At 44.8% G+C, this 52,045-nt stretch carries 51 protein-coding genes, 1 pseudogene and 1 other annotated feature; of the genes and pseudogenes, 51 read left to right on the top strand and 1 reads right to left on the bottom strand.

The features are described from left to right. The 17 genes and pseudogenes from AC1U9U_RS02875 to trxA all read left to right on the top strand — a co-directional run. Positions 1-336: pseudogene (locus tag AC1U9U_RS02875) on the top strand (coproporphyrinogen dehydrogenase HemZ); the annotation flags it as partial. 58 nt (positions 337-394) lie between these two features. Continuing rightward, positions 395-1,003 carry a DUF2975 domain-containing protein gene (locus AC1U9U_RS02880; protein ID WP_479959043.1) on the top strand — a complete coding sequence of 203 codons (609 nt, stop codon included), beginning with the start codon at positions 395-397 and terminating at the stop codon, positions 1,001-1,003. Between the two features lie 13 nt (positions 1,004-1,016). Then, entirely contained in the window at positions 1,017-1,274 is a 258-nt protein-coding gene (locus AC1U9U_RS02885) for a helix-turn-helix domain-containing protein (RefSeq protein WP_479959044.1), read from the top strand. After that, positions 1,255-2,145 carry a selenium metabolism-associated LysR family transcriptional regulator gene (locus AC1U9U_RS02890; protein ID WP_479959045.1) on the top strand — a complete coding sequence of 297 codons (891 nt, stop codon included), beginning with the start codon at positions 1,255-1,257 and terminating at the stop codon, positions 2,143-2,145. The genes AC1U9U_RS02885 and AC1U9U_RS02890 overlap by 20 nt, the downstream gene beginning before the upstream one ends. Before the next feature lie 235 nt (positions 2,146-2,380). Further along, positions 2,381-3,535 (top strand): double-cubane-cluster-containing anaerobic reductase, encoded by a 1,155-nt coding sequence (locus tag AC1U9U_RS02895; RefSeq protein ID WP_479959046.1) that lies wholly within the window; start codon positions 2,381-2,383, stop codon positions 3,533-3,535. Continuing rightward, positions 3,532-4,320: an acyl-CoA dehydratase activase gene (locus AC1U9U_RS02900; RefSeq protein ID WP_479959047.1), complete on the top strand. Its 789-nt coding sequence runs from the start codon at positions 3,532-3,534 to the stop codon at positions 4,318-4,320. Before AC1U9U_RS02895 ends, AC1U9U_RS02900 begins: the two co-directional genes overlap by 4 nt. Before the next feature lie 279 nt (positions 4,321-4,599). Beyond that, complete coding sequence (locus AC1U9U_RS02905; protein WP_479959048.1) at positions 4,600-5,127, top strand: RNA polymerase sigma factor; 528 nt, start codon at positions 4,600-4,602, stop codon at positions 5,125-5,127. Between the two features lie 7 nt (positions 5,128-5,134). Then, positions 5,135-6,457, top strand: coding sequence for a DUF4179 domain-containing protein (locus AC1U9U_RS02910; protein ID WP_479959090.1), 1,323 nt, complete (start codon positions 5,135-5,137; stop codon positions 6,455-6,457). Positions 6,458-6,853: 396 nt separating this feature from the next. Further along, the gene (locus tag AC1U9U_RS02915) at positions 6,854-7,270 is read left to right on the top strand and encodes a VOC family protein (RefSeq protein WP_479959049.1); all 417 of its coding nucleotides are present in this window, start codon (positions 6,854-6,856) and stop codon (positions 7,268-7,270) included. A gap of 159 nt (positions 7,271-7,429) precedes the next feature. Continuing rightward, the gene (locus tag AC1U9U_RS02920) at positions 7,430-9,289 is read left to right on the top strand and encodes a MutS family DNA mismatch repair protein (RefSeq protein ID WP_479959091.1); all 1,860 of its coding nucleotides are present in this window, start codon (positions 7,430-7,432) and stop codon (positions 9,287-9,289) included. Positions 9,290-9,413: 124 nt separating this feature from the next. Then, complete coding sequence (locus AC1U9U_RS02925) at positions 9,414-10,622, top strand: EAL and HDOD domain-containing protein (protein ID WP_479959050.1); 1,209 nt, start codon at positions 9,414-9,416, stop codon at positions 10,620-10,622. Between the two features lie 109 nt (positions 10,623-10,731). Then, positions 10,732-10,995, top strand: coding sequence for a hypothetical protein (locus AC1U9U_RS02930; protein ID WP_479959051.1), 264 nt, complete (start codon positions 10,732-10,734; stop codon positions 10,993-10,995). After that, complete coding sequence (locus tag AC1U9U_RS02935) at positions 10,983-11,432, top strand: type II toxin-antitoxin system VapC family toxin (protein WP_479959052.1); 450 nt, start codon at positions 10,983-10,985, stop codon at positions 11,430-11,432. Before AC1U9U_RS02930 ends, AC1U9U_RS02935 begins: the two co-directional genes overlap by 13 nt. Before the next feature lie 728 nt (positions 11,433-12,160). Beyond that, positions 12,161-13,435 carry a histidine--tRNA ligase gene (gene hisS, locus AC1U9U_RS02940; protein ID WP_479959053.1) on the top strand — a complete coding sequence of 425 codons (1,275 nt, stop codon included), beginning with the start codon at positions 12,161-12,163 and terminating at the stop codon, positions 13,433-13,435. Next, positions 13,435-15,213: an aspartate--tRNA ligase gene (gene aspS / locus AC1U9U_RS02945; protein ID WP_479959054.1), complete on the top strand. Its 1,779-nt coding sequence runs from the start codon at positions 13,435-13,437 to the stop codon at positions 15,211-15,213. The genes hisS and aspS overlap by 1 nt, the downstream gene beginning before the upstream one ends. A 132-nt stretch (positions 15,214-15,345) precedes the next feature. Then, a complete protein-coding gene (locus AC1U9U_RS02950; protein WP_479959055.1) occupies positions 15,346-15,624 on the top strand; it encodes a metal-sensitive transcriptional regulator in 279 nt (92 codons plus the stop codon). Positions 15,625-15,692: 68 nt separating this feature from the next. Beyond that, positions 15,693-16,022, top strand: a complete 330-nt coding sequence (gene trxA, locus AC1U9U_RS02955; RefSeq protein ID WP_479959056.1) for a thioredoxin — start codon at positions 15,693-15,695, stop codon at positions 16,020-16,022. Between the two features lie 152 nt (positions 16,023-16,174). Here the strand turns inward: trxA and AC1U9U_RS02960 are convergent, their stop codons facing one another. Next, entirely contained in the window at positions 16,175-17,485 is a 1,311-nt protein-coding gene (locus tag AC1U9U_RS02960) for a replication-associated recombination protein A (protein WP_479959057.1), read from the bottom strand. 415 nt (positions 17,486-17,900) lie between these two features. Here AC1U9U_RS02960 and AC1U9U_RS02965 point away from each other — a divergent pair, with 415 nt between their 5' ends. The 34 genes from AC1U9U_RS02965 to AC1U9U_RS03130 all read left to right on the top strand — a co-directional run. Beyond that, a complete protein-coding gene (locus AC1U9U_RS02965; protein ID WP_479959058.1) occupies positions 17,901-18,341 on the top strand; it encodes an RrF2 family transcriptional regulator in 441 nt (146 codons plus the stop codon). Positions 18,342-18,397: 56 nt separating this feature from the next. Further along, positions 18,398-19,597: a cysteine desulfurase NifS gene (nifS, locus tag AC1U9U_RS02970; RefSeq protein ID WP_479959059.1), complete on the top strand. Its 1,200-nt coding sequence runs from the start codon at positions 18,398-18,400 to the stop codon at positions 19,595-19,597. A gap of 15 nt (positions 19,598-19,612) precedes the next feature. Next, positions 19,613-19,987 carry a Fe-S cluster assembly scaffold protein NifU gene (gene nifU, locus AC1U9U_RS02975; protein ID WP_479959060.1) on the top strand — a complete coding sequence of 125 codons (375 nt, stop codon included), beginning with the start codon at positions 19,613-19,615 and terminating at the stop codon, positions 19,985-19,987. Positions 19,988-19,997: 10 nt separating this feature from the next. Then, complete coding sequence (gene mnmA / locus AC1U9U_RS02980) at positions 19,998-21,122, top strand: tRNA 2-thiouridine(34) synthase MnmA (protein ID WP_479959061.1); 1,125 nt, start codon at positions 19,998-20,000, stop codon at positions 21,120-21,122. Between the two features lie 134 nt (positions 21,123-21,256). Next, positions 21,257-21,751 carry a PRC-barrel domain-containing protein gene (locus AC1U9U_RS02985; RefSeq protein ID WP_479959062.1) on the top strand — a complete coding sequence of 165 codons (495 nt, stop codon included), beginning with the start codon at positions 21,257-21,259 and terminating at the stop codon, positions 21,749-21,751. Beyond that, on the top strand, positions 21,748-21,942 hold the full coding sequence (locus tag AC1U9U_RS02990) for a hypothetical protein (RefSeq protein WP_479959063.1): 195 nt from the start codon (positions 21,748-21,750) through the stop codon (positions 21,940-21,942). The genes AC1U9U_RS02985 and AC1U9U_RS02990 overlap by 4 nt, the downstream gene beginning before the upstream one ends. Positions 21,943-21,965: 23 nt before the next feature. Further along, positions 21,966-22,094: a hypothetical protein gene (locus AC1U9U_RS02995; RefSeq protein WP_479959064.1), complete on the top strand. Its 129-nt coding sequence runs from the start codon at positions 21,966-21,968 to the stop codon at positions 22,092-22,094. A gap of 485 nt (positions 22,095-22,579) precedes the next feature. Further along, a complete protein-coding gene (gene ltrA / locus AC1U9U_RS03000) occupies positions 22,580-23,989 on the top strand; it encodes a group II intron reverse transcriptase/maturase (RefSeq protein WP_479959065.1) in 1,410 nt (469 codons plus the stop codon). A gap of 345 nt (positions 23,990-24,334) precedes the next feature. After that, positions 24,335-25,378, top strand: a complete 1,044-nt coding sequence (locus tag AC1U9U_RS03005; protein ID WP_479959066.1) for an AI-2E family transporter — start codon at positions 24,335-24,337, stop codon at positions 25,376-25,378. 302 nt (positions 25,379-25,680) lie between these two features. Then, entirely contained in the window at positions 25,681-25,752 is a 72-nt protein-coding gene (locus tag AC1U9U_RS03010) for a Dr family adhesin (protein ID WP_479959092.1), read from the top strand. 529 nt (positions 25,753-26,281) lie between these two features. Next, entirely contained in the window at positions 26,282-26,848 is a 567-nt protein-coding gene (locus tag AC1U9U_RS03015) for a hypothetical protein (RefSeq protein ID WP_479959067.1), read from the top strand. Between the two features lie 77 nt (positions 26,849-26,925). Continuing rightward, on the top strand, positions 26,926-28,674 hold the full coding sequence (locus tag AC1U9U_RS03020; RefSeq protein ID WP_479959068.1) for an RCC1 domain-containing protein: 1,749 nt from the start codon (positions 26,926-26,928) through the stop codon (positions 28,672-28,674). Positions 28,675-28,928: 254 nt separating this feature from the next. Beyond that, the gene (locus AC1U9U_RS03025; RefSeq protein ID WP_479959069.1) at positions 28,929-29,486 is read left to right on the top strand and encodes an RNA polymerase sigma factor; all 558 of its coding nucleotides are present in this window, start codon (positions 28,929-28,931) and stop codon (positions 29,484-29,486) included. Further along, positions 29,479-30,246, top strand: coding sequence for a DUF4367 domain-containing protein (locus AC1U9U_RS03030; protein WP_479959070.1), 768 nt, complete (start codon positions 29,479-29,481; stop codon positions 30,244-30,246). The genes AC1U9U_RS03025 and AC1U9U_RS03030 overlap by 8 nt, the downstream gene beginning before the upstream one ends. 289 nt (positions 30,247-30,535) lie before the next feature. Further along, positions 30,536-31,132, top strand: a complete 597-nt coding sequence (locus AC1U9U_RS03035) for a hypothetical protein (RefSeq protein ID WP_479959071.1) — start codon at positions 30,536-30,538, stop codon at positions 31,130-31,132. A gap of 256 nt (positions 31,133-31,388) precedes the next feature. After that, positions 31,389-31,634: a binding site (T-box leader), on the top strand. Positions 31,635-31,787: 153 nt separating this feature from the next. Continuing rightward, positions 31,788-34,412 carry an alanine--tRNA ligase gene (gene alaS / locus AC1U9U_RS03040; RefSeq protein WP_479959072.1) on the top strand — a complete coding sequence of 875 codons (2,625 nt, stop codon included), beginning with the start codon at positions 31,788-31,790 and terminating at the stop codon, positions 34,410-34,412. 99 nt (positions 34,413-34,511) lie between these two features. After that, the gene (locus AC1U9U_RS03045) at positions 34,512-34,763 is read left to right on the top strand and encodes an IreB family regulatory phosphoprotein (protein ID WP_479959093.1); all 252 of its coding nucleotides are present in this window, start codon (positions 34,512-34,514) and stop codon (positions 34,761-34,763) included. Positions 34,764-34,863: 100 nt separating this feature from the next. Then, positions 34,864-35,826: an aldo/keto reductase gene (locus tag AC1U9U_RS03050; protein ID WP_479959073.1), complete on the top strand. Its 963-nt coding sequence runs from the start codon at positions 34,864-34,866 to the stop codon at positions 35,824-35,826. Between the two features lie 19 nt (positions 35,827-35,845). Continuing rightward, positions 35,846-36,274 carry a Holliday junction resolvase RuvX gene (gene ruvX, locus AC1U9U_RS03055; RefSeq protein WP_479959074.1) on the top strand — a complete coding sequence of 143 codons (429 nt, stop codon included), beginning with the start codon at positions 35,846-35,848 and terminating at the stop codon, positions 36,272-36,274. Positions 36,275-36,334: 60 nt separating this feature from the next. Next, positions 36,335-36,643: a DUF1292 domain-containing protein gene (locus AC1U9U_RS03060; protein ID WP_479959075.1), complete on the top strand. Its 309-nt coding sequence runs from the start codon at positions 36,335-36,337 to the stop codon at positions 36,641-36,643. 212 nt (positions 36,644-36,855) lie between these two features. Then, a complete protein-coding gene (locus AC1U9U_RS03065) occupies positions 36,856-38,163 on the top strand; it encodes a VanW family protein (protein WP_479959076.1) in 1,308 nt (435 codons plus the stop codon). A gap of 34 nt (positions 38,164-38,197) precedes the next feature. Then, positions 38,198-39,220, top strand: coding sequence for an endolytic transglycosylase MltG (gene mltG / locus AC1U9U_RS03070; protein ID WP_479959077.1), 1,023 nt, complete (start codon positions 38,198-38,200; stop codon positions 39,218-39,220). Between the two features lie 22 nt (positions 39,221-39,242). Further along, a complete protein-coding gene (locus tag AC1U9U_RS03075) occupies positions 39,243-40,535 on the top strand; it encodes a peptidase U32 family protein (RefSeq protein WP_479959078.1) in 1,293 nt (430 codons plus the stop codon). Between the two features lie 216 nt (positions 40,536-40,751). Continuing rightward, positions 40,752-40,982 carry a DUF4911 domain-containing protein gene (locus tag AC1U9U_RS03080; RefSeq protein ID WP_479959079.1) on the top strand — a complete coding sequence of 77 codons (231 nt, stop codon included), beginning with the start codon at positions 40,752-40,754 and terminating at the stop codon, positions 40,980-40,982. Between the two features lie 258 nt (positions 40,983-41,240). Then, entirely contained in the window at positions 41,241-42,947 is a 1,707-nt protein-coding gene (locus AC1U9U_RS03085; RefSeq protein WP_479959080.1) for a GspE/PulE family protein, read from the top strand. A gap of 18 nt (positions 42,948-42,965) precedes the next feature. After that, positions 42,966-44,030 carry a type IV pilus twitching motility protein PilT gene (locus tag AC1U9U_RS03090; RefSeq protein ID WP_479959081.1) on the top strand — a complete coding sequence of 355 codons (1,065 nt, stop codon included), beginning with the start codon at positions 42,966-42,968 and terminating at the stop codon, positions 44,028-44,030. 18 nt (positions 44,031-44,048) lie between these two features. Beyond that, complete coding sequence (locus AC1U9U_RS03095) at positions 44,049-45,257, top strand: type II secretion system F family protein (RefSeq protein WP_479959082.1); 1,209 nt, start codon at positions 44,049-44,051, stop codon at positions 45,255-45,257. Between the two features lie 82 nt (positions 45,258-45,339). Beyond that, complete coding sequence (locus AC1U9U_RS03100) at positions 45,340-45,771, top strand: pilus assembly FimT family protein (RefSeq protein WP_479959083.1); 432 nt, start codon at positions 45,340-45,342, stop codon at positions 45,769-45,771. Between the two features lie 12 nt (positions 45,772-45,783). After that, entirely contained in the window at positions 45,784-46,533 is a 750-nt protein-coding gene (locus AC1U9U_RS03105) for a prepilin peptidase (RefSeq protein ID WP_479959084.1), read from the top strand. Positions 46,534-46,559: 26 nt separating this feature from the next. Then, positions 46,560-47,537 carry a pilus assembly protein PilM gene (gene pilM / locus AC1U9U_RS03110; protein WP_479959085.1) on the top strand — a complete coding sequence of 326 codons (978 nt, stop codon included), beginning with the start codon at positions 46,560-46,562 and terminating at the stop codon, positions 47,535-47,537. 6 nt (positions 47,538-47,543) lie between these two features. Then, positions 47,544-48,200 (top strand): PilN domain-containing protein, encoded by a 657-nt coding sequence (locus AC1U9U_RS03115; RefSeq protein ID WP_479959086.1) that lies wholly within the window; start codon positions 47,544-47,546, stop codon positions 48,198-48,200. Continuing rightward, the gene (locus tag AC1U9U_RS03120; protein WP_479959087.1) at positions 48,197-49,447 is read left to right on the top strand and encodes a hypothetical protein; all 1,251 of its coding nucleotides are present in this window, start codon (positions 48,197-48,199) and stop codon (positions 49,445-49,447) included. Before AC1U9U_RS03115 ends, AC1U9U_RS03120 begins: the two co-directional genes overlap by 4 nt. Before the next feature lie 24 nt (positions 49,448-49,471). Next, a complete protein-coding gene (locus tag AC1U9U_RS03125) occupies positions 49,472-50,380 on the top strand; it encodes a prepilin-type N-terminal cleavage/methylation domain-containing protein (protein WP_479959088.1) in 909 nt (302 codons plus the stop codon). 21 nt (positions 50,381-50,401) lie between these two features. Beyond that, a partial coding sequence (locus AC1U9U_RS03130) for a hypothetical protein (RefSeq protein ID WP_479959089.1) occupies positions 50,402-52,045 on the top strand: 1,644 nt, incomplete at its 3' end.

The raw sequence follows: 52,045 nt of genomic DNA on the forward strand, positions 1-52,045 counted from the left end.
GAGGCCATGCAGGAAATTGTGATGATAAAAGCTCGTTCTATGGGTATGCAGCCTTATTATCTTTATCGCCAAAAACATATTTCCGGAAATCTGGAGAATATCGGTTTCGCCAAACCGGGTAGGGAGTGCCGCTATAATATCGGGATTATGGAAGAGTATCAGACTGTAATCGGTTTGGGAGCCGGAGCTTCCAGCAAGATTGTTAACCCTGCGGATTTTTCTCTAGTCAATCTCCACCATCAAGCCAATTGGCAAGTATATCTGGAGCGGTGGCGAGATACGCAAAGGAAACGGGAGGAAGCCTTGAAACACATTTTATATAATGTTTATCGTTAATTTTATATTGACAAACGAATAATATATCCTCATACTGTAGATACGAGGAGGGGATATAGTGGTACAGAATGATTTGTTAAGGGTTAAAAATAGAGCCGGGCTGATTCATATGCTGGTTACGGTTGCCCTGATCATTGGCGTAGTCGTTTATCTCGCGGCATTATTAGCGTTTGTTTTTTTTGCATTTAATTCTCCTGAGCGATTTACAGCGGTTAAAGATAATGTCGCATGGACCCTTAATTTCGACAGAGGTCAATTCTTCACAACTATTCCATATAAGATTATTCAACCTATAGATAGTAGTAGGTTTAGTGCAAAGTATGCTATGCTTGCGTATATAGGCTCATTTTTAATTAGTTTTCCTTTAATACTCTATGGAATTAAACAATTAGTCTCTATTTCAAAATCAGCCTTTCTGGATGAGACTCCCTTTAATATGAAAAATGCCAAGAGTTTGAAGAGACTAGCTTATTCCATAGTTATTTACTCATTCGTTGCCAATTTGGTGGCCACCCTTCTTTGTGCTGTCTTTGTAACAAAGATCTTTGCTTTTGATTTATCAAGTATTCATTTCACGGGAATAGTTGTCGGAGTGATTATTCTTCTAATCTCAGATATCTTCAAATACGGAGTTTACCTTCAAGAAGAATTTGATACAACGCTATAGGGATGTGTTACACTTGGCTATTGTTGTCAGATTAGATCGGGTCTTAGCTGATAGAAAAATGAAGCTTAATGAATTAGCTGAGTATATTGGTATTTCCAATGTTAATCTCTCGAACTTAAAGACGGGGAAAGTAAAGGCGATACGGTTTTCAACGTTAGAAGCTATTTGTAGAACGCTGAATTGTCAACCAGGCGATATTTTGGAGTATGTGTATACAGATAATGAGGTCATTGAGAACGAGAGGGACCATCATGGATTTTCGGCAGATTGAAGTTTTTATTTATGTTTACCGTCTGCGTAATTTTTCTCGGGCAGGAGAGGCTTTATATCTATCCCAGCCTACCATCAGCAACTATATCAGCTGTCTGGAAGGTGAGCTGGGAGTCAAATTATTTGATCGTTCCAGCCGTCAGATCGTGCCAACGGAGTCAGCCAGGATTTTCTACAGCTATGCGGTCAAAATGCTGGATATCAGAGAAAGTGCGATTTTTTCGATAAATAAGCATAAGAAGATAGAGGGTAGATTGGAAATCGCTACTTCAACTATACCAAGCCAGTATTTACTGCCGGGGCCGATGAAAAGTTTTCAAAGGAAATACCCGGATGTTAGTTTTCTTATCCATAAAAGTGATACACAAGAAGTAACCAAAGGACTTCTGGAAATGAAATACCAAATTGGCATTGTTGGCGCACGTTTAGATGAGAACAACCTGGTTTATCAAAAATTAACCCAAGATAAACTGGTCTTAATAGCTCAGAATGTCGAAGCGGATATTAAAAAGGAGCAAATAATTTCCCTGGAACGCTTGCTGGATAAGAAATTCATTGTTCGGGAGCCGGGTTCAGGGACAAGGCTGACCTTCGAGACGGCTCTGAGAGAAAAAGGCATCAACCCGGATAACCTGCAAAAAGTGGCTGAAATGAACAATATGGAGTCAATTAAGCAGGCTGTCCGAGAGGGATTGGGTGTATCAGTTGTGTCATCTTTGAGTGTAGAAGATTACCTGTGCTTTGGATGGGTAAAAGCTTATACCGTAGAGGGCTTGAAAATGGAAAGAGATTTTTATTTGGTTACCCATAAAAATCGGACCTTGTCACCTTGTGCGGCGGCGTTTCAAAGGCATCTTATTGAATTTTACTAGATACAATGGCTTCTTTTAGTAATTGGATATTTGTGTCTGCAGCCCATTGTCCGGTTTAAACTAACCACAACGCATCCTTGAATGAAAGCTCCCCCCGAAGCAACTTTCTTTCATAAGTATTTGATATAGATACTACGACTTCTATTAGTAATCCATATTTGTGTAGGAAAAACTACGACTATATGATTAAGGCAGTGAAGAAAAAATAAACTCATTACAGAAAGGTGAACCGAACATGAGTGAACTTCAGCTGCCAAGCCAGTTTGAGAGCTTTGCCGAGGCGCGTAAGCAAGGGTTTATTGCGGTTAAGAATTTAAAAGAACAGGGTAAAAAAGTGGCAGGGGTATTCTGTACCTATGCCCCATTAGAACTCGTCCTGGCAGCGGGGGCTGTGCCCATCGGGCTTTGCGCATTCAGCGATGAAACTATACCCGAAGCGGAAAAAGTACTGCCGCGGAATCTCTGTCCTCTGGTTAAGTCCAGCTATGGCTTTGCTATCACAGATAAATGTCCGTATATGTATTTTTCTGATCTGATGATCGGTGAAACCACTTGCGATGGCAAGAAAAAAATGTACGAGCTTTTAGGGGAAATCAAAAACCTCCATGTTATGCAGCTTCCTCAGACACAAAATGATGAGGCTTCCCAAGAACTGTGGTATAAGGAAGTTCTGCGTCTAAAGGAAAGAATTGAGCAGGATTTCGGAGTAACTATCACCGCTGAGGATGTCAAACAGGCGATCAAGCTAAAAAATGAGGAACGTAAGGTTTTAAAAGAGTTCTATGAGCTTAGCAAAGCCTGCCCCCCTCCGATTACGGGTGCGGAGCAGCTGAAAGTCCTCTACGGCTCCCAGTTTAAATTTGATCAAGAGGCCAAGATTCAGGAGATCAGGGGAATCATCGACAAAATCAAGGCTGATCAGGCCAATGGAGTCGAGAATGTTTCTAAGTCTGCGAAAAGAATTCTGATCACAGGCTGTCCCCTGGCCGGAGTCACCGAGAAAGTGGTCAAAGCCATTGAGGAATCCGGCGGTGTGGTTGTGGCTTATGAAAACTGTATCGGGATCAAACCTGTTGAGCGTCTGGTTGACGAAACCATCGATCCGTATCAAGCTATTGCCGAACGGTATCTACAGATCGGTTGCTCAGTTATGACCCCCAATAACAATCGTCTGGAGCTGCTGTCCCGCCTTGTTAAAGAATTTAAGGTGGATGGGGTGGTGGAAATGACCCTCCAGGCCTGCCATACCTACAATCTGGAGACGACGGTGATCAGAAAGCACATGCAGAAAGAAGATATGCCCTTTATCAGCGTTGAGACCGATTATTCCACATCAGACGTTGCTCAGCTCAAAACCAGACTGGCCGCGTTTATCGAAATGCTCTCATGAAAAAGATCTTTATCGGTATAGATTCCGGCTCGACCACGTGTAAATCCGTGGTGATGTCCGAGGACAGGATTATCGATACTCTGGCCATAAAGACCGGCTGGAATCCCCAGGCTTCTGCAGAGGAAAGCCTGGAGATCCTGAGGGAAAGAAATGGCCTGGACAGGGCGGAACTCTGTATTGCGACTACAGGATACGGTCGGGAAGCTATTGATTTTGCGAATCATACCATAACAGAGATTACCTGCCACGCTTTAGGCGGGGTGTATCTTATGCCCGATATTCAAGGCATCATTGATATTGGCGGACAGGACAGTAAGGTAATCCAGATCCAAAAAGGGAAGCCGGTGGACTTCCTGATGAACGATAAATGCGCTGCCGGCACAGGACGATTTTTAAAAATGGCCTGTGATATCCTCGAAATCCCCATGGATAAAATCGATGCTTTTACAGATCGGAACGGGGCAGTTTCCATCAATAGTATGTGTACGGTTTTTGCGGAATCTGAGATCATCGGGCTCTTAGCCATGAAAAAGGATCGGACTCAAATCATGGCCGGGGTTCTGCAGTCCATTGCCCGGAAAATACAGCAACAGGCAGGAAAAATTCAGTTTACTAGGGACTTGCCCATCCTGATGACCGGCGGGCTGTCCAGATCGGGGCTTCTTATGGACATTATAGCCCAATATATCGGCTATGAAGTTAAATCCTGCGCTTATGCCTTATATGCCGGAGCCATCGGGGCCTGTATCTCCGCCGCTAAAAAAGAGAATAAGCACGGCGCGTGATCAGCTTTGATACAAGCTTTGACTATTTGGTTATATATGGCATAATAAACTTAAGTTCTTATAATAAGCCACATGCGGAGCTCATGCGCGAGTGGCTTGGGGAATTGCAGAGACGAACACAAAGTGTAATGTAGTTGCAGGAAGTAAAAAAACCAGCATCTTAAATAAGGACAACCATACCCGCTACTTTAGTCGGGTAGTGGTTGTTTTTTGTCGTATAATAAAATCGAACTTTTTCCTAGCCTAAATACTCTAACCTATAGAAAGAGAGGTGGCAGGGTGGAACAAGAAATTTTGAATAAGATCAGGCAGGCGAAAAGCGGCGACAAGGAAGCCCTGATTCAACTAATCATGGGCCAAAAGGAGGATTATTATCGCCTGGCTTATGCCTATATGAAGGACCAAGAAGATGCCTTGGACGCGATGTCGGAGATGATTGTCAAGGTCTTCGAGAATATCAAGAGACTCAAAGATGAAGCGGCCTTCTTTAGTTGGAGCAAGACTATTTTGGTCAATTGCTGTAAGCAGCATTTGCGGAAAAAGAACAAAGTTATTCTGCTGCAGGAATTGCCGGAAGAACCCTACGAAGAGTCTTATAGCGAGCACGAGGAGCGGCTGGCCTTTGAGGCCCACTTAATTAAGTTGAATCAAAAGTATCAGGAAGTATTGCGCTTGCGCTTTGCTCTCGACATGGATTATGCCATGATTGCGGAAGTCTTAAAAATCCCTCTGGGTACAGTGAAATCGCGAATTCATGCCGGATTACAAAAGCTGCAAAAGAGCATGGAGGTGGATTGGAATGGGTAATAAGGAGATGAAGAAAATCGAAGAGCTATTTAATGCCCAAAAGACCCAACTGGCTAAAATAGAAGTTCCCGATGAACTGGAGGCGTGCCTGCGCAGTGCTTTGACCGGTGAAACTAGGAAAAGCGGCAAACGCCAACCTTTTTACCGGCGTTATATCACCCAGGTCAAGGTTGCCGCAGTTCTTATTTTTGTCCTTTTAGTGGGTTTTAACTATGATGTCATTGCTTCCTACGGCAAACAGCTCTTTGGCTATGATCAAGTAATGGACGTAACCCTGAGAGATCTGAACGACTTGGGCAAAGGACAGCTGATCGAGAAAAGCCATACCTTCGCCAACGGAGTATCCTTAAGCGTGGACTATGTGATGCTGGACGAAAATCAACTTCTTATCTTTTACACAGTAAAGGATCCCGCCGGAGATGTTACTAATGCGATTCAGCCGTTTATGACTTTAAAGAGCTTTTTCGGAGAGAGTAGGATGCAAAGTTCTCAAGGATTACTCAATGAAGAAGGTACAGAGGTAAAATATATTGCCAGCTTTGAGTCTCCACCCCCTCTGGCCAGAAAATTAACCCTTATATTTTCCCCTAGTGGTCACGGAGTCACTACCCCAGCTGAAATTAGTTTTGGCTTAGATCGGGGTACGGCTATGGGTCACACCTTAAAGAAAGGGCTTATGCAGTCGGTCAAGGTCGATGAGACAAAAATAAAATTCGAGTCTATCCTGGCTTCACCCACCCAAACGGTTATAAAGGGTTCGGCTCAGAGCATTTTTGGCTTGGCTTTGGATACGATCAGTGGAGAACGTTTTCGCCCCAAAGAAATAAACCTAAAACTAGTTGCCAATGGAAAAGTGGTAGAGTGGAGGGGAGGAGGAATCAGTACAGATATGAAAGGAATAACTTTTCAAGCAAATTTCGATCCCTTACCAACGCCCTTGACCGAGCTAAAACTTGAACTGGTAAGTTTTAGTGCTGATCATGATGTGAATAAGCAGTATGATCTTGATAAAAATAGCGAAAAACAAATCCTGGATATCTTAGGCCAAAAGGTAGAAATCAATGAGATTAAAGACAATGGTAAAGAAACCTTAATCACCATTTCTAGTGCGGAGAATCTGGTTTTAACCAAGGTTTATCTTATTGCAGACGGTAAGCAGATCTCTTTGGAGGAAACCATTGACGACCAGTATGAGAAAACCAGTGATGGCTTGATCACCCACCAAAGGACTTTAAGATTCTTAGGCACAGGAGACGATCTTAGGTTAGACGTAAAGCGGATGAGTTATACCAAGGATTATCATGAAGTAGTGGATATTCCGCTGGACTAGAGTCAAAGATTATCTAGTGAGTGGAAGCAACCATTTATCTTAAATCCGGTTGTGCTTATTTATCAATTATTCCTCTTGGGAGGGATTACTTGAGAATAGAATTTCTTGTTGTAAATTAGTGGTTATAGAGGCATACTAGAAGAGAAATCTTCTTAGGGGTGCCTCTTTTTTGGCTTTAGACTTCATGAGGTAAAGCGGTACCATCTGATGGTGAAAAAGGTGCTATGGGATCAAGATACTTCACTGCGTCAAGATACTTCACTGCGTTCAGTATGACATAGTGCGGGATTTTTCCTGAGCAGAAGCGAAGGATCACAGATACTATTCGTCATCCTGAGCAGAAACGAAGGATCTTTTTGCCGGGTAGAAAATACTAAAAATATTGAGGAGGCCTATATGAGTGATTGGTTAATTCCCTATATCACCTTTAACGGCGATTGTGAGGAAGCTGTTAATTTTTATCAAGCTGCATTGGGCGGAGAGGCTCAGATTCTTCGTTACGGGGATGCACCGGCTAATCCGGATTTTCCGATAAATGAGGAGATCAAAAATCTAGTCCTCCATGCCGAACTGAGAAAGGATGGACATATAATTCGTTTCTCCGATAGTTTTCCCGGGGCACCTTTTACTCAAGGAAACGCTATTTCTTTTGCCCTGGAATTGCTGACCGAAGAGGAAACCCGCAAGACTTTTGCCGCCTTATCCCAGGGAGGCAAGATAGAGATGGATCTTCAGAAAACCTTCTTTAGCCCTTTATATGCCAAGTTTACCGATAAGTTCGGAGTCGTTTGGCAGCTTAACTGCAAAAAATAGTAATAAGAAATTAGTTAAGATCATCCAAGGTTTTGAATAAGAGATCTAGGATGATCTTTTTGCTCTAAATAATGATATAATATTTGTATGTATATTGAGAGAGTTGAGGGTATTGCTACACTACAGGAAACGCCGGTATTCTTTATAGCCGAAGGAAATATGACTTTCTTTTATGAAAATGACCCAGGGAGGTATAGCGTGAGCACTGCGGAAAAAATCTACGAAACTAGAAAAAATGCTTATGAAAACTTGAGTATCATACAAGGCAAGACAGCGAATCAGTTAAGCAATTATCGGTTGTTAACCTTTATTTTGGGCTTTGCGATCGCTGTTTTTCTATATCTTAAAATAAGCACTATCCCCGGAATTATGGTGGGGGTACTTACTCTCGGGTTATTTCTCTATCTTGCTCATCGGCATCGTCATATCCGTGCTCAGCTAAGGCATTCGGAAATACTCATTACCCTTAATCAAAAAGGAATTGACCGTAGGCAGGGGGAATGGACCAAATTCCCGGATACAGGGACGGAATTTAGGGATGATGAACACCCTTATGCACTTGACTTAGATCTATTTGGTCAAGCTTCAATATTCCAGTGGATTAACTCGGCCCATACTCCTTTAGGAAGAGGGGCCTTAAGTGAAATTCTTAAAAATCCTCCCAGAGATCGTGGAGAAATAAAAAAACGGCAAGAAGCTATTGCCGAATTAGGGAAAAGCATAGGTTGGCGCCAGCGTTTTGAAGCAGAAGGGATTATGGTAGCTCATCTATTTCAAGCAACTGAACCTTTTGTTCGCTGGGCAGAACAAAGGGAGGAGGCTTATCTCAAACCTGTACTTAAGCTGGGGGTAACGGTTCTCCCGGCCATCACTTGCCTTATACTAGCCCTTTATCTTTTGGGGGGAGGAATTCCCTGGCAAGTCGTGGCTTTGCTGATTGGTGTCCAAATCCTTCTTCTCCAGCTATACGGAAAAGATCGTTCCAAGATTTTGTCCATGGTCTATAAACATGAGGCTAGTCTTAAAACTTATGCCGAAATGTTAAGGCGATTAGAGAAAAAGAAATTTTGTTCAGAGGAACTACTCAGACTGCAAAACCTTTTACGCAGCCAAGAAGGTCAATCCGCCTCTCAGCAAATTCAGAAACTCTCTAAACTTGTTGAGAGGATCTCTAATCGGGATAACGCTATGTTCATATTCATCAATATCCTCCTCCTTTGGGATTACCATTGCCTGATAAGTTTGGAAAAGTGGAAAAGCCAATCAGGAGGCAGCTTAAAAGTTTGGCTGGACGTCCTTGCCGAGGTTGAAGAATTAGCCAGCCTTGCTAACATCGCTTTTGAAAATCCCGAATGGGTTATACCGGAGATACTTAATGAGAATCTTAAAGGCTTGTCCGCTAAAAAGATGGGGCACCCCCTGCTTACTCGTAACCGGGTAGCTAATGATTTTTCCCTAGCGGAACCGGCTGGAATCGTGTTGATTACCGGCTCCAATATGTCAGGAAAAAGCACCTTTTTACGTACTGTGGGCACAAATTTACTCCTGGCTTACCTCGGTACACCTGTTTGTGCCGAGCAATTCTGCTGCTCTGTATTCCAGCTTTGGACTTGCATGCGGGTCAGTGATAATTTAGAGCAGAGCATTTCTTCCTTCTATGCCGAGATTTTGCGGATTAAAAAGATCGTGGAAGCGGCGAAAAAGGAAGAATCGGTGTTCTTTTTGCTGGATGAGATATTTAAGGGAACCAACTCCCATGATCGCCACCAAGGTGCTATAGCTTTGATTCAGCAACTCCAAAGAGACGGAGCTATGGGGCTGGTATCCACCCATGACTTAGAGTTGGGAGAGCTTGAAAATACAGCTCATGGTCTCATCAAAAACTACCATTTCCGTGAATATTATCAAAACGGTGAAATATGTTTTGACTATAAGCTGCGGGAAGGAATATCCACTACCCGTAACGCCTTATATCTTATCCGCTTGGCGGGGATAGAGATTGAGGAGAGTAAAATTTAAAGATCTTTTTCGGAAGGTTGTGGCGGTTTTAAAGGAATACGGCATTAAGTTCTAGAATGTAAATGAGATTACTTGCACAAAGGTAGAGGAAAAGCGTATTGTCCGCAAAAAGGTGGAGAGGCAAATGGATGTATTTGTAGCTCGGCAACCAATTCTTGACCGGCAGGGCCATATCTTTGCCTATGAGCTTTTATTCAGGGAAAACATGGATAATTACTTTAAGAGTGCCGATGGGGATTTGGCGACAAGCTCTGTTATCTCCAGCAGCTTTTTCCTTATGGACATTAATAAGCTCACCATGGGCAAGCCGGCCTTTATTAACTTTACATCCAACTTGCTTAAGGAAGGAATGGCCACCTTATTGCCTAAGCATCAGGTAGTGATTGAAATTCTCGAAACGGTTGTACCGGACCCGGAAATAATTGCTGCCTGCAAACTTCTTAAATCCCAAGGGTACAAATTAGCCCTGGATGATTTTGTTTTTCATCCGGATTATTATACCTTGATCGAGCTTGCGGATATTATTAAAGTGGATTTTCAATCCACTACTCGTCTTGAACTGCAAGCTCTTATTAAACGACTTAAGGAGTTGGATATTCGTTTTCTTGCTGAGAAGGTCGAAACCCTTGAAGAGTACGAGAAGGCAAAAAGCATTGGCTATAGTTTATTTCAAGGATATTATTTTAGTAAACCTAGTATAGTACAAGTAAAAGATATATCTCCGAGCAAATTAAAGTACTTGCACTTATTGCAGAAGGTTAATTCCCCAACTCTTGAAGTTGAGGAGCTTGAAACGATTATCAAAGGAGATATTTCCCTGACCTATAAACTACTAAAGTATATTAATTCATCGGCTTTTGGTTTTAACGCAGAGATCTCCTCGATTAAGCAAGCTTTGGTGCTTCTTGGCCTCAAAGAAATTAAGAAATGGGCTTCTGTCATTGCTTTAAGCAATGTTTCAGAAGGAAAACCTGACGCCCTGGCTATTCAATCCTTTGTCCGAGCAAGCTTTGCGGAAAAGTTAAGCCTCCATGTTGGTCTAGCCAATAAGGGTTCAAACGCTTTCTTATTGGGACTTTTTTCGTTAATTGATGCCTGTCTTGACCGACCACTCCCCGAGATTTTAGCAGAACTGCCCATTGAAGCTACCGTTAAAAATGCCCTTTTGGGCCAACCCAGCAGCTATCGCTATCTTCTAGATTTGATCATTGCTTATGAACAAGGAGATTGGCCGGTAGTCAATCGCTTTATCCAAAAGTTTAACATTGAGGAAGAATGTCTTCCTAAGTACTACTTGCAAGCATTGCAGGAGGCTCATGAAATAAATAAATAAGCAAAGAAGGGATTCTCGTTTCTTGCCATAGAGCAAATGCGAGATTTTAATTTGAACACATAGGATATATAATATTTTAAAGGAGATTTTCGAGTAAGGGGGAAACACCGTGGAAGCTAGAAAAAAAAGTAAAATGAGTCCCGTAGAGGAAGAATACAGTGTGGTTTTGGTACCAAACGATATGATTGAGGAAATTAAAGAGAAGCTTGGAAACGATGTACTCTGGATATATGACGAAGAATCTCATGAATTGACCCTAATAAGAAGGCCGGCGTCTTATACAGGGGCATTATCGGGGCTAGGTGCAGATATGTGGAAACACGCAGGAGGCACAGAATTTATCCTTCGGGAGAGGGAACAATGGGAAGATTAGAGGATAAGATTAAGCAATATGATTGTATTGCGATCGATACAAATTCTTTTATTTATCTCATGGAGGGAAACTCCACGTTTTTCAATGTTGTACGAGAACTCTTCAATTCAATCGAGTCCGGTACTGTCTATGCAGTTTCTTCGATATTGTTGATGACAGAGGTGTTGACTAAACCCCTCCGTGAGGGAGATAAAGTGCTCGTAAATCGTTATATGGCTTTCATAGGTACATTTCCGAATCTAGAACTAAAAGAGGTTAACAATAAGGTCGCAATTAAAGCTGCGAAGCTTAGGGCATCTTATGGATTGAAGACTCCGGACGCAATATTTATAGCTACGGCTATCCTAGAAAAGGCCAAGCTTTTTATTACTAATGATGTGAGGCTTCAAAAGGTAGAAGGAGTTGAAATCCTTCTTCTAAGCGATTATCTTGATTAACTTATTTCGCAAAAAAGATCGGATGTGCGCCGATCTTTACTTTTGCTTAGTTGCTTTATCGATATAACGATCTGATTTATTGGGACTTTGGGTATTATCATCGGCATTGGGGGCATGGGTACGGGTTTTGTCGGTTTGTTTGTCGGACATATCTTTTACCTCCAAGAAATTTTCTTAGGTTATTTTGTCCTAAACCACAATAAACATGTAGACTACTTTGAAGTAAATAATATCTAGGGAAAGATTCTTCACCGTGTTCAGAATGACACGAGGTGCTGTATCAGCGGTCAAAAACTGTCAAATAACTGTAAAACAATTATTTGACAAAATGCTTTTTTCTCGTTAAGATGTTGTAATATAACAGCTTTACACTAATTAGCATTGGTGAAAAGGAATTATAGCTTACTTAAAATTTCTGAAGATAATTTTTGGGAAGAGACTGTGCTACATCTCTCTGCAGGGAAGGTCTGCCTAGACTGAAAGCGGCCTGGGAGAAGCTTAGGAGGACACCCCAAGAACAGGAGTTTTGGCGATTGGTCTCGTTATCGACTATTAAAGTGGGCGGAATCTTTAGGAATCCGTCAATAAGGGTGGCACCACGGAAGCTTCCGTCCCTTGCTCAAGAGCAAGGACGGAGGCTTTTTTGATTGGTTTTTCAATCTTTAGTGAATCAAGGGGCCTGTCCCCATTATTCACATGTGTTAAATTCTAGGAAGGAGTTCAAAGGTATGGCTATTCAACGACCAAAGGGCACCCAGGATTTATTGCCTGGTGTAGTGGAACAATGGCAAGATCTTGAGGAACAGATAAGAAAGATCTGTAAAGAATATGGCTATCAAGAGATACGCACCCCGATGTTTGAAGCAACAGAGCTTTTTCAGCGGGGGGTAGGGGAAACTACCGACATCGTCAACAAGGAAATGTATACTTTCCTGGATAAGGGGGATCGTTCCATCACCTTACGCCCGGAAGGGACAGCCTCTGTTTGTCGGGCTTATGTGGAGAACAAACTCTACGGTGGTCCCCAGCCGGTAAAGCTCTATTATTGCGGACCCATGTTTCGCTATGAGCGGCCTCAATCAGGAAGGTACCGGCAGTTTCATCAGTTTGGGGTAGAGGTCTTAGGTGCGGACAAGCCTATGGTGGATGCGGAAGTCATTACCTTGGTCTGGGATCTCTACAGCCGCTTGGGTCTGAAAGGACTGGAAGTTCACGTGAATTCCGTAGGCTGTCCTGAGTGCCGTCCCGAGCATAAGAAAAAACTGCAGGAGTTCCTGGCTCCCCGCAAGGAACAGTTATGTAAGGATTGCCAAGCACGTTTTGAGAAAAATCCCTTACGCATTTTAGACTGTAAAAACCCCACCTGTCAGGAAATCACTCGGGGGGCACCAACTACCTTAGATACCCTTTGTGACGAATGCGCTGACCACTTTGCAGAACTACAAAAACTATTGAGTGCGGCTGAAGTCCAGTATAAGGTCGATCCACGTCTGGTCCGCGGGCTGGATTATTACCGTAAGACGGCCTTTGAGGTTTTGGTGGAAGATATCGGTGCTCAAAGTGCTATCTGTGGTGGTGGACGTTATGACGGGCTTGTTCAAGAAGTAGGCGGTCCTCCCACACCGGGAATCGGTTTTGCCATGGGGATGGAGAGAGTCCTTTCCGCTCTGAATCTTGCCAAGGCTGAGCAGGAAGAAGAAGCAAAGGAATATTTGATGCTGGTGGCTCTCGGGGAAAAGGCCCAAAGGGAAGGGTTTGCCCTAATCAGTCGTTTGCGAAAGCAAGGAATTCCGGTAAGCATCGATCTACTGGGAAGGAGTCTCAAGGCTCAGCTTAAAGCAGCTGACCGAAATCAAGCCAAGTATGCGGTAATCCTTGGGGAAGAGGAATTAAACAAAGGAGTCGTTATTGTCCGCAACCTTAGACTGGGAGAGCAAGAGGAAATAGCAATTCCGGATTTTGAAGAATACGTAGTTAAGAAGTATAAGGAGGATGGAAGATAATGACATTATTAGCCAATCGAACCGAAGCAGGGAGTTTAAGATTGAGCCATGCGGGAGAAGTCATTCACCTTTTAGGTTGGGTACAACGCCGCCGGGATCATGGGGGAGTCATTTTCGTGGATCTCCGGGATCGCTCAGGTTTTGTACAGGTTGTGTTTAACCCCGATATGCCGGAATTTGCAGCCGCTGAGCGTTTACGCTCCGAATATGTGGTTTCGATTAAAGGTAAAGTTCGCCCACGTCCCGAAGGAGCAGCAAACCCCAATCTGGAAACAGGGGAAGTGGAAGTTGTTGCCGAAACCCTGGAAATCTTGAACGGGGCCAAAACTCCGCCTTTCTATATCCAAGATGATGTGGATGTCGACGAAATGGTGCGTCTAAAATATCGTTATTTAGACTTACGCCGTCCGGAAATGCAAAAGGTCTTTAAAACCCGTCATCAGGTTACCCAGATCATGCGCAATTTCTTCGATGGTAAAGGTTTCTATGAAATCGAGACCCCCATGCTCATTAAATCCTCTCCCGAAGGTGCCAGGGACTACCTGGTTCCCAGTCGGGTTCACCCCGGGGAATTCTACGCTTTGCCCCAATCCCCCCAGATCTTTAAGCAGCTTCTTATGGTTTCCGGAATGGAGAAGTATTTCCAGATCGCCCGCTGCTTCCGTGACGAGGATTTACGAGCAGACCGCCAGCCGGAATTTACCCAATTAGACGTGGAAATGTCTTTTGTTGAAGTGGAAGATATCCTGCCCATGATGGAAGAGCTTATGGTGCGTATTTTTAAAGAAACTACGGGTCGGGATATTTCCAGCCCCTTCCCCCGGATGACCTATAAGGAAGCTATGGAATTGTACGGTTCGGATAAGCCCGATATTCGTTTTGGCATGGAAATGGTGGACGTTGCCGAGTGTGTCAAGGACTCCAACTTCAAAGTCTTTACCGACACATTAGCTAAAGGCGGACGGGTTAAAGGTCTCTGTGCCAAAGGTTGCGCCGGCATGCCCCGCCGGGAGCTAGACGGCTTAGTCCAATTTGTCAGCATCTATGGAGCGAAAGGACTGGCTTATATCGTCTTAGGCGAAGAGGGCATTAAATCACCTATCGCCAAATTCTTCACCGAAGAACAGCTTAACAATTTGATTGCCACCTTGAAAGGAGAGACCGGGGACATCCTCTTCTTTGTCGCCGATAAAGAAACAGTGGTAGCGGATGCCTTGGGACACCTAAGGCTGGAATTAGGTAAACGTTTGAACCTTATACCTGAAGATGCCTTAAACTTCCTATGGGTTACGGAATTCCCGCTTCTGGAGTGGGATGAAGAGGAAAAGCGTTTTGTGGCAATTCATCACCCCTTCACTTCACCCATGATGGAAGATTTGCCTCTCTTAAAGACGGAGCCGGGTAAGGTCAGAGCCAAAGCCTATGACATGGTACTTAACGGTATCGAACTGGGTGGAGGAAGCATCCGAATTCATCAAAGGGCTGTTCAGGAGCAGATGTTTGATCTGCTGGGATTATCCCCTGAGGAAGCTAAGGCTAAATTCGGCTATTTACTGGATGCCTTCGAATACGGTACCCCACCCCATGGCGGAATTGCCTTTGGTCTTGACCGTCTAACCATGCTTTTGACCGGTAAGGATAACATCCGCGACGTAATCGCATTCCCTAAGACTCAAAGCGCCTCCGACCTGATGATTCAAGCGCCATCTCCCGTTGATAGCAGACAGTTAAAAGAATTGCATATTAAAACGGATATTCTACCGAGTAAAGCAAAATAATATAACGACAATCAGATAAATGTTTAGCTCCATCTAAATTTTAAATAGCAAAACCTTTGACAAAATGATATATGTATGACTATAATATTTCTAGGTGGTACCCCCTAAGGGTATTAGAGAGGGGAACGTGCGGTGCAGGAAGAAATTAATCTCACACAAAAAGAGGATATTATCCGGCGGCTGAAGAAAATTGAAGGGCAGGTTAAAGGACTTCAACGGATGGTTGATAACGAGAAGTATTGTGTGGATATTTTAATCCAAGTTGCAGCAGTGCGTGCGGCCATCAACAAAGTTGGCGTTATGATCTTCGAAAACCATTCCCGGGAATGTTTGCAAAAAGCCGTGGTACAAGAGTATAAGGATGAGTCTATCGATGAGTTAATTACGGTACTGTCAAAATTTATTAAATAATGAACGCCATCCCAAAGCTTTTTGAAACTCAAAGTTAATAGAATCCAAATATCGAGGAGGTATCTTTTATGGCAGGTGCAAATGTTAAGACCTTTACAGCGGAAAATTGGAATCAAGATGTGTTAGGAGCCGACAAACCTGTTTTAGTTGACTTCTGGGCCGCTTGGTGTGGTCCGTGCCGGATGGTTGCTCCGGTTATCGAGGAACTGGCTGATGAATATGTAGGTAAGATTACCATTGGCAAACTCAATGTGGATGAGAATCCGGCAATTTCCGGCCAATACCAAGTAATGAGCATTCCCACTTTAGCAATTTTCAAAAATGGTCAAATCGTTGATAAGACCGTTGGCTTCCGTGGTAAAGCCGACCTGGTTAAAATGCTGGAAAAGCATGCCTGATGAATAACGGGAACAGGTTCCTTGATTCACTCAAGTTAACCAACTAAAAGGGGCAGTTGCGAAACGAACAGAAGAGTTCGTGGAGCAACGGCCCCTTTTTGGGTAGTAGAATCCTATGTCGGCACTCGGTATGACAGACTCTAAAACGTCGTTCATTCTGGACGCAGTGAAGGACCCTTTCCTCTATTTTCGTTATCCTGCCCTATTCCGGAAGGAGTAAAGAAGGTCTCTCCTTGAACTTCATCGGGAAGATAAGTTTGTTTTACCCAATGGCCGGGATAATCATGAGGATAAAGGTAGTTTTCGCCGTGGCCAAGTTTTCTAGCCCCCGGATAATGGGCATCCCGGAGATGCGCAGGGACTTGGCCGGTGGGATGGGTTCGCACATAGGCTAAGGCCTGATCGATGCCAATAATCGTACTATTGCTTTTAGGGGCTGTAGCTATAGCCAAGACCGCCTGAGCGATGGGAATTTTTGCTTCCGGAAGACCTAACCATTCCAAGGCATTGGCAGCAGCATGGGCCTGCAGCATAACCATCGGATCAGCTAATCCTACATCTTCAGAGGCATGGACGATGATGCGGCGAACGATAAAGCGAGGGTCTTCCCCGGATTCCAGGAGAACTGCCAGCCAATAGAGAGCCGCATCGGGGTCGGAACCACGCATGCTTTTGATAAAGGCAGAGATAATATCATAGTGGTTATCGCCATCCTTATCAAAGCGCATCGCTCTTTGCTGGATAGATTCTTCGGCTACTTGCATAGTGATATGACGAACTCCCGCCTCGGGAGGGGTAGTTAGAACAGCCAGTTCCAAAGCATTTAAGGCCCGCCGCAGATCACCATTGGCATAATTAAGCCAATGCTCCCAAGCCTCCGGGTCGATCTGCACGGAATAATTCCCGAGACCTCGTTCTTTATTCTTGAGAGCTTGTTCCAGGCCTCTGCGAATGTCCTCAGCAGTAAGTGGTTGCAGACGAAATAGAGTAGAACGGCTTAAAAGTGCGGAGTTAAGCTCAAAGAAAGGGTTCTCTGTAGTGGCACCGATAAAAGTAATGGTTCCGTTCTCCACCGCCGGGAGCAGTGCATCTTGCTGTCCTTTGTTAAAACGATGGACTTCATCGCAAAAAACCAAGGTCTTTTTTCCATAGAGATGAAGTTGCTCCGTGGCTCCCTGGATGATTTCCCGAATCTCTTTGACTCCTGAGGTCACTGCATTAATGCGCACAAAGCCGGATGAGGTGGCGTTGGCAATAACCTGTGCCAAAGATGTTTTGCCGGTTCCGGGAGGACCATAGAGAATGAGGGAGGTAACCCGGTCGGCTTCGATAGCACGGCGCAGGAGTTTGCCGGGGCCGATGATTTCTGATTGGCCAATATATTCATCAAGGGACTGAGGACGCATTCTTTCGGCAAGAGGTGCTACTTGATGGGGATTAAAGGAAGCAGAAAATAAGTCCATGAGGTAACAAATCCTTTCTTGAATTATATTCAATATGTAATGTGAAGCTTATAAGCAGTATTAACTACTCAGAAAAAGATCCTTCGCCTATGCTCAGGATGACATTGCACATGGGGGTCTACTCTCAGTATACTTTGATTTTGTGGTTGAATCAAAACAAGCTCCAAAACGTTCGGGTCATTCTGAATGCAGTGAAGAATCTTAGCCAAAGCAAAAAAAGGAACTCTCCCAAAAAAGGATTGATCTGGAAAGTGGAGATAATGCAAGGGAACCTTAAAAATTTCTTAAAAAAATCTGAGCAAAATGGTCGGGTATCTTCTTGACAAATCCCGAGTGTTTTAGTAAGATATCCTTGAAAAAAGAAATAGCTATAGCTGGTTTACTATATGGATAATAGAGAAAAGGAGTGGAGGATTTGAAGCTATCTACGAAAGGCCGCTATGGTCTCACGGCTATGGTTGATCTAGCTTTAAATTCAGGCGAAGGGCCGATCTCCCTAAAAAGTATAGCCGATCGACAGGGACTGTCCGAGCACTATCTTGAACAACTTATATCCGGTCTGCGTAAAGCCGGACTGGTAAAGAGTATTCGAGGGGCCCAAGGTGGTTATGTCTTAGGTAAGAAAGCCGAAAAAATAAGAATTGGCGATATTATTAGGGTATTGGAGGGGCCGATTGCACCGGTGGAGTGTGAGTCCAGCAGCGATCCTGAGTGCTGTCAGAAGTCGGACTACTGTGTGACCAGGACTATTCGGGAGAAGGTCCGTGACCCCATTGAAGATGTATTGGATTCCATCACCTTGGCTGACCTGGTAAAAGACCCTCAGACCATGAACTCCATTGCCGACTCTGAATAAAACTTATTTTTCTGAGAAAATCTTATTTAATCAAAGTTTACTTAGGAGGAACCATAATGCGTAGAGTTTACCTTGACCATAGTGCTACAACTCCAGTCGATCCTGAAGTTGCCAAGCTTATCATGACTTATTATACAGAGAAATACGGAAATCCTTCCAGTGTTCATAGTTTTGGTCGGGAGGCCAAGGCGGCCTTAGAGACTGCCAGAGAGTCTGTGGCTAAGCTACTGGGAGCAGACCCACGGGAAATTACTTTTACCAGCGGCGGTACCGAAGCAGATAACCTTGCCGTTATCGGAACGGCTGAGGCCCTGAGTAAAAAGGGAAAACATATTATTACTTCAGCGGTGGAGCATCACGCTGTCTTGGAAACCTGCGAATTTCTCGAAAAGAACGGTTATGAACTCACGATTATTCCTGTAGACGAAGAGGGAATAGTATCGGTAGCGGATGTCGAAAAGGCTATTCGGCCGGATACGATCTTGATTACCATCATGCATGCCAATAACGAGGTGGGAGCTATCCAACCCATTGCCGAGATCGGCAAACTTGCCCGGGAAAAGGGCGTAGTCTTCCATGTCGATGCAGTACAGTCCTTTGGTAAGCTCCCCATTGATGTAAAGGCCATGAATGTAGACCTGATGACCGTATCCAGTCATAAGATCTATGGACCTAAAGGGGTAGGGGCTCTTTACATTCGTAAAGGGGTAAGGGTTATTCCTCGCATTTATGGCGGCGGGCAAGAAAAGAAACGCCGCTCCGGGACAGAGAATACTCCCGGAATTATCGGTTTTGGTAAAGCCTGTGAGTTAGCAGCGGAACGGATGGAAGAAGAAGCCCTTCGGGAGGCTAAACTGCGGGATAAACTCATGAACGGTATCCTGGAAAAAATAGATTATGTTAAAATAAATGGACCACGCGGAGAAAAACGTCTCCCTGGAAATTTGAACGTCAGCATTCAATTTGTTGAAGGGGAAGCGCTCCTTTTAAGTCTCGATATGATGGGCATTGCTGCTTCCAGCGGCTCGGCCTGCACATCAGGCTCCTTAGATCCCTCTCATGTCTTACTGGCAATGGGACTCAGTCACGAAATTGCTCATGGCTCCCTCCGTTTCTCCTTTGGTCATCAAAATACCGAAGAAGATGTGGATTACGTCCTTGAGCAACTACCCAAAATAGTTGAACGGTTACGGATGATGTCCCCCCTTTATGATCAGGCCAAACATAGAAAATGCGAACAAGCCCAAGCCCAATAAGGAGGAATGAAAGATATGTATACTGAAAAAGTTATGGACCATTTTATGAACCCCCGCAACGTTGGTGAGATTGAAAACGCCGATGGAGTAGGTGAAGTAGGAAATGCCAAATGCGGCGATATTATGCGTATTTATTTGGATGTAGACGGAGATATTATTAAAGACGTTAAATTTAAAACCTTCGGCTGTGGGGCTGCTGTAGCCACCAGCAGTATGGTTACGGAAATGGTTAAGGGCAAGACTATCGAAGAAGCCCTGAAAATTACAAACGCTGCTGTTGCTGAAGCCCTTGATGGACTTCCTCCGGCTAAGATGCACTGTTCCAACTTAGCTGCTGATGCTTTGCATGAAGCTATTAAGGACTATCACGAGAAGCATAAAAAGGCATAGGGATGAAAAGATGGCGCTTACCGAAAAGAAGAAGGTAATTGTCGGCATGAGCGGCGGTGTGGATAGTTCCATGGCCGCCGCTTTGCTTAAGGAAGAAGGATATGAGGTAATCGGTATTACCCTCCAAACCATCCCCTCCGGGGGTCCGGATGATGTGGGAGGATGTTGTTCGATTACATCCATTGATGATGCCCGTAAGGTAGCTTATCAATTAGGTATACCTCATTACGTTTTGAACTTCCGGGACATATTTGAAGAAAATGTTATAGATTATTTTACAAATGCTTATTTGAGTGGGGAAACTCCCAATCCCTGTACCATGTGCAATCGGGTTGTCCGTTGGGGGGAGTTTTTGAAGAAGGCCAGGGGCTTAGGTGCAGATTATTTGGCCACGGGGCATTACGCCAAAGTCTTTCAAGATCCCCGGAGCGGGCGCTATCTCATGAGTCGGCCGGTGGATACCTGGAAGGATCAGACCTATATGCTCTATACTTTGACTCAAGAGCAATTGAAGCACACTTTGTTCCCCCTTGCGCAATATAAGAAAGAACAGATACGGGAAATGGCTGCACAGCGAGGGCTGCTGCGTGTCTCACGAAAGCCCGATAGCCAAGAAATCTGCTTCATTCCCGATGATGATTACGTTTCCTTTCTTCGCGAAAGAGTCCCAGGTAAGATTCAACCGGGGAATTTCGTGGACAAAGAGGGGAAAGTTCTAGGCAGACACCAAGGCTTGGTGAACTATACCGTTGGTCAGAGAAAAGGCTTAGGAGTAACCTTTGGTAAACCCATGTTCGTGATCGGCTTTAATGTTGACCGCAATGAAGTGGTTTTAGGCGAGGACCAAGAGGTTTACGCGAACTCTTTGCTGGCTACTGATTTGAACTGGATAGCAATACCTAAGCTCCAAGGTTCCTTGGACGTAGAGGCGAAGATACGTTATAAAGCGTCTCCCGCCCCGGCGAAAATCACCCCCCTTAAAGATGCTGATTCAATTCCTGGGGCCATCGGCCCTGTTATCAAAGTTGAATTCGCAACTCCTCAACGGGCCATTACCCCTGGTCAAGCCGTAGTCTTCTACCAGGGAGATCTAGTGGTAGGGGGCGGCAAAATTATTACCGGCCCACGGGGATAAGTGAGATGAGGGGACAGGAACCTTGTTTCACCTGTCTCCTTAATTCGCAAAAATTATATTAGTGAATGAATGAGCAAGCAAATTAGTGGGCATAGTAGCATAGAACCATAAAAAATTTTAGAAGGAGGGGAAAAATGCGACGCACACGGGAAATCCTTGGTTTACCTGTTTTGAGTATTAGAAGCGGAGACCAGATTGGTTGGGTTAAAGATGTGGTTTTCGATGAGGAAAGCAGGAAAATTAGCGGAATTCTCTTGGAAAATGCGCACATTTTTCACTCTACAAAAGGCATTCCCCGTGAATATGTTGCAGCGGTCGGGAAAGATGCCTTAACTGTCACGGACCATGTGGTTCAAGGGATTCAGGGAGTTAAATGGTCACAAAAAGTTGGTAATCAAGTATTTACCCAAGGCGGGGAAGCAAAGGGCACGATTGAGGATGTCTTTCTTGATGATTCAGCTGAGACCATTGTTGGGTACGAGGTTTCAGATGGCCTATTTTCCGATCTATTTGAAGGTCGCGGCACAATTTTACAAGCAAACATTATGGTAGATGGGAAAGATGTCTTAATCGTTGAAGACCAGGTATCCCCCTGGGACAAAGGAAATGAAGGGGGTTCACTATCATGAATTGTCCGGTTTGTAGTGGTCGTGCCATCGGTAAGGTCGGGGTAGGTCAGTTTTACTGTTGGGATTGCTGTGTGGAATTCACCAGCAATACGGACCAAGTTGTTATCTATGACTTAGCCGAGGACGGCTCCTTAATTGCCTGGGATGACCCGGCACTGGATGGAGCGGTCAGTGAGGCGGCAGCGGAGTAGAAGATAATAAGGAGGGATATACCTTGAAATCAGGACAAGTTATTGGCGGCATGGTGGCGGGTAGTCTCCTAGGTATTACAGTTGGTTATATGATGCGTCCCCGCAACAAAACCATGTCTATAATGCGTAAGGGTATGAAAAGGATGTTTTAGTCTCTCCGGTTCCTTAAAAATTATGATTCGCCTAGTACTCGTAAGAGCGTAAGTCGGCATTTGGCTGACTTACGCTCTTCGATGTGCGCCACGCATGGCGATTAACTAGACGGTGAAAGTCCGTTATGGGGGTATGTAGCGACCAACCATTAGCTTAAGGCAAGGGTGTCCATCGCGAGGTGGAATCTAAAGGAAGCCAGCGGCAAAGTTCCGACCCGAGGAACACGAATAACATCAGGCGCGAAACGTGGGGTGAGACTGCATCACAAGTCAAAGCCCAAAAGCTACACAGACACGTCAGCGTAAATGTTGCGGGTACATGGAATTAAAGTGAATCGTCTTACCGTGGGAGGCCTCACGGACAGGTGGAAACAGAGTAAGAAACCTGGTTGAAACAAGATTTGTCGTGAGGAGTCAGCCGAGGCCATAGTACAGAGGTGTTCTAGACACCGAAGGAAGGGCCGAACCAAAGGAGGTGTGGGTCAATGAAAGTTACTGAAAGTGGCAATTTAAAACACAGACAACTTCGCTTTGAAGACTATCTGCAAAGGGTATCTGCGGAACAGAAAGAGTATGCAGAAGTGTGCGTGTCACCGAAGATGGCCGAAACCGACAACACCAACACAAACGAGCAGACAGAAGGATTACTTGAGCAAATCCTGAGTACCGACAACCTAAACCAAGCTTACAAGCAAGTGAAAAGGAATAAAGGTGCTGGTGGAATTGATGGCATGCAGGTGGATGAACTTCTACCCTTCCTGAAAGACCACAAGGAAGAACTCGTGGAATCTCTCTGGGATGGGAAGTACCGTCCAAAACCCGTGCGGAGGGTAGAAATACCGAAAGAAAACGGGAAGACAAGAAAGCTGGGAATACCGACCGTCGTAGACAGGCTAATTCAACAAGCGATAACACAGGTGCTAAGCCCCATCTTCGAAAAACAATTCTCAGACAACAGCTTTGGATTCAGACCGAAACGGAGTGCCCATGACGCCCTGCGAAGATGCCAGAGAAATATCGGTGATGGCTACAAATACGTAGTGGACATGGATTTAGAAAAATACTTCGATACGGTCAACCAAAGTAAACTCATCCAAATCTTATCGGAGACGATAAAAGATGGAAGAGTCATCTCCCTAATCCACAAATTCCTCAGAGCAGGAGTTATAGTTGAGGGATTCTTTGAAGAAAGCTCGGAGGGCGTACCGCAAGGTGGGCCCTTAAGTCCGTTACTTGGCAACATTATGCTAAACGAGTGTGACCATGAGCTAGAGAAGCGGGGGCACCGTTTTGTACGCTATGCAGACGATATGATGATTTTCTGCAAAAGCAAGAAAGCGGCAAATCGCACTTTAGACCACATTCTACCGTACATCGAGGGAAAGTTATTTCTCAGAGTAAATAGGGAGAAAACCAAGGTCGCTCACGTAAATTATGTCAAGTTTCTTGGATATAGCTTTTACATCTACAGAGGAGAGGGGCGTCTGAGAGTCCACCCCAAAAGCATCCAGAAGCTTAAGGATAAAATCCGAGAAGCAACTGGACGAAGCAACGGTATGGGAATCGAGGAACGTAGGAAGAAGCTCAACCAAATCGTACGGGGCTGGACAAATTACTTCAAACTAGCCGATGCGAAAAGTCTGCTTGCAAAGTTAGACGAATGGCTGAGAAGTCGCGTAAGAATGGTGACCTGGAAGCGATGGAAGAGAATCCGAACGCGATTTGAAAACCTCAAGAAAGCAGGCATATCCATAGAACAAGCATGGATGTGGGCAAACACAAGAAAAGGCTACTGGCGAACAGCCCATAGCCCTATTTTGACGAAAGCCCTATCCAACGAACGCTTCAAGCGAATTGGGTACCTTAGCTTTAGTGAGTGTTATTCTGCGAAGTAATGTGTAAACTTTGGAACCGCCGTATACCGAACGGTACGTACGGTGGTGTGGGAGGTCGGCCACTCAAATAATGGGTGGCCTCCTACCCGATTAATTCGGCTGGCATCATGCGGGCTGGTCCTTAAGTACTTACTATAGAGATTTACCGGCGGTATAAAATACCAAAAAACAGGGAAAGACATTCTTGTCCGATGGCTAACCACCATTAAGACTTCCACTCCCTAAGTAGGAGCTAAGTGGCGCCAAGTCCGGACGAGTCAACTAACTTCAGATAGAGTTAAAACTCTACCTGAACATTCCTTTATAGACTGTGAAATGGAGATACAGGAAAAGGTGGGGGGAACGATGAAAAAGGAAAAGTGGCGTTGGGTTTTCCTGACAATAATCGTTTTATTAAGTATATTTTTGATCCTCTCTGTGCGCTCTATCTTAAGTCCGTTCATTTTGGCCCTTATCTTAGCTTACTTATTAGCCCCGGTGGTTGAAAATCTAATTAAGCGGGGAGTAGGGCGGAGGCTGTCAATCGCTATCGTATTCGTAGGGATTCTCCTGGGCATCGGGCTGTTGATCTTCATCATTATCCCCAAACTTTACCTGGAACTATCGAAGCTTACCCTAGTTCTCCCGACAACTATCCAAACCCTTGAACAGACAGTTCAAGGGTTTAGGGACAACTTCCGGGCCACAGGACTTCCTCATCAAGTAGTCACTGTTTTGGACGAGCATTTAGCAGAAGGGGAATCATTTTTAGTAAGTTGGCTCGAGGAATTTCTGGATAATCTGCCACAGCTGCTGACTTCCATGAGCTTACTAATCTTATCGCCGGTTATTGCCATTTACTTACTGGCAGATTGGCAACGTCTGCAAACGGGTTTTCTACGGATTGTTCCCCAGCGCAAACGCGTTGCTTGGCAAAGAGTGACCCAGGATATGAGCCACATTGTCCGTAGTTTTATCCGTGGGAATCTCCTGGTAGCCATAATTGTCGGCATTCTATGTGGAATCGGTGTAAAGCTTGTGGGGATGGATTATGCTTTGCTGATTGGAGTTCTCTGTGGAGTTTTTGATTTAATTCCTTACTTCGGTCCGTTGATCGGTGCTATCCCTTCTATACTGCTCGGCCTCATCGTATCCCCTTTTATGGCCATCAAGGTGGCTATAGTGATCCTCATCGTTCAGCAGTTAGAAGGTAATGTCATTTCCCCTAAGCTAATGGGTGATAGCGTTGGCTTGCATCCCCTCTGGATCATTTTTGCCTTGCTGGCCGGGGGAGAAATCGCCGGTTTTTGGGGAATGCTCTTTTCAGTACCAATAGCCGCTGTTTTACGAGTAATTATTCGTCATATCTATTTCTGGCTGGTTTCTTCCGAGATGAAGTCAGATGCTTAGTCAGGACGTGATCCAACTATTGAAATAAAACCTCCCTTGAACCAGATTGAATGGCTTAGGGAGGTTTTGCTTTTTGTGAAGGAAATAGCTGCAGTAAGAGGGCCTTACCATGATAGTGTGGTATTATTAAAAATATTCCTTTTATCGCACTTCGAAAATAAAACGTGAAGAATTAATTAAAATGGCGAAAAGTGTAAGAAAATAGGTTTAATTTTATTTGAAAAAAGTGTTATTAATACCCTCCCTGATTCGTTTATTAAGTAGAACCGTAAAAAACAAACGAAGGAGGGAGGTGATTTATTATGAAGAAGAAAGCGATAATGGCGATTTTATTAACGGTTCTTTTAGTTGGTTCGATTCCCGCAACCGTCTGACTTATTGCTTATTATAAACCTTCGGCTGCTGAACAATTTCCGGCATCATATGATTCTATCATACTGTCTTGGGACAGTTCAAAAGGTGACTTCTACTCTTATAATACATCTAACTCTAATTATAATAGTCTCAAAAGTCCTGCAGGAGCATACAATGGAACATTAGTCTTTAATTCATATGACTATAGATATTCTATTTTTACTTCTGAACAATATGTAGCGGCATATGTTACTCCAATAGCTTCTGGGTATTTAGATTTTGCTGTTGAATATCAACATAGTTTTACTAACTTTATGTTTAGCGGGACACTTGATCCATTAGTGCAATTTTCCGGCCTTGGAATAGTCAAAGGTTCTATAGGTGCTAAAATAAACTGGGCTCCTCAGGAAAATATTTGGTATAAAAGTGATATTAATGCAATAAATATGCCATAGTTTTAATCGTTAATCACAAAATTAAATGCTAGTTACAACTAGCATTTAATTTTGCTTATTTCAACTAGGGTTGGTGGTATGGAGGAATTTGGATATGCCTTATAAAAAATATACTTTGTTTTTGATTCTATCCATTTTTGTAATTTTTATTTCGGGATGTAATAAGCAAACTAATGAAATTGAACCCGGCAGGGTCACCGAATCCCATTATTACAGTTTAATGTATGGTGTTTTTAACTTTGAATACCACAATAAGTTATGGGAATACCAAAATGTAGTTGAGCATGCTTTGAAAGCTGAAACGGCTTCAGATTTAAGCTATTTACATGGATTACTCGAAGGATATACGTATGATAGTGCTCAAATTATCTTGCTGATAAATAGCACAAATAAACCTAATATGCCCCAAACTTTTGATAAAATTGTAGTGCCGGTATTACAAGAATCAGCAATTACAGTTATTGTGGAGCTTAACAAATACTTTGAAAATCTTATTGGAGAAACGGAAGATATTAAATCTCTGAAGAGCAAACTTGAAGACTTAAAGGCAATTTCTGAATTGCTTGATGAAATATCTTATATTGATCTGGATAAAGCAACTAAAGATCAGATTGAAACTTATGAAGTAAACACTAAAAAAATCTTAAGCATTATCAACTAATTCTATAGGAAGTGGAATTAGAATTAAATTAAACTTAGGGGCTGGGTATACAATCGGAACGACAGGATGGACTGGTAATGTTGATCCGCCTAACCAGAATGGAGCGACTGGTGACGTTGGAGGACCTCAATTATGAGCCGATCTATCAAGCTGTTCCCCTGCCACAAAGCCGGGCGTTTTCGATTGTTAATGGGAAAGAAAACGAGCGGTATATTCCCCAAAAAATAAATATGATAGGTATCTCTAACAATACAATTATGGGCATAGGGGACGAGGGTACATTTTTTGGTCCGGTTGGCGAAAATATCTTCGGCGCAATCCCTTATAAATCGGGAGAAATAGTCAAAATCGCGGCCGGCCGATTGTTTTACGTTCTCTTGACAGCGGAAGGATCTTTGTACCTGTGGGGAGATAATTTTCGTGGTGAACTTGCCAGCGGCGATTATCAACTGCGCAAGGTTCCCCTTTTCAGAAGTTTTGCCGAGGACCCGCTCCGGGATGTTGCTGTGGGCCCCAGTCATATCCTGGCTCTAACACGCTCCGGAAAGGTACTGGCCTGGGGGGACAATGCCAGGAATCAGTTAGGCTTGACGGACCGGAAAGAAGCACTGTCACCGGAGAATGTCGCTTTTCCGGAAAAAATTACTTTGATCGCTACCGGCTTTCATCACAGCTATGCCCTTGGAGAAAGCGGAAAGCTCTATGCCTTTGGTGCTAATGATTATGGGCAGCTGATGACCGGAGATCAGACATCCCGGGACACGCCGACCGTAGTCGATATGCAATCCGTCGTAGCCAATCCGGACCCGGTTATTATTCCGGAGTTTAGCCAGGAAGTCGTTGCGGCGGCAACCATGGAGGCCTTTCTTACGGAATCAGGCAAGGTGTTTACCAAAGGACCCGGCGAAATGGGGACGCTGGGAACGGCAACGGCGACTAGCCATGAGGAGCCAACCTATGTTCCGATGCTGGATACCATCACGCAAATCGAAGCGGGCCTCTATGCATTTACGGTGCTGACCGCCAAGGGCGAAGTGTACAATTGGGGACTAAGCCAATTCAATTCACTTGGCCATGACCATCGCGCGGATAAATGGTACCTTACTCCAACCCGAGTTCCCCTGCCCGAAAAAATAACCAAAATATGCAGCGGCATGTACAGCACAGCAGCTTTAGCAGAGAGCGGGAACTGGTACATGTGGGGAGACAATACCTTTGGAGGATTGGCGACCGGGACTATGGAATATGTAGCCGGTCCGGTTAAAATCGAGACGCCAGTTCCCTTTGCCGAGATATTTCCCAGCCGGAGCTATTGGCTGGCCTTGACCGCAGAAGGCGAAGTCTACCAGTGGGGAACTTGGCAAAATAAATTTGCCGAGGAAATGTATATGCCGAATGTTCAGATGCAGGACCTTAAGTACCAAAAAATATCCTTGCCGGAAAAAGCAATTAAAGCCAAGTCGGCAGCCTACGATAATTTTGTTTTATCGGCAACGGGAAATCTGTATGCTTGGGGATTTAGATTCAGTCAGGAGCCCCGGCTATTCCTAGAAAATGTTAAAGACTTCGTGGTTTCACCCCGGGAAAGCGATTTCTTAGCTGTAACCCATGACGGAAAAGTCTATTACTGGGGATACAACTTAAGGGAACCTTATACGCCAGTAGAGATCAAATACCCTGAAAAAATAAAGGCAATTTTCCCGGGGGAAGGAATCTTCTATGCAGCCGGGGAAGAGAATATGTATATGGCCTATAGCACTTGGATTCAGGAAGGGATGAAAACCAACGAGTTTCCGGTGAAGGTAAGCTACCGTTTTAAGGAATAGAACCACGTACTCATAACCCAAATGGTTTTTCTATGGCATTAGCCAATATCCATCCCCACCCCCACCCAATAAGCCATTGCCTATGTAAAATTCCAGTCCGATGCAAAAATGAAAACCTCCTTGAACCATAACGAACGGTTTAGGGAGGTTTTGCTTTTTATGGAAGGAAATATCTTAATTAGGTTGAATTATTAAATTTAAGCGGAGAAGGCTGGCAGGGCAGAGAACTATTGGCAAAAGGGGGTAAGCCTTAAATGCAGTTTCTTTTGTTAGTAAAAATTAATGGCAATAGCCGTAATAAGCTTGAGTATCTATACTCTCTGTATAAGGAAGATATGTTTTATGTGGCTTATAGTATATTAAAAGACTATCATTTGGCTCAGGATGCAGTCCACTCAGCCTTTATTAAAATGGCGGATAAATTGGATAAAATTGATGAAGTAAATTGTAAAAAGACTAGGGTATTTATAATTATTATTGTAAGAAATACGGCTATTGACATACAGCGAAAAAGAAACCGCACAGATTTATCTTTAGATGAACTGGAGAATTTAATATTTGACAATTCTGAATCCGTTGAAGATGAAATAATTAATGCTGAAACCTTTAACCATTTACTAAAAAAGATCGGGGAATTACCTACCGCCCATGGTGACTTAATCCTTTTAAAATATGTCTACCATCTGTCTGATCAGGAATTAGCTGAGATGATGGGAATTAGATTGGAGAATTTGAGGGTAAGAATCAGCAGGGCACGAAGGAAGTTGATAGCGATGTTGGCAGAGGAAAAGGAGGCGGTGAACAATGGATAAGTCGTTATCTCATAAAGAAGCTGCCAAAGAAAAAATGATGGACGCCTTGATGGAATATGCCGGAAGCTGCCAGCTAGATCACATCTGTGAAAATGTCGATGCGGAAAAAGAGAGGTTTTATCAAGAGAATCCTTTTCCACCTGAATTAGACGCACGTGTGAAGAAGTTTATTAGATATAGGCAATTCAGGGACGGATTTCTCAATGTATGTAAGAAGGGCTCAAAAGTTCTCCCAAAGGTAGCAATAGGCTTGATAGTAATATGCTTAAGCATTGGCGTGTTAGCGGCCACCAGCGAAGCAGCCCGGGTCAAAATCTTGAATTTCATGATAGAGGCAGAGAACGAATTCACGAAAATCCGTTTTCAGCCTGGCTTAGAAAAGGAAGCACAAAACGACAAGGTGTCTAAACCGGAAGGGATACCTGAGCCTTGGGGCAATGTGTATATCCCGGAATATATTCCGGAAGGTTTTAAGATCGTCAATGCGGAAACCTATGCTTCGGCTAAAATCATCTATTATGCCAATGAACAGGGCGAGCAGATTGAATTTAACCAGTATACCAGTGAAACCATGGAATTAATGATCGATACGGAGGAGGCCCAAGTGGAAAAAGTTCTAATCAATGGTGTGGAGGGTTTTATTTCTGAAAAAGAGGGCTTTACCACGGTAGTATGGCATAATCAAGAGCATTCATTTTATCTCGCTTCGGAAATAGAACGGGGAGAATTAATTAAAATGGCGAAAAGTGTAGGAAAATAGGCTGATTTTACTCTGAAAAATGTGTTATAAATCACCTCCCTGATTCGTTTATTAAGTAGAACCGTAAAAGCGAAGAGGGGAGGGATTGCAGACCACATGAAAAAAAAGGGTTCCCGAAGTCTAATCATTACTTTAGCTGCCATTTTTGCCGCATAACGGTTTTCGGCTAGAAATTAATACTAGTGATTAAGGAGAAAGTTTATCTTTCTTTAGAAAGGAGTATTTATTTCAAAAGCTAATTGTTTATTAGGTTTATAATTTCATATTTACAATATATGGAGATAGTAACATGAACAATATAGGCAAAAAAGGTATTGGTGCATTCCTTCAGTTATTAATAGTAATGATGATTGTTTCCGGATGTACTACTAATACCAAAGTTTTAATTCAAGCTAATCAGGTAAATCTTGATAAGGAAATTAATAATATTAAGAAACATTTAAAACCTGGGTTTACGGATATTTTGTTTCACAAACTGGACATCTCAACTAATCCTGATGGTACGGTTTCAACAATAACCTGGCAACTTTTCAGTGAAAACAACTTAATAACTGTCAATGGATTTAATGGAAACTATGATATTGTATATAACGATGAAACAAACATTTCGTTTGCACATACCGTACCCGTAGAAACGACCATTAGAATAATTCAAGCATATGAATTATCAAATATATTCCGTGAAGAAGCCATTGTGACTTTTGTCCTCTCTGTTAAGTCGCTACCTGAATCCAAATCGATATATCCGAATTTTAGAGCGGTTTATATTATACAAGGTGAGGAAGTAAAAAAAGAAGATATTGAAAGCAATGAACTATACCTTCATGGTTTATATACATTCGACAATACTGCTACAGGGCGAGAATATATATTTAAGATTTACTAACTTAAGAGAGACAAAATCTACGGTGGCATGGCTATAGCACTATGCTGTATCAATTGAGACACCGATTCTTTATACCCAGTATTCCCTAGTCGGAGTTATTAGCAGCTATTAGCAGAAGAAGTGGAGCTGGATATAGTTCACTATGCCAAAAGGCAGTAGCGGTTTAAAGAGCAACAACAACGAAAAAAGTGAAAGTTGACAAATTCCCAGTCATTCCGCTATACTTGAGATTAATTTGTAAGATTGATGCATAAGTTTAAAACCGATGAGGGAACGAGTAATATAGTAATTCCTTTTTTAGAGAGGCGCCGGTAGGTGTAAAGGTGCCAAGGGGTTTTGTATGAAGGCTATTCCCGAGGGCAAGTTAACCTTGACGAGGCACCCGTTAAGTGCGATGACAGTAAACTGTCGCAAAGCGACCACTACTCGAACTTCGAACATCGAATATCGAACTTCGATAATGGTAAGCAGGGTGGTACCACGGAAATATCCCGTCCCTGATTTAGGGGGCGGGTTTATTTATTTTTATCCCACAATTGTCATACTGAGCGGAAGCGAAGTATCTTGACCTGATAAGATCCTTCAGTCGTTCCTCCTTCAGGATGACACCCTAAAGTAGGACATTCACATTTATTCACCTTAAGGAGGAATTACCATGTATACAGGTAATCAACTGCGAGAAATGTTTTTGAAGTTTTTCGAATCCAAAGGTCATAGAATTTTGCCTAGTGCATCCTTGATTCCCAAGGATGACCCTACCTTATTGCTCACGGTAGCGGGGATGGTACCTTTTAAGCCTTATTTCATGCGCAAAGTAGAACCGCCATTTCCTCGGGCTACCACATCCCAAAAATGCGTCCGTACTCCCGACTTAGAGGTCGTGGGAAAAACTGCCCGCCATCATACCTTCTTTGAAATGCTGGGGAATTTCTCCTTTGGCGATTATTTTAAAGGGGAAGCCATACCCTGGGCATGGGAGTTTGTCACAGAAGTCCTCAAACTGCCCATCGAGCAGCTCTGGATCACCGTCCACCCGGAAGATGAGGAAGCTAAAAACCTCTGGATTGAAAAAACCGGAGTCTCTCCCGACCGCATAAAATACGACCCGGAAAACTTATGGGCTGCCGGTCCGGTAGGGCCTTGTGGTTATTGCTCGGAAATCTATGTAGACTTAGGAGAAAGCCGTGGCTGTGGCAAACCGGGCTGTGCCTTAGGCTGCGATTGCGACCGTTTCCTTGAGATCTGGAATCTGGTCTTCATGCAGTACAATCGGGATGAATCCGGCATGCTTACTCCGCTGCCCAAACAAAATATTGATACCGGTATGGGGCTGGAGCGGATTGCTTCGGTAATGCAAGGGGCAGCCTCTAACTTTGATACGGATTTGTTCCTGCCGATTATCAATAAAGTATCTGAGCTGTCGGGCATACCTTATCATGATAACCCTAAAAACGATGTTGCCATGAAGGTGGTTGCTGACCATACCCGCGCCGTATCCTTCATGCTCTCCGACGGAATTCGTCCCGGCAGCGAGGGCCGGGGTTATGTTCTGCGCCGGATTCTACGTCGTGCGATTCGCTATGCCCGTCTATTAGGCATTGACAAGCCATTCCTGGAGCAAATTTTCTTGATTATCCAAAGAGACTACAGCCATCATTACCCTGAGCTTAAGGAAAATGAAAACTTCATTCTCAACCACCTGCGTTTAGAAGAGAAGAATTTCCAAGCAACCCTTGAGCAAGGAACCCAGATCCTCCTGGAAAAGGTTAAAGCCCTTCAAGAAGCAGGCGAAACCACCCTTAGCGGGGCTGACGCCTTCTATCTGTACGAGACCTACGGCTTCCCTGTAGAGCTTACAGAAGAAATGCTCATTGAGCAGGGAATAAATGTGGATATGGCCGGCTTTAATGCTGCGTCTGAAGAACATCGCAATTTGGCCAAAGAACAGTCCCAACAAATGAAAGCAGTCCAGGAAAGTGCCGTAATTACCGAAAAAACCAAAGCCTTGGGCACAACTCCTTTCCTTGGCTATGAGAAGTTAGCCATCAAGACTAAGGTCGAGGCTATCTTCCGTGATGGAGAAGAGGTAAGGGATGCTGCTGAAGGAGACGAAGTACTGATATTCCTAACTGATTCCCCCTTCTATGCGGAAAGTGGCGGACAGATCTCCGACTGTGGGGTCATCCGCACCCAGCGGGCTGAGGCCAAACTTACGGAAGTGAAGAAGGGTGTTACCGGAACCATCTATCATCGCTTTGTCCTTACCCAAGGAGTTCTTAATAGCGGAGATGAGGTTGAGGCTCTCGTAGATGAACAAGCTCGTCAAGCTACGGCCCGCCATCATAGTGCTACCCACCTTCTTCAAACTGCCCTGCGTACTGTGTTAGGGGAGCATGTTCAGCAAGCGGGATCCTTGGTCACCCCGGAGCGTCTTCGTTTTGACTTTACTCATTTTTCTGCACTAACACCCGTTGAGCTGCAGAAAGTAGAGGATATTCTCAATGAGGCCGTACTGGCCAATCTTCCCGTTGCCGCAGAAGAAATGAGCCTGGATGCAGCCAAGGCCGGCGGCGCTACGGCACTTTTCGGCGAAAAATACGGTGACACTGTACGGGTAGTCGACATGGGCGACTTCTCCAAAGAACTTTGCGGCGGAACACACGTCCGGGCTACCGGAGAAATCGGTCTGGTCAAAATCATCTCCGAAGGCGGTATCGGTGCCGGCTTAAGACGGATCGAAGCTGTCGCGGGAGTAGAAGCCCTCAATTATCTGCGTTCGCTTAATGATCAGCTCCAGGATATTGCGCAACTTCTTAAGGCCCAGCCAACTGATCTTAGCAAACGAGTCCAAGGCCTGATAACCCAAACAAAGGATTTGGAGAAGGAAGTTCAGCAGCTTAATGCTAAAGTAGCAAAGGCCGAAGTAGAGTCCCTCTTGCAGCAAGTCCAAGAGGTGGAAGGAGTCACGGTTCTGGCGGCTAAAGTTTCCGCTCAGGATATGGATAGTCTTCGCCATACGGCCGACCTTCTCAAGGATAAAATCAAGACCGGAGTGTTGGTCCTGGGGGCAGCGGCCGAGGGTAAAGTCAATTGGGTAACGGTTGTGACACCGACAGGTTTAAGCGGGCTTCATGCGGGGCAGATTATTAAGGAAGTGGCTAAAATCACCGGCGGCGGTGGTGGGGGTCGTCCCGACATGGCTCAGGCCGGAGGAAAAGAGCCTGCCAAACTGGGTGAAGCCTTAGCTAAGGTTCCAGGAATTATAAAAGGTTTTTTTTAAAATAGAGGAAATCAACGGTTTCGGGAGAATATTATTTGTTAAGTGAACTATACAGTGGAATACAGAAGAGAGTTTTAGGTGGCAAAGGGGGAACGCCAAGTGGACCGTTTAGAGCACACGATGATGTTTAAATCTCAGGGGGGGGATGTCTCACCCCAGGAAATTTTACAACAAGTGTATACAGCCTTAGAGGAAAAAGGGTATGACCCGATCAATCAGCTGGTAGGGTACTTGATGTCGGGTGATCCGGTTTATATTACGAGTCATAATCAGGCGCGATCCCTGATCAGGAAGCTGGAACGGTATGAGCTTCTGGAAGAGCTGGTTAGTTCATATTTAAAAAAAGAGTAATTTTGGGAAACCCTCACTTCAGGTGAGGGTTTCTGTGTGAGGTTATTGTGTTTTTTCCGCTACGGAGTCCTTGCCAGGAAAAGGAGATGTGAAACCGACCATGAGACAAGTAAAACTAGGCTGGCATGGTCCAGAAGTATCAGAGGTATGCTTTGGCAGCTTGGCTATTTCACCCTTGCAGGGGCGTGTAACTTTTGCGGAGGGCGTGCAAGTCCTTCGTTACGCCTTGGACCAGGGTATAAATTGGGTGGATACGGCAGAAATATATGATAACTATGCCCAGATCGCCGAAGCCCTTAAGGATCATCCGGAAGTAAAAGTGGTAAGCAAATCCTACTCCGTCACTGCCCATGAGATGGCGGAAAGTATCGAACGAGCCCGCCGAGGCTTAAATCGCGATGTGGTTGACTTTTTTCTTCTCCATGAGCAGGAAAGTGCCCTCACTCTGAAGGGTCATCAGGGGGCTTGGGAGGAGCTTCTAAAGGCCAAAGCCGATGGACGTATTCGCTATACGGGGATTTCTACCCATGCCGTAGATGCCGTCAGGGCTGGGGCTCTGCTTCCGGGAATTGATGTGATTCACCCCATAGTCAATCGCCAGGGGTTAGGGATTATCGATGGTGGTCTGGAAGAAATGCTTGAAGCTATCCGCTTTGCCGCGGAGCTGGGGATCGGTATCTATGCTATGAAGGTTTTTGGGGGAGGTCACTTGGCTCAAGACCCTCAAAGAGCTTTGGATTTTATCCGTGGCATCGAGGGAATTCAGGGGATGGCCTTAGGAATGTCCGGCAGAGCGGAAGTTGATTTTAACCTTAAATATCTGGCAGGAGAAAAGATTTCCGCTGATTTAAGGAATGCCGTATCCTATCGGGAGCGTCAATTATATATTGCCGACTGGTGTCAGGGGTGCGGTCGTTGCTGTGAGACCTGCCCTCAAGGTGCCTTAGCTTTGGAGGAGTCGGAGGAAGACGGCGCGCTGCAAGCCGTTGTCGATCGGGACCAATGTGTACTCTGCGGCTATTGCGGGAGAGCCTGTGCTCATTTTTGTTTAAAAATTGTTTAACTGATGAGGAGGTGTAGGAATGCGAATCATGGGTCTGGATTTCGGGGAACGGACCATCGGTGTAGCTGTAAGTGATGCTCTCCTTCTAACCGCCCAAGGGGTGAAGACGATCCGGCGTTCCAAGGGTGAAATCGAAGAATTAAGGGCAATCATCCAAGAGTATGAGGTCAAGCAGGTCGTTTTGGGGTATCCCAAGAATATGAACGGGACCCTAGGCCCTCGTGCCCAGGTCACCGAAGAATTTGCCGAGGTGCTTAAGGAAGAATTTGCCTTGCCGGTGAACCTTTGGGACGAACGCCTCAGCACTATAGGAGCAGAACGCTCTTTACTGGAGGCAGATCTATCCCGTGCCAAAAGAAAAAAAGTCATTGATAAAATGGCGGCCGTATTTATCTTACAGGGATACCTTGACTATCTAAGGGCTCAAAATGGGCAGAATAAAGGATAGATTTGACAATCATCCACTTGGGGAGTAAAATGACTATATCTTTAATAAGAGGTGAATTAAATGACCGAACATAAACATGGTCCGAACTGTGACCACGAGCATGACGTTGAAGAATTTGACACAATCATTCTAACCGATGATGAAGGCAACGATCATGAGTTCCTCCATCTCGATACGTTGGAAGTTGAGGGATCTACATATTTTGTCTTAATGCCTATCAGTGCCGATGAAGATGAGGAAGCTGATGAAGCAATTATCCTCAAGTTGGGCAAAGATGCTGAAGGCAATGAAATGCTCCTTGACATCGAAGATGATGAAGAGTGGGAAAAAGTTGCTGATGCTTGGGAAAGCATGGAAGAAGAAGAGTAAGCACGGGATTTTAAAGCAGCCAGGTTCGATTTATTATCGGATCCGGCTGCTTTTTGTTGTTAAGCAATTTATTTCCGGTCAAGTTATTTTGCTATAGCTCAAGTGTGACTTTTTATTGATAAGCTCAATATTTTTCGGCTAAATTGCAGACCCTATGGAAAGACATTTAAAAAACACTTCAATAAATTTCTTGGTGAGAAGGGGGAGGTCTTATGCGTCTTAATCGCAAGCATTATCTTTTTCTGTTCCTTGCTCTGTTGATCATTTCTGGCTGTACCAAGAATGAAGCACGCATATTAAATCCTACCCCGGATGCTGCATCCGATGATTCTATCCAGAATATGCCCATGGGGACAAGGCTGAGGGATTTGGACTTGGGGGGGATGACACCCCAGCAAGGGGAGGAGAAGATCAGGAGTTGGGCAGAGGACAAACTTGGAGAAAATCTTTTCTTAGTGTACAATGAGACAGAGATTCCCTTTAGTCCCGAGGAATTAGGCATTACTCTTGATTTTCCGCGGACTTGGGAAGAAATCCGGAAAAATCCTGGTCGGAACAGCGAGGCTTACTTAGCCGTTGATCACTTAAAAGCTAATCAGGTTCTCAAGGACAAGCTTTCCAAATTCAATCGTTCCGCGGTGGATGCAACTTTTAAGGTGAAAGATGATAAATTTCAGATTACCCCGGCTATTTCCGGACAAACTTTCCAAGCAGAGGCTATTTTGGCGGAGCTGGAGAAAGCTCCCCTATCAGACTTACCCCAACGAATTTCGGTCCAAAGCGTGGCAATTCCTGCTGCCATTACCACCGAATCGTTGCAAGCACTGGCTTTCGATGGCGTGATTGGGGAGTTTACTACTAAATACGATGTTAACGATAAAAATCGTACTGCTAATTTAGCGACGGCTGCTCAAAAAATGGATAAAACCCTTTTGAAGCCTGGACAAGTCTTCTCTTTTAATGAAACTATTGGACCCCGGACGGCGGAAACGGGATTTAAGGATGCTTATATCGTAATCAACGACGAATATGTAAAAGGGGTCGGAGGCGGGATCTGTCAAGTATCCTCCACCTTATACAATGCTGCTTTATTAGCCAATTTAGCCATTGCGGAAAGGCATCCTCATGCTGTGGTCGTAGCCTATATTCCTCTCGGGCAGGATGCTACAGTGAATTATCCGAACTTGGATTTGAAGCTGCGCAATGACACAAAAGCCTATATCTATATTCGTACCAAGGTCGATGGTGGTCAACTAACTATTAAGGTCTATGGCAAAAAAACCGGAACCAAGGTGCGTTTTGAAAAGGAAATTGAGAAGGAATTGAATTATCAAACCATCCGGAAAATCGATCCGGACTTAAGGCCCGGTACTGTTGTTCAACAACAAAAGGGAGATAAAGGCTATATTGTAAAGACTTGGAAGATTGTTACCGATGCCCAGGGCAAAGAGACTAAGCAATTGCTTAGCCGCGATCAATATGCGCCAACTAACCGAATCCTGAAAATCGGGGCGGATTGAAAGAGAACAGAGTTGGGAAAGAGAGAGTGAAAGAATGGGAAGAAGCAGGGTTAGAGGGATCCTTAGCAGTATATTTATTCTTGTTATTCTGGCCGGGGCCGGAGTGGCCGGTTGGTGGAACTGGGCCAATCAGCCTTATGCTAAGGAAGGGAGCGGGACGGAGGAGCGGTTTACAGTCACTCCTGGTATCAACGCTTCCCAAATTGCCGAAGCCCTTGAGCAAAAACATTTGATCCGCAGTGCCTTAGCCTTCCGCTTGTTGGCCAGCCGGCAAAATGTGGACTCCAAGCTTTTGGCGGGAGAATATGGATTATCTTCCAAAATGAATCTTCAAGAGACGATTAATAAGTTTTTGGAAGGGCCGGTAGCACATACAGCGAAGGTTACGATTCCCGAAGGATACACTACGGCCCAAATTATTGATGCTTTAGTCGGTAATGGTCTTGGGACTAAGGATGAATACCTGCGGGTAATTGCCAATGAGCCTTTTGAATATGCTTTTTTAACTGATATTCCTTCAGGGGCTAACCGTTTAGATGGCTTTCTTTTCCCGGATACCTACTTCTTTAATCCTCAAGCAAGTCCCAAGGAAAATATCAACCGGATGCTCAAACGTTTTGAACAAGAAGTCACCCCGGAAATATTGAACATACTGGCCCAGAAGAATTTGAGTATTCGTGATTGGGTGAATCTGGCGGCTATCGTGGAAAAGGAAGCCGGTAAAGATGCTGATCGCCCGATTATCGCCGGAATCTTTCTCAATCGCTTGAAGATTGACATGCCTTTGCAATCCTGTGCCACTATTCAATATGTCTTAGGAACCAATAAATACGTGCTTTCCCTGGAGGATATTCAGGTGGAGTCTCCTTATAACTCGTATAAGTATACAGGGTTGCCTCCAAGTCCCATCGCCAGCCCCGGTCATGCTTCCTTAGATGCGGTGGTCAACAGCAAAGCTACGGACTATCTTTATTTCTTAGCTACACCTAAGGGAGAGACTATATATGCTAAAACCCATGAAGAACATTTACGGAATCAGGCCAAATACATGAAATAGCTTAGAAAGGTTGAAATAACCTATGATAGAATATAGTCATTTAAAGAAGCCCGAACTCCTGGCTCCGGCAGGGGATTTTGAGAAGCTAAGATTTGCCCTGGCTTATGGAGCGGATGCCGTCTATATGGGCGGCCCTTCTTTTGGACTGCGCGCTTATGCCGGGAATTTTACTATGGAAGAAATGGGGGAAGCTATCCGTTATACCCATGAAGCAGGCCGCAAACTCTATGTGACTGTGAATATCTTTGCCCATGAGACGGATTTTGAAGAGATGGCAGAGTACCTGAAGCAGCTGGAAGCTTTAGGAGCCGATGCCGCAATCGTATCAGACCCTGGAATTATTACCTTGGCTAAGGAAGTGGCGCCAAAGCTCCCCCTACATTTAAGCACGCAAATGAATAGCACCAATTCCTATAGTATGCGTTTTTGGCTCAAGCACGGAATTGAGCGAGTAGTTCTAGCCCGTGAGCTAGGCTTTGAAGAGATAAAGGCAGTTCGGGAAAAGGTGCCCGGGGAGCTGGAGATGTTTATTCACGGAGCTATGTGCATGTCCTATTCCGGACGATGCCTTCTTTCCAATTATCTTACCGGCCGGGATGCCAACCGGGGCGAATGTACCCAACCCTGTCGTTTGGGCTATGGTCTCGTGGAAGAAAAACGCCCCGGCCAAGTGTTTCCTATCGAGGAGGATGAGCGGGGGACCTATATTTTTAATTCCCATGACCTTTGTCTCCTTCCGCATCTGCCCATGCTCAAGCCCTTGAATGTTGACAGCTACAAGATCGAAGGCCGCATGAAAAGTATTCATTATGTATCCAGTACTGTAAAAGTGTATCGGGAGGCTATCGATATCCTCTGGGATAAAGGGGAAGAGGAATTTAAGGCCAAACTCCCCGGTTGGCTGGAGGAAATGGATAAAGTGAGCCATCGTGATTACTCGCCGGGATTCCTCTTTGGCAAGCCCGGTGCCGAATCCCATAATATCGAAAGCTCGAACTATATCCGGGATTATGAATTCGTGGCCTTTGGTTTGGCTTCTGATAATCGTCAGCACCCGGAAATTCCGACTTCGGTCAAAAATGAATTCAGTCAGGGTTATTGGGTAGAGCAACGCTATAATTTCAAAAAAGGGGAAGTCATCGAAGTCTTTGCGCCGAAAGAGCAGCCCTGGTCCTTTGAAGTTAAAGGAATCCGGACTGTAGAGGGAGAAGAAGTAGACGTAGCCCGCCATGCCAAGCAGATTCTTAAGTTGGAGCTTCCTAAGCCCTTGCCGCCTTTTGCTATTTTGCGGAGGGCGAAGAAAGACAAGAAATAGGCCAGGCCTTGTTATGATGAGCGACAGCGAAGTATCTTAAACCGGAAAAAGATCCTTCGCACCTGCTCAGGATGACATTAGTATTGTCTTTGTCATGCTGAGCGGTAGCGAAGCATCTTGAAGCGAAGCATCTTGAACTAGAAAGAGATCCTTCGCAAAGGCAGGGTAAAATTAAAAATTTTAGAAGGTTCTATGATTTCGAAAGGAAAAATATAGATGAATAACGAAATACCTTTTGAGGATTCCGATGTGCTGATCAAGGCTCAAGTTCCTCGTTCGGAAATTCAAATGCTTTGTAAATATGTTGAAGGCCTCGGACACTTAGGAGTCGTCACCACCACCGACCGTATGGCCGGGGAGGTCCTGATCCAGACTACTAAATACGCCTGGCCAGACCTAAAAAAAGCTCTTGAAGCAATGCCCATTGCAATAAACTTCAAAAGTTAAAAATGTATGGATTAAAGTGTTTTTAAATCAACCTTTAAAGTCCTATTGACTGGAAATAAAGAAATGTAATATGCTGTTAGCGAGCCGGTAGGCCCAAGGTCCTAGGACTATAGGGAAAGAAGCATGCTTTGACATTATCCTTAGTATTGCTAAAGGGGGTATGGAATTACAAGTTCTTTCGGATAATTATGATAGCTTTACCGTTAAATAATTGGCTAAAAATTTCACTACGGTATTTTACGAAGGGCATTAAGAAGGATGAAGAAGAAATTACGTTCAAAACTTGGTGATATGCTTGTCGATTCCGGCAAGATTACACCCGATCAATTGGAAAAGGCATTGGTAATCCAAAAAAAGAAAAACGAAAAGCTTGGTAATATCTTTTTAGAAATGGGTCTAATCACGGAGCAGGACCTTTTCGAAATTCTTGAAGCACAATCAGGCATTCCTTGGCTCGACCTTTCCTTACAGTACATAGATCAAGAGGCCATCAACAAAGTTCAAGAACAATTCGCCAAAGCCAATAGCCTTATTCCCTTTAAAAAGGACGGCAATCTTTTGCATGTGGCAATGAGTGATCCTACGGACTTATATGTGATTGACGACTTGGAGATTATTACCAATTGCAAAATCGTAACTTATTTTTCTTCATCAAAAGAAATCGCCAACGCTATTGCACGGCACTATAGTAAAAAAGTAGTAGAAAAAGCTGTAGAAGACTTTAAAAAAGATTATGGAATTGACGATGCAAATGTTAATGAGCAAATGCTCTTGGAAATCAGCAACGCACCGATTGTCCGCATGGTCAATACGATCATCCTCCAAGCTGTCCAAGAACGTGCCAGTGATATCCATATCGAGCCGGGGCAGGACTCCTTAAGGATTAGATTTCGTACCGATGGAGAAATGTATGAGGTTATGAAGCCTCCTCTAGATACCCACGGTGCCATTGTCTCCAGATTAAAAATCATGGCCAAGATCGATATTGCCGAGAAAAGGATCCCTCAAGACGGCCAGATTGAAATGGAGATTGAAGGCTATAGCTTGGATTTGCGGGTATCCACTCTACCAACAGTATTCGGAGAGAAGGTAGTTATTCGGATCATCGACCGCAGCCGCTTCTTGAAAACAAAGGATGAATTAGGACTTTCCGAAAAAAACAGCATCCTTATGGATAAATTCCTTGCCGTGAATTCCGGTGTTATTCTGGTTACAGGACCTACCGGCAGCGGCAAGAGTACAACCTTATATACCATGTTGGCTCAGCTCAGTGATGTCCGCCGCAATATCGTGACGATCGAAGATCCTGTAGAGTATCGCATGAAGAACATCAATCAGGTTCAGGTTAATCCTAAAGCAAATCTGACCTTTGCCGGCGGACTGCGCTCCATCCTTCGTCAGGATCCCGATGTTATTATGGTGGGGGAGATCCGGGATAAGGAAACTGCAGAGATTGCGGTAAGGGCCTCCATTACCGGACATCTGGTTCTCAGCACCCTCCATACGAATAGTGCTATAGCGAGTATAGGCCGTTTAATCGATATGGGAATACCGCCTTTTTTATTTAATACATCCGTCGTTGGCATTATCGCCCAGCGCCTGGTCAAAAAAATCTGCCCTTATTGCAAAGCGGATTATACCCCGAATACCTCGGAATTTGAACTGGTTGCCTACTTTACTAAGGGAAATGAATCAGCCCTTCCCGCCAGACTTTCCTTCAAAAAGGGGGCGGGATGTGCCCGCTGTCACGGTTCGGGCTATTTTGGCCGCATCCCTATACATGAGTTTTTGATCATAAACGATGGTTTGCGCAGACTGATCAGTCAAGGCCAAGGGATCGAAGAGATGACGGCTTATGCACGCAGCCAGGGGTTTGAGACTCTGCAGGATAGCTGTATTAAATTGATTTTAGCCGGAGAAACGACTTTCGAAGAATTCACGCGGGTTGTTTACATATTGGACTGATATGCCGGAGGAGATACTATGGAATTCACCACTTTATTACAAGCAACGGTGGATAAGCAGGCCTCGGATCTGCACTTGACGGTAGGGATTCCGCCGATTTTACGTATCGATGGCCGGTTGGCGCCCATTGATGCCGAGCCCCTATCCACGGAAGCTATCTTCAGGATTTTGGAGCAGATCTTAAATCATTTCCAATTACAGGAGCTTGAGAAAAAAGGGGAATACGATTTTTCCCTTTCTCAACCCGGTCTAGGTCGCTTCCGGATTAATGCCTATCGCCAGCGCAATAGTTACTGTATGGCCATTAGGGTGCTTTCCGCAGGAATCCCGACCATCGAGGAGCTGAACCTACCACCGATCCTCAAAGAACTGGCTCTGAAGCAAAGAGGCTTGATCTTGGTGACCGGACCGACGGGAAGTGGCAAATCAACGACCCTTGCTTCCATGGTGGATTTTATCAACCGGCATACCAGCAGTCTTATTATTACCCTTGAAGATCCGATCGAATACCTCCACCGCCACCAGAAGAGTGTTGTCAACCAGAGAGAAATAGGCAGTGACACGATTAGCTTTGCCAATGCTTTAAGAGCTGCCTTGCGTCAAGACCCGGATGTGATCTTGGTGGGAGAAATGCGGGACTTGGAGACTATCGCTACGGCCATCACGGCGGCGGAGACCGGTCATTTGGTTTTGTCTACTTTACATACCCTGGGAGCGGTCAAGACCATCGATCGAATCATCGATGTCTTCCCCACAGAACAACAGGCCCAAGTAAGGATTCAGCTTTCCACTGTTTTGGAAGCTGTAATTTCCCAGCAGCTCCTGCCTAAAGCCAAAACCAAGGGCAGGGTGGCGGCCACGGAGGTGATGCTGGCAACACCGGCGATTCGCAACCTGATCAGGGAAGCCAAGACCCACCAAATCCAGTCACTGATCCAGACCGGTGCCAAAAGCGGGATGAAAACCATGGACATGAACATTTTGGAATTGGTAAAGTCCGGCGAAATCACGGAAGAAGTTGCTTTGAACCATTGTTTTGACCGGAATTTCCTCGAGAGAGAGGTGGGAAGATTCTTCGTGTAGGAAAATGGGGGAGAAAAAATGCCACTTTACAAATATCGGGCCCTAACCGAAAATGGAATGAAAATCGACGGCTTACGGGATTTTAATTCCAAAGATGAAGTGCTGGCTTTTCTCAGCCAAAACAATCAATACCCCATTGAAATCACGGAACATGTGGAAGGGGGGCGCACCCTCCGCTTTCTGGATAATTTCAGCAAAGTCAAAACCAAGGATTTGGCAGTTTTTTGTCGGCAATTTTATACAATGACCAATGCCGGGGTGATTATTTTAAACTGCTTAGATATCCTTCGGGTGCAGACCACAAATAGACTCTTACGTCAAGCTGTGGGGGAAATGTATGAAGCAGTGCAAAAGGGCAAAACCCTTTCGGAAGCCATGCAGGATCACCCCAAGATTTTCCCCTCTCTTTTGACCAATATGATCTTGGCGGGAGAGCTTAGCGGTACTATGGATATTGTGCTGGACAGAATGGCCACCCATTATGAGAAGGAAAATAAAATCAATGCCAAAGTCAAAAGTGCCATGATCTATCCGGTGGTTCTGGCCGTGATCGCCATCGCTATGATGATCGTTATGCTGGTATTTGTCTTACCGACTTTTGTGGGAATTTTCGAGGGCAGCAATGTGGCTTTGCCCCTGCCCACCAGAATGCTTTTAGGGCTTAGTGATTTTGTCGGACGGTACATTTTGGTGATCTTGGGAGCAGGTGTTTTAGGCGGGTATTTCGGGTTCCGCTTTGTGAAATCCGGTGCCGGTATGCTGGTAACCGACCGCCTCAAGCTCAAGCTGCCGGTGTTGAAAAAACTCTTCACCATGATCTATACCTCTCGGTTTACCCGGACCTTATCCACACTTCTGGCTAGCGGTACACCCATGATCCGCTCCTTGGAGTCAGTCACAGCCATCATTGGCAACCAAGTGGTTCAAAAGGGGATGCTGGAAGCCATTGAAGAGGTGAAGAAAGGGGTGAATCTTTCCGTTCCCATCCAGAATATGGGGATCTTTCCGCCCATGGTTCATCATATGATCGGCATCGGTGAGGAGTCGGGGGGCTTAGACGATATTATGGAACGCACGGCCGCTTACTATGATGAGGAGCTGGAGGCAACCATCACCGCCATGATCTCCCTGCTGGAACCCCTGATGATTCTGGTAATGGCCGTGGTCATCGGTGGGATGGTCATCGCCATGATGCTGCCGATCTTCAATATGGCGAGCGCTGTGTAGAGTAGCCATGGAGAGTGTAAACCGGTTCAATAATGCCAAAAGGCATTACTGATAAATTCACAAAAAACAAAGGAGGAAAAAGATGAAACGCTTTTTAAAAAACAAAAAAGGGTTTACCTTAATTGAGCTAATTGTGGTCATGGCTATCCTAGGAATACTGGCGGCAATCGCCCTGCCGAGGTTTTCGGGAATGCGCTCTGATGCAGCCATTAACGCAGACGCGGCAACGGCGGCCCAGATTGCCAATGTTTGCCGTATTCAGGAAGTCCAGACCGGAAGTGTAGTAGGGAGTTTATCCGCATTAACTGACCTTAACCTTAAAAATGCAAAACCAGTATCTAACAAAAATGCAACAGACGAGGCAACTGGTTTGTTCAGAATTAATGGGGGAGGAGACTCAACGTACAAGGTAATCTGGAAAGCTGCTACAACTAACAATAATGCGTGGCAATTATTTGAAGAAGGGAAAGAATTTACGAAAGATAATCCTGCCGCGGTAGCTCCATCCCCATAATAAAAAAATAATATGATCTACTTCACTTTATTTCTAGCCGGCCTTTTGGTCGGCTCCTTTCTAAACACTTGTATATCCCGGATTCCGGTGGCCGAGTCCATCTTTTTTTCCCCATCCCGGTGTCCTCACTGCAAGACCGGCTTAAGGCCCCGGGATTTAGTCCCGGTCTTAAGCTGGCTCTTTATCCGGGGCCGTTGCCGGTATTGCGGCGAACCGCTGAGCCGGCAATACCCGGTCGTCGAACTGTTGAATATGGTACTTTACTTGGCGGTATACGCGGTCTATGGACTGTCGGCAAAATCCATCTTCTACTTCATCTTAGTCAGCCTCCTGCTCGTGATCGCCGCCATTGATCGACAGCACCGGATGATTCCCGATGGCTTAAATTTAATGGGACTCCTTGGCGGCGGTATTTTTGCGGTCTTTGTTCCCGGCGGCACCGGATTGGTGAATGGTTTGGCCGGGCTGCTGATCGGTGGCGGCTTGTTTTTGCTGATTGCCGTAATAACTCAGGGGGCCATGGGGGGCGGAGATATCAAACTGATGGGGGTCCTTGGTCTTTGGTTGGGCTGGAAATATATTTTAATGACAGCCTTTTTTGCCTTTATGCTGGGAAGCATTGTATCCCTGGCCCTGTTGGCTTTAGGAAAAGTCAAACGCCAAGACTATCTTCCCTTTGGTCCTTTCATAGGGATGTCGGCGGTCTTGGTAATGCTGTGGGGAGAGCAAATTTTGGCCTGGTACCTACAGGTAGTGATTTAAAGACAAACATGATAGGAGAAAACGGAATGTTTTCCAAAAAGTACTTATCTTTGGAGTGGGGTTCCCGCAACATTAAACTGGTAACGGCTTTCCGAAAAAACCAGAGCGTAGGCATCGAGAAGGCCATTTTGCTTCCCCTGCCCGAGGGATTGTATCAGGATGGGAGATTTTCCAATATCGGCCAGGTTGCGGATTTGCTTCACGATGCCCTCCGCCAGCATCGAATCAAATGCAAAAGAGCTGTGGTCTCCTTGAACAGCCCCGGCATTATCTCCCGGGAACTATTGCTGCCCGCAGTTAAAGATAGCGAATTGCGTAGCATGGTGGACTATGAGCTCCAGCGCTTTCTGCCGGCCGAGTCCGGCAGCTATGTTTCCCAACATCGTGCCATCGAGAAAGTGGAGGAGGAGGGGACGGCGAAGTTAAGAGTTCAGGTGGCGGCTATGCCTAAGGCGATGGTGGCGGACAGCTATGATATTCTTAAACTGTTAACGTTAAAACCGGAAAGGCTGGATATCAATACCAACGGCTTCGGGCATTTGATCAGACCGGGTGCTGTAATTAATGAGTCAAGAGTCATCGGAGAGGAGACGTTGGCTTTTTTTGACATTGGTCACTCCTATATTACCGTCAGTATCTTCGCAGGGGGAATTCTGCGTTTTACCCGGTTGCTGGAAGGCGGAAGTCAGGAGTTGCCGGAAATCCAACCGGGTATTTATAGCTATAGTACTGAGATCGTCAGCTCGGTTTTGGAGAGTTGGGTAACCAAAATCCTGCGCATTATTCAATTCTATGAGAATCGCCATAAAACAATGATTAGAGCAGCATACATTTACGGGGGGGCTGCCTGCCTTAAGGGAATTAGCGAAGGATTAGGTGAGCAGTTAAACATTCCTATCGCTAAAATCACTTCCTTATCGACTTTGACTGCTCCTGAGAAAGAAATAGATGAGAAGCTCTGCTTATTTTTAAATGCAGCCGGTGCTCTGGCAGTGAACAGGTAGGTACTTATGGGCATTCAATTAAACAAAAACATCGATCCTAAAAAGCTGATCAAACTGAAGTTTAAGCGTACCTCCAAAGCAAAGAGCAGACCTTTGAAATCTATGGAGATGAACTTTTTCGATCCTTTTTTGGACAAAAACCAGCTGGGCAGAAGATTTAATAAAATCATGGTGGTGACGGGTATTGCCGTAGTTGCTCTCAATCTGCTGTTCTATGGAGTAACTACCGTCAAAATAATGCTTGTTAATAAAGAGATCGCCGAGATGCAGGAGATTATGGCCGAACCGGTCTTTGCCGAAAAAATAGTTCAGTACAACGAAGTTAAACGCAAGCTGGATGCTCTCCAGCAGTACAATGGAATCGTCGGAAAGCTGAACAGCGAAATTACGGAGACTTATTTAATCAGTTCGGAATATATTGATAGAATCAATAGTATTCTGCCACAACATACTTTTCTGCAAGGTTATCGCATTCTGGACGGAGCTGTGGAGATACAGGGTATTACCGAGGAACGCGGGGCTGTAGCGGAGTTGCAACATAATCTTCTTGAACTGGACGTCTTTGAAGAGGTAACGGTGCTTAAAATAACCCAGCAAACCGGGACGGCTAATTACTTGTTTTCGATTAAATGTATTGGCAAGGGATGGGTAGAAAATCCATGAAACTGAGCTCAAGAGAAAAAGTGATGTTATTGATCCTTGGTTTGGCAGTAGTGATCTATCTGAGCGTTAATTATATAATCATCCCTCAGTATGAACAGATGACCAAGGCCAATCACAGCCGCGAAGCAACAGCACAAAAGCTGCAGGAATACCGGCAAATGGCGGACCCCGCTAATCCGATTTACCTTCAATTTAAAAAAATGGACAGCAAAGTTAAAGGTGTTTCTGCGCTTTTTTTTCCGGAACTAAAACAGGATAAAATTATTCTTGTGCTTGAAGACAGTTTTAAAGCTGCCGGAATTACGCCCAGGTCAATAGATTTTTCAAGTCAGCAGGATTCTGCTCCTAAAAAGGGAACGGAAAATGCTGCGGTTACCCAGGTGCAAATTGACAGACTTACAGAGATCGCGAAAGTATATCGGGGAGAAAGTGAACTACCCCCTGCTCCCCAACCCACTGCAAATCAGAATACGAGCAGTGCCCAGCCGGCAAAGGGAAAAGTCGTTGATCTGAAGGTAAAGATTGTCTTTGAGTCCGGGTATGAGGGAGTAATAAATCTCATCAAAGCTCTTGAAAGCTACCCGCGCCGAATTCTTATTAACAATGTTCAGTCCTTGGCCACAACAGACGGGCGCTTAAGTACGACTCTGGATTTAACCTTTATCGCCGTTCCCAAGCTTGAAGATCAAGATCAGGATTTTTATCGGTGGCCCTATAAGGGACCTTACGGGAAAAATGACCCGTTCAGTCCTTTTAGCGGTTATTCAGCCTCATCACCTCAGCCTCCGGATACACCGGCGGTAAGTGTGCCCGGTACAGGCCAAGAGGTGTCCTCAAAGGAGAACTTCTTCTTTATGCTTAATTCTATTCATGCGGACCTCACTACAGTCGTGCTGAGCCGCTATAACGACAAGAACAAAAGCTCCTACCTTTATGCGGAAAACTTAGGATTTGAGAATGTTACCTATGAGTTTATCAAGAAAGATAACCGCTATTATTATCGCTATAGCACTCAAGGGGAGAGTTATCCCCAAAAAGACACCGGGATGCAGGAATTTTATCCGGAGGATACCATCGGTATCGATATTTTCAGCTGTAAACGCCTTGAAAGCGACGATCAAGCCGGTGCCAATATTAGCTTGCTTAATCATACTGATCTTAAAGTAATCGTTAAGGTCAAAGATGATGATCCGGTCAAACCCAGAGTTAATTTTGTAGAGAAAGTGGGACCAATCGAAATCCGTTAGCTGAAAATCAAGGGGTGAAAAAAGTTGACCAAGAAAGTGCTTTTTAATAACAAAGCCTTTACCCTTGTCGAGGTGTTGGTCAGTTTTGCGATTCTAGGGCTCATTATGGTTCCCCTGAGCGGCTTATTTCTGCGTGCAGTTGAGAATAATCAATTAGCCCGGGAACAACTGGAAGCCGGTCAGCTTGCTCAGGAGGTCTTAGAAGGGCTAAAGAGTGCTCCGACTATTTCGGTTACTCAAAACTACGATCGGATGGAGGGACCCTATAAAATCAGTGTTGCGGTGGCAGTGGTAAATAACGATATCAGCGGTTCGGTTATTGAACCTCTTGATATTAGCGGTGATGATCCCGTGACCATCCCGATAGCTACACCTTTAGAAGTAAATTATGGTTACAACGGCTTTACAACCCCTTCCGCCAATGACCAAATTACGCTTCGAGATGATTCCTTATCCTATCGGGGGGATATGTTTCCGGTATTGGCTGCCCATGATACTCTTAAATTGGAAATGTGGGATGCCGGTGAGTTGCAGAAAAAAATCAGGCTTAATGTGGAAAGCGCCGGTACGCGTATAAGTGGCAGTTTTTACACTTACACTCCGGTAATGGACAGAGACGGCAGCTCCTCAGTGACACTGGTCATTGAAAAAAATAGCGAACTCCCCTTGACCTTGCAAGGGGATAATTACGCCACGGGAGATGTGGCGCTAAATATAGTGATCGTTCGCGGTACCCGAAGTGATGGAACGAATTACTCGGATGATATCACCACCTTACGAGGCGGTGGCAGGGGGCGGGTGAATATTACCAAAAGCCTCATAGCCTCACCGGGGGGGACCGGCGGCAGACTTTATAATCTTAAAGTAAGGGTGTACAGGGCTACCGACGATGGGTTGCTTGCCGAATTAGAAAGCTACAAGAGAATGGAATAAGAGGGAGAGGGGGAAGTGTTCATGATCAACTATTTACGCAGCCAAAAAGGCGCTTCATTAGTTCTGGTCATGGTAACAGCGACCGTTCTCAGCATCTTAGGGGTATCCTTGCTTAGTCTAAGCTTCTGGGGTTACAAGATGAAGATTTTCGACAACCGGGCAAAGGAAGCGCTTTATATTTCTGAGGCCGGACTGGAAGAAGCTTATGCCTATATGGGCAAGGAAGTAGAAAATGCCGTGACCTACAGTCGGGATGTATATGTGGCAGGAGAGCTTCATAACAACAAGGAGGCTTGGAGCGAATTAAGCGATACGGAGTTGAAGGAGCAACTGGCGTTCGCTTTTAAGGAAGGCTTTAAGAAGTACTTTAACGACGGGAATAATCTGGATATCATAATTGATAATCTGGAAAACAGCATAACTCTTAAAGATCCTGCTGTACAGCTGGGTGCTAACGGAGCTGTATATAACCGGCTTACCGTAAACCGGGCCAAACTCTTCGATCAAGATAAATTTGATCCTGATCCTGATACTATGAAACTCCACCTTGTTTCCGAGGTTAGAGGAAATTACGACTTAAGCGCTCAGACTAACCCCGGCGGTGAGATCGGGTCCACCCCCACAGATATCATCGAATGTGACCTGCTTATCAAGGTGCCTGATTACGATACACCCTTTAAGAAAATGTTGGGTAATTATACCATCAAGCATAATGTCTTGTGGGATTATGGACTATCAACCGATGGGAACCTAAATGTACTGGGTGCCGATGTATCAATTAACGGGAATTTGTACGCTCGGGGAAAAGATCTTGACCCGGAGGGCAACCCGCTTGATGATAATAATGTGGGGGGTATCGTTGTTGGAGGAGAACAGCCAACCGGAGGATGGGTATCCGGAAAATTAAATGTCGGTGGCAGGGCGGTAACCCCACATTTTTTGCAGACGCGGTATAGTAGTTCTAGCGAACCGGCTAAAATTACGGTTGGGGGCGATGTGCTGGTCAACTCTATCTTTAACCAGGGGGACACCAACAGCAATAGTTCCATTGTGGTTGGTGGCAATGCCTATGTAGAAGATGATACCCAAATGGATGCTCAAAAGTCTTCGGTTCAAATAGTGGGAGATTATTATGGTTTTTCCTTCGGCAACAGATCAGGCAGTACCCATGATAAAAGCAGTAGTATTCTTTTCAATCAGGATGATTTCGGGGATTCCGGCACTCAATTTAAGATTGGGGGGGATTCTTATATAGCCGGCTTGGGGTATATTAATCCGGGCATCAAATATCGTTTAATCGAGGAACCCAAGTATGGCAATATCAAGATCTCGGCGGATGGAAAATATATTTATGAACCGAATTCTAATCCGGAGGCCGAAAATGATATAATAAAAGTAGAGAGGACTCTGCCGAATGGGGAAAAGAGCGAGGATTATGTGGAAATCCCGGTGACTCGCGGCAAAATTACGAGGGGTCTCCTTTCCAAGGATTACCAAACAGGGGACAGCATGTCGGTGATCGGGAACTATCTGGGCTATAGTCAGGTTCTCACCGGAGCATCAGTGGATTCCGCTTATAAAAATTTGGACGATGAATTCTTCAAAGAGTTTGTTCCCTTAACCTTAGTAGTCAAAAAAAATGAGCTGGACGAAGCAGGCAACTAT

Source organism: Desulfitobacterium sp., from assembly GCF_982384815.1.

Excerpts from the sequence above, each read along its gene's own strand:
- AC1U9U_RS03025 (WP_479959069.1), top strand. The coding sequence starts at position 28,929 with ATGCAGTTTCTTTTGTTAGTAAAAATTAATGGCAATAGCCGTAATAAG.
- mltG (WP_479959077.1), top strand. The coding sequence starts at position 38,198 with ATGGGAAGAAGCAGGGTTAGAGGGATCCTTAGCAGTATATTTATTCTT.
- AC1U9U_RS03085 (WP_479959080.1), top strand. The coding sequence starts at position 41,241 with ATGAAGAAGAAATTACGTTCAAAACTTGGTGATATGCTTGTCGATTCC.
- AC1U9U_RS02895 (WP_479959046.1), top strand. The coding sequence starts at position 2,381 with ATGAGTGAACTTCAGCTGCCAAGCCAGTTTGAGAGCTTTGCCGAGGCG.
- AC1U9U_RS03120 (WP_479959087.1), top strand. The coding sequence starts at position 48,197 with ATGAAACTGAGCTCAAGAGAAAAAGTGATGTTATTGATCCTTGGTTTG.
- ltrA (WP_479959065.1), top strand. The coding sequence starts at position 22,580 with ATGAAAGTTACTGAAAGTGGCAATTTAAAACACAGACAACTTCGCTTT.
- hisS (WP_479959053.1), top strand. The coding sequence starts at position 12,161 with ATGGCTATTCAACGACCAAAGGGCACCCAGGATTTATTGCCTGGTGTA.
- AC1U9U_RS02985 (WP_479959062.1), top strand. The coding sequence starts at position 21,257 with ATGCGACGCACACGGGAAATCCTTGGTTTACCTGTTTTGAGTATTAGA.
- AC1U9U_RS02990 (WP_479959063.1), top strand. The coding sequence starts at position 21,748 with ATGAATTGTCCGGTTTGTAGTGGTCGTGCCATCGGTAAGGTCGGGGTA.
- AC1U9U_RS02890 (WP_479959045.1), top strand. The coding sequence starts at position 1,255 with ATGGATTTTCGGCAGATTGAAGTTTTTATTTATGTTTACCGTCTGCGT.
- aspS (WP_479959054.1), top strand. The coding sequence starts at position 13,435 with ATGACATTATTAGCCAATCGAACCGAAGCAGGGAGTTTAAGATTGAGC.
- pilM (WP_479959085.1), top strand. The coding sequence starts at position 46,560 with ATGTTTTCCAAAAAGTACTTATCTTTGGAGTGGGGTTCCCGCAACATT.
- AC1U9U_RS03015 (WP_479959067.1), top strand. The coding sequence starts at position 26,282 with ATGCCTTATAAAAAATATACTTTGTTTTTGATTCTATCCATTTTTGTA.
- AC1U9U_RS03030 (WP_479959070.1), top strand. The coding sequence starts at position 29,479 with ATGGATAAGTCGTTATCTCATAAAGAAGCTGCCAAAGAAAAAATGATG.
- trxA (WP_479959056.1), top strand. The coding sequence starts at position 15,693 with ATGGCAGGTGCAAATGTTAAGACCTTTACAGCGGAAAATTGGAATCAA.
- AC1U9U_RS03080 (WP_479959079.1), top strand. The coding sequence starts at position 40,752 with ATGAATAACGAAATACCTTTTGAGGATTCCGATGTGCTGATCAAGGCT.
- AC1U9U_RS02925 (WP_479959050.1), top strand. The coding sequence starts at position 9,414 with ATGGATGTATTTGTAGCTCGGCAACCAATTCTTGACCGGCAGGGCCAT.
- alaS (WP_479959072.1), top strand. The coding sequence starts at position 31,788 with ATGTATACAGGTAATCAACTGCGAGAAATGTTTTTGAAGTTTTTCGAA.
- mnmA (WP_479959061.1), top strand. The coding sequence starts at position 19,998 with ATGGCGCTTACCGAAAAGAAGAAGGTAATTGTCGGCATGAGCGGCGGT.
- AC1U9U_RS03020 (WP_479959068.1), top strand. The coding sequence starts at position 26,926 with ATGTTGATCCGCCTAACCAGAATGGAGCGACTGGTGACGTTGGAGGAC.
- AC1U9U_RS03065 (WP_479959076.1), top strand. The coding sequence starts at position 36,856 with ATGCGTCTTAATCGCAAGCATTATCTTTTTCTGTTCCTTGCTCTGTTG.
- AC1U9U_RS02910 (WP_479959090.1), top strand. The coding sequence starts at position 5,135 with ATGAAGAAAATCGAAGAGCTATTTAATGCCCAAAAGACCCAACTGGCT.
- AC1U9U_RS03050 (WP_479959073.1), top strand. The coding sequence starts at position 34,864 with ATGAGACAAGTAAAACTAGGCTGGCATGGTCCAGAAGTATCAGAGGTA.
- AC1U9U_RS03095 (WP_479959082.1), top strand. The coding sequence starts at position 44,049 with ATGCCACTTTACAAATATCGGGCCCTAACCGAAAATGGAATGAAAATC.
- AC1U9U_RS03105 (WP_479959084.1), top strand. The coding sequence starts at position 45,784 with ATGATCTACTTCACTTTATTTCTAGCCGGCCTTTTGGTCGGCTCCTTT.
- AC1U9U_RS03075 (WP_479959078.1), top strand. The coding sequence starts at position 39,243 with ATGATAGAATATAGTCATTTAAAGAAGCCCGAACTCCTGGCTCCGGCA.
- AC1U9U_RS02920 (WP_479959091.1), top strand. The coding sequence starts at position 7,430 with ATGACTTTCTTTTATGAAAATGACCCAGGGAGGTATAGCGTGAGCACT.
- AC1U9U_RS02900 (WP_479959047.1), top strand. The coding sequence starts at position 3,532 with ATGAAAAAGATCTTTATCGGTATAGATTCCGGCTCGACCACGTGTAAA.
- AC1U9U_RS02960 (WP_479959057.1), bottom strand. The coding sequence starts at position 17,485 with ATGGACTTATTTTCTGCTTCCTTTAATCCCCATCAAGTAGCACCTCTT.
- AC1U9U_RS03115 (WP_479959086.1), top strand. The coding sequence starts at position 47,544 with ATGGGCATTCAATTAAACAAAAACATCGATCCTAAAAAGCTGATCAAA.
- AC1U9U_RS03035 (WP_479959071.1), top strand. The coding sequence starts at position 30,536 with ATGAACAATATAGGCAAAAAAGGTATTGGTGCATTCCTTCAGTTATTA.
- ruvX (WP_479959074.1), top strand. The coding sequence starts at position 35,846 with ATGCGAATCATGGGTCTGGATTTCGGGGAACGGACCATCGGTGTAGCT.
- AC1U9U_RS02935 (WP_479959052.1), top strand. The coding sequence starts at position 10,983 with ATGGGAAGATTAGAGGATAAGATTAAGCAATATGATTGTATTGCGATC.
- nifS (WP_479959059.1), top strand. The coding sequence starts at position 18,398 with ATGCGTAGAGTTTACCTTGACCATAGTGCTACAACTCCAGTCGATCCT.
- AC1U9U_RS03060 (WP_479959075.1), top strand. The coding sequence starts at position 36,335 with ATGACCGAACATAAACATGGTCCGAACTGTGACCACGAGCATGACGTT.
- AC1U9U_RS03100 (WP_479959083.1), top strand. The coding sequence starts at position 45,340 with ATGAAACGCTTTTTAAAAAACAAAAAAGGGTTTACCTTAATTGAGCTA.
- AC1U9U_RS02915 (WP_479959049.1), top strand. The coding sequence starts at position 6,854 with ATGAGTGATTGGTTAATTCCCTATATCACCTTTAACGGCGATTGTGAG.
- AC1U9U_RS03090 (WP_479959081.1), top strand. The coding sequence starts at position 42,966 with ATGGAATTCACCACTTTATTACAAGCAACGGTGGATAAGCAGGCCTCG.
- nifU (WP_479959060.1), top strand. The coding sequence starts at position 19,613 with ATGTATACTGAAAAAGTTATGGACCATTTTATGAACCCCCGCAACGTT.
- AC1U9U_RS03005 (WP_479959066.1), top strand. The coding sequence starts at position 24,335 with ATGAAAAAGGAAAAGTGGCGTTGGGTTTTCCTGACAATAATCGTTTTA.